Origin of the sequence: Nocardioides sp. PD653-B2, assembly GCF_002117935.1 — a bacterium.
Taxonomy (GTDB): domain Bacteria; phylum Actinomycetota; class Actinomycetes; order Propionibacteriales; family Nocardioidaceae; genus Nocardioides.
Map to the genome: position 1 here is coordinate 1 of NZ_BDJE01000048.1, position 56,290 is coordinate 56,290.

The 56,290-nt window shown below is 69.4% G+C and carries 53 protein-coding genes and 2 pseudogenes; 36 read left to right on the forward strand and 19 right to left on the reverse strand.

What is annotated here, in order from left to right:
- Positions 1-246: pseudogene (locus PD653B2_RS20240) on the reverse strand (hypothetical protein); the annotation flags it as partial.
- 165 nt (positions 247-411) lie between these two features.
- Between PD653B2_RS20240 and PD653B2_RS20245 the strand changes: the two are divergent.
- Complete coding sequence (locus tag PD653B2_RS20245) at positions 412-1,188, forward strand: IclR family transcriptional regulator (RefSeq protein ID WP_165763560.1); 777 nt, start codon at positions 412-414, stop codon at positions 1,186-1,188.
- Between the two features lie 171 nt (positions 1,189-1,359).
- Here PD653B2_RS20245 and PD653B2_RS20250 read toward each other — a convergent pair whose 3' ends face one another.
- The 5 genes from PD653B2_RS20250 to PD653B2_RS20270 are packed head-to-tail and all read right to left on the reverse strand — an operon-like array spanning position 1,360 to position 8,259.
- Entirely contained in the window at positions 1,360-2,598 is a 1,239-nt protein-coding gene (locus tag PD653B2_RS20250; protein ID WP_085874226.1) for a xanthine dehydrogenase family Fe-S subunit, read from the reverse strand.
- Positions 2,595-3,500: an FAD binding domain-containing protein gene (locus PD653B2_RS20255; RefSeq protein WP_085874227.1), complete on the reverse strand. Its 906-nt coding sequence runs from the start codon at positions 3,498-3,500 to the stop codon at positions 2,595-2,597. Before PD653B2_RS20255 ends, PD653B2_RS20250 begins: the two co-directional genes overlap by 4 nt.
- A 7-nt stretch (positions 3,501-3,507) precedes the next feature.
- Positions 3,508-4,287, reverse strand: a complete 780-nt coding sequence (locus PD653B2_RS20260; protein ID WP_085874228.1) for an enoyl-CoA hydratase/isomerase family protein — start codon at positions 4,285-4,287, stop codon at positions 3,508-3,510.
- A gap of 1 nt (position 4,288) precedes the next feature.
- Positions 4,289-6,691 (reverse strand): xanthine dehydrogenase family protein molybdopterin-binding subunit, encoded by a 2,403-nt coding sequence (locus tag PD653B2_RS20265; protein WP_085874229.1) that lies wholly within the window; start codon positions 6,689-6,691, stop codon positions 4,289-4,291.
- Positions 6,688-8,259, reverse strand: a complete 1,572-nt coding sequence (locus tag PD653B2_RS20270) for a class I adenylate-forming enzyme family protein (RefSeq protein WP_165763561.1) — start codon at positions 8,257-8,259, stop codon at positions 6,688-6,690. The genes PD653B2_RS20265 and PD653B2_RS20270 overlap by 4 nt, the downstream gene beginning before the upstream one ends.
- A gap of 81 nt (positions 8,260-8,340) precedes the next feature.
- Between PD653B2_RS20270 and PD653B2_RS20275 the strand changes: the two genes are divergently transcribed.
- Positions 8,341-8,865, forward strand: coding sequence for a PadR family transcriptional regulator (locus tag PD653B2_RS20275; RefSeq protein WP_085874231.1), 525 nt, complete (start codon positions 8,341-8,343; stop codon positions 8,863-8,865).
- Positions 8,866-8,903: 38 nt separating this feature from the next.
- Here PD653B2_RS20275 and PD653B2_RS20280 read toward each other — a convergent pair whose 3' ends face one another.
- Genes PD653B2_RS20280 through PD653B2_RS20315 form a run of 8 tightly spaced genes read right to left on the reverse strand, consistent with a single transcriptional unit; the run spans position 8,904 to position 17,217 of the window.
- Entirely contained in the window at positions 8,904-10,106 is a 1,203-nt protein-coding gene (locus PD653B2_RS20280; protein WP_242665366.1) for an NAD(P)/FAD-dependent oxidoreductase, read from the reverse strand.
- Positions 10,107-10,123: 17 nt separating this feature from the next.
- Complete coding sequence (locus tag PD653B2_RS20285; protein WP_085874233.1) at positions 10,124-10,315, reverse strand: ferredoxin; 192 nt, start codon at positions 10,313-10,315, stop codon at positions 10,124-10,126.
- 14 nt (positions 10,316-10,329) lie between these two features.
- Entirely contained in the window at positions 10,330-11,544 is a 1,215-nt protein-coding gene (locus tag PD653B2_RS20290) for a cytochrome P450 (RefSeq protein WP_085874234.1), read from the reverse strand.
- Positions 11,545-11,585: 41 nt separating this feature from the next.
- Positions 11,586-12,212, reverse strand: a complete 627-nt coding sequence (locus PD653B2_RS20295) for a UbiX family flavin prenyltransferase (RefSeq protein ID WP_207559276.1) — start codon at positions 12,210-12,212, stop codon at positions 11,586-11,588.
- Positions 12,205-13,608 carry a UbiD family decarboxylase gene (locus PD653B2_RS20300; RefSeq protein ID WP_085874235.1) on the reverse strand — a complete coding sequence of 468 codons (1,404 nt, stop codon included), beginning with the start codon at positions 13,606-13,608 and terminating at the stop codon, positions 12,205-12,207. Before PD653B2_RS20300 ends, PD653B2_RS20295 begins: the two co-directional genes overlap by 8 nt.
- Entirely contained in the window at positions 13,608-14,990 is a 1,383-nt protein-coding gene (locus tag PD653B2_RS20305) for an aldehyde dehydrogenase family protein (protein ID WP_085874236.1), read from the reverse strand. The genes PD653B2_RS20300 and PD653B2_RS20305 overlap by 1 nt, the downstream gene beginning before the upstream one ends.
- Entirely contained in the window at positions 14,987-15,769 is a 783-nt protein-coding gene (locus PD653B2_RS20310) for an SDR family NAD(P)-dependent oxidoreductase (RefSeq protein ID WP_085874237.1), read from the reverse strand. Before PD653B2_RS20310 ends, PD653B2_RS20305 begins: the two co-directional genes overlap by 4 nt.
- The gene (locus PD653B2_RS20315; protein ID WP_085874238.1) at positions 15,766-17,217 is read right to left on the reverse strand and encodes an MFS transporter; all 1,452 of its coding nucleotides are present in this window, start codon (positions 17,215-17,217) and stop codon (positions 15,766-15,768) included. Before PD653B2_RS20315 ends, PD653B2_RS20310 begins: the two co-directional genes overlap by 4 nt.
- A gap of 460 nt (positions 17,218-17,677) precedes the next feature.
- On the opposite strand from PD653B2_RS20315, the gene PD653B2_RS20320 reads away from it, so the two are divergent.
- The 12 genes from PD653B2_RS20320 to PD653B2_RS20375 all read left to right on the forward strand — a co-directional run bounded on the left by PD653B2_RS20320 (position 17,678) and on the right by PD653B2_RS20375 (position 30,883).
- The gene (locus PD653B2_RS20320; RefSeq protein ID WP_165763562.1) at positions 17,678-18,805 is read left to right on the forward strand and encodes an Ldh family oxidoreductase; all 1,128 of its coding nucleotides are present in this window, start codon (positions 17,678-17,680) and stop codon (positions 18,803-18,805) included.
- Positions 18,802-19,827 (forward strand): 2-hydroxyacid dehydrogenase, encoded by a 1,026-nt coding sequence (locus tag PD653B2_RS20325; protein ID WP_085874240.1) that lies wholly within the window; start codon positions 18,802-18,804, stop codon positions 19,825-19,827. The genes PD653B2_RS20320 and PD653B2_RS20325 overlap by 4 nt, the downstream gene beginning before the upstream one ends.
- A 37-nt stretch (positions 19,828-19,864) precedes the next feature.
- A complete protein-coding gene (locus tag PD653B2_RS20330; protein ID WP_085874241.1) occupies positions 19,865-20,575 on the forward strand; it encodes a GntR family transcriptional regulator in 711 nt (236 codons plus the stop codon).
- Between the two features lie 14 nt (positions 20,576-20,589).
- Positions 20,590-21,261: a methyltransferase gene (locus PD653B2_RS20335; protein ID WP_207559275.1), complete on the forward strand. Its 672-nt coding sequence runs from the start codon at positions 20,590-20,592 to the stop codon at positions 21,259-21,261.
- Between the two features lie 163 nt (positions 21,262-21,424).
- Entirely contained in the window at positions 21,425-22,594 is a 1,170-nt protein-coding gene (locus PD653B2_RS20340) for an iron-containing alcohol dehydrogenase family protein (protein WP_165763563.1), read from the forward strand.
- Complete coding sequence (locus tag PD653B2_RS20345; RefSeq protein ID WP_085874243.1) at positions 22,591-24,063, forward strand: aldehyde dehydrogenase family protein; 1,473 nt, start codon at positions 22,591-22,593, stop codon at positions 24,061-24,063. The genes PD653B2_RS20340 and PD653B2_RS20345 overlap by 4 nt, the downstream gene beginning before the upstream one ends.
- The gene (locus PD653B2_RS20350; RefSeq protein WP_085874244.1) at positions 24,050-25,129 is read left to right on the forward strand and encodes a glycerate kinase; all 1,080 of its coding nucleotides are present in this window, start codon (positions 24,050-24,052) and stop codon (positions 25,127-25,129) included. The genes PD653B2_RS20345 and PD653B2_RS20350 overlap by 14 nt, the downstream gene beginning before the upstream one ends.
- A gap of 111 nt (positions 25,130-25,240) precedes the next feature.
- On the forward strand, positions 25,241-26,401 hold the full coding sequence (locus PD653B2_RS20355; protein WP_165763564.1) for a sugar ABC transporter substrate-binding protein: 1,161 nt from the start codon (positions 25,241-25,243) through the stop codon (positions 26,399-26,401).
- On the forward strand, positions 26,370-27,908 hold the full coding sequence (locus PD653B2_RS20360) for a sugar ABC transporter ATP-binding protein (protein ID WP_165763565.1): 1,539 nt from the start codon (positions 26,370-26,372) through the stop codon (positions 27,906-27,908). Before PD653B2_RS20355 ends, PD653B2_RS20360 begins: the two co-directional genes overlap by 32 nt.
- Positions 27,905-28,924, forward strand: coding sequence for an ABC transporter permease (locus PD653B2_RS20365; protein WP_085874247.1), 1,020 nt, complete (start codon positions 27,905-27,907; stop codon positions 28,922-28,924). The genes PD653B2_RS20360 and PD653B2_RS20365 overlap by 4 nt, the downstream gene beginning before the upstream one ends.
- A 10-nt stretch (positions 28,925-28,934) precedes the next feature.
- Positions 28,935-29,729 (forward strand): N-acyl homoserine lactonase family protein, encoded by a 795-nt coding sequence (locus PD653B2_RS20370; RefSeq protein WP_085874248.1) that lies wholly within the window; start codon positions 28,935-28,937, stop codon positions 29,727-29,729.
- Positions 29,726-30,883, forward strand: coding sequence for a cysteine desulfurase family protein (locus PD653B2_RS20375; protein ID WP_085874249.1), 1,158 nt, complete (start codon positions 29,726-29,728; stop codon positions 30,881-30,883). The genes PD653B2_RS20370 and PD653B2_RS20375 overlap by 4 nt, the downstream gene beginning before the upstream one ends.
- 102 nt (positions 30,884-30,985) lie before the next feature.
- On the opposite strand, the gene PD653B2_RS20380 is transcribed toward PD653B2_RS20375, so the two are convergent.
- Positions 30,986-31,648, reverse strand: coding sequence for a GntR family transcriptional regulator (locus tag PD653B2_RS20380; protein ID WP_085874250.1), 663 nt, complete (start codon positions 31,646-31,648; stop codon positions 30,986-30,988).
- A gap of 260 nt (positions 31,649-31,908) precedes the next feature.
- Between PD653B2_RS20380 and PD653B2_RS20385 the strand changes: the two genes are divergently transcribed.
- The 4 genes from PD653B2_RS20385 to PD653B2_RS20400 all read left to right on the forward strand — a co-directional run bounded on the left by PD653B2_RS20385 (position 31,909) and on the right by PD653B2_RS20400 (position 35,616).
- Entirely contained in the window at positions 31,909-33,015 is a 1,107-nt protein-coding gene (locus PD653B2_RS20385; RefSeq protein WP_085874251.1) for an alcohol dehydrogenase catalytic domain-containing protein, read from the forward strand.
- A gap of 14 nt (positions 33,016-33,029) precedes the next feature.
- Positions 33,030-33,632, forward strand: a complete 603-nt coding sequence (locus tag PD653B2_RS20390) for a cysteine hydrolase family protein (protein ID WP_085874252.1) — start codon at positions 33,030-33,032, stop codon at positions 33,630-33,632.
- Between the two features lie 109 nt (positions 33,633-33,741).
- Entirely contained in the window at positions 33,742-34,608 is an 867-nt protein-coding gene (locus PD653B2_RS20395; RefSeq protein ID WP_242665367.1) for an alpha/beta fold hydrolase, read from the forward strand.
- A 66-nt stretch (positions 34,609-34,674) separates the two neighbouring features.
- A complete protein-coding gene (locus PD653B2_RS20400) occupies positions 34,675-35,616 on the forward strand; it encodes a 3-carboxyethylcatechol 2,3-dioxygenase (RefSeq protein ID WP_085874253.1) in 942 nt (313 codons plus the stop codon).
- Positions 35,617-35,669: 53 nt separating this feature from the next.
- Here the strand turns inward: PD653B2_RS20400 and PD653B2_RS20405 are convergent, their stop codons facing one another.
- Positions 35,670-36,443, reverse strand: coding sequence for an IclR family transcriptional regulator (locus tag PD653B2_RS20405; RefSeq protein ID WP_242665368.1), 774 nt, complete (start codon positions 36,441-36,443; stop codon positions 35,670-35,672).
- 80 nt (positions 36,444-36,523) lie between these two features.
- Here PD653B2_RS20405 and PD653B2_RS20410 point away from each other — a divergent pair, with 80 nt between their 5' ends.
- Genes PD653B2_RS20410 through dmpG (PD653B2_RS20420) form a run of 3 tightly spaced genes read left to right on the forward strand, consistent with a single transcriptional unit; the run spans position 36,524 to position 39,347 of the window.
- On the forward strand, positions 36,524-37,342 hold the full coding sequence (locus tag PD653B2_RS20410) for a 2-keto-4-pentenoate hydratase (protein WP_085874254.1): 819 nt from the start codon (positions 36,524-36,526) through the stop codon (positions 37,340-37,342).
- Complete coding sequence (locus tag PD653B2_RS20415) at positions 37,339-38,289, forward strand: acetaldehyde dehydrogenase (acetylating) (RefSeq protein ID WP_085874255.1); 951 nt, start codon at positions 37,339-37,341, stop codon at positions 38,287-38,289. Before PD653B2_RS20410 ends, PD653B2_RS20415 begins: the two co-directional genes overlap by 4 nt.
- Positions 38,286-39,347: a 4-hydroxy-2-oxovalerate aldolase gene (gene dmpG, locus PD653B2_RS20420; protein WP_085874256.1), complete on the forward strand. Its 1,062-nt coding sequence runs from the start codon at positions 38,286-38,288 to the stop codon at positions 39,345-39,347. The genes PD653B2_RS20415 and dmpG (PD653B2_RS20420) overlap by 4 nt, the downstream gene beginning before the upstream one ends.
- A 100-nt stretch (positions 39,348-39,447) precedes the next feature.
- Here dmpG (PD653B2_RS20420) and PD653B2_RS20425 read toward each other — a convergent pair whose 3' ends face one another.
- Genes PD653B2_RS20425 through PD653B2_RS20435 form a run of 3 tightly spaced genes read right to left on the reverse strand, consistent with a single transcriptional unit; the run spans position 39,448 to position 41,293 of the window.
- Positions 39,448-39,852, reverse strand: a complete 405-nt coding sequence (locus tag PD653B2_RS20425; protein WP_207559273.1) for a Rieske (2Fe-2S) protein — start codon at positions 39,850-39,852, stop codon at positions 39,448-39,450.
- On the reverse strand, positions 39,849-40,637 hold the full coding sequence (locus tag PD653B2_RS20430; protein ID WP_085874258.1) for an IclR family transcriptional regulator: 789 nt from the start codon (positions 40,635-40,637) through the stop codon (positions 39,849-39,851). Before PD653B2_RS20430 ends, PD653B2_RS20425 begins: the two co-directional genes overlap by 4 nt.
- Complete coding sequence (locus PD653B2_RS20435; protein ID WP_133058898.1) at positions 40,634-41,293, reverse strand: hypothetical protein; 660 nt, start codon at positions 41,291-41,293, stop codon at positions 40,634-40,636. Before PD653B2_RS20435 ends, PD653B2_RS20430 begins: the two co-directional genes overlap by 4 nt.
- Before the next feature lie 98 nt (positions 41,294-41,391).
- Here PD653B2_RS20435 and PD653B2_RS20440 point away from each other — a divergent pair, with 98 nt between their 5' ends.
- The 15 genes and pseudogenes from PD653B2_RS20440 (at position 41,392) to PD653B2_RS25765 (ending at position 56,108) form a co-directional block, all read left to right on the forward strand.
- Positions 41,392-42,471: a catechol 2,3-dioxygenase gene (locus PD653B2_RS20440; protein WP_085874260.1), complete on the forward strand. Its 1,080-nt coding sequence runs from the start codon at positions 41,392-41,394 to the stop codon at positions 42,469-42,471.
- The gene (locus tag PD653B2_RS20445) at positions 42,471-43,382 is read left to right on the forward strand and encodes a catechol 2,3-dioxygenase (RefSeq protein WP_085874261.1); all 912 of its coding nucleotides are present in this window, start codon (positions 42,471-42,473) and stop codon (positions 43,380-43,382) included. The genes PD653B2_RS20440 and PD653B2_RS20445 overlap by 1 nt, the downstream gene beginning before the upstream one ends.
- 10 nt (positions 43,383-43,392) lie before the next feature.
- A complete protein-coding gene (locus PD653B2_RS20450; protein WP_085874262.1) occupies positions 43,393-44,451 on the forward strand; it encodes a histidine phosphatase family protein in 1,059 nt (352 codons plus the stop codon).
- 5 nt (positions 44,452-44,456) lie between these two features.
- Positions 44,457-45,572 (forward strand): PEP/pyruvate-binding domain-containing protein, encoded by a 1,116-nt coding sequence (locus tag PD653B2_RS20455; protein WP_085874263.1) that lies wholly within the window; start codon positions 44,457-44,459, stop codon positions 45,570-45,572.
- An 82-nt stretch (positions 45,573-45,654) separates the two neighbouring features.
- Complete coding sequence (locus tag PD653B2_RS20460; RefSeq protein WP_085874264.1) at positions 45,655-47,469, forward strand: PEP-utilizing enzyme; 1,815 nt, start codon at positions 45,655-45,657, stop codon at positions 47,467-47,469.
- Between the two features lie 42 nt (positions 47,470-47,511).
- Entirely contained in the window at positions 47,512-48,768 is a 1,257-nt protein-coding gene (locus tag PD653B2_RS20465) for an aromatic ring-hydroxylating dioxygenase subunit alpha (protein ID WP_085874265.1), read from the forward strand.
- Positions 48,761-49,057 carry a hypothetical protein gene (locus tag PD653B2_RS20470; protein ID WP_207559272.1) on the forward strand — a complete coding sequence of 99 codons (297 nt, stop codon included), beginning with the start codon at positions 48,761-48,763 and terminating at the stop codon, positions 49,055-49,057. The genes PD653B2_RS20465 and PD653B2_RS20470 overlap by 8 nt, the downstream gene beginning before the upstream one ends.
- On the forward strand, positions 49,057-49,722 hold the full coding sequence (locus PD653B2_RS20475; RefSeq protein ID WP_085874266.1) for an HAD-IA family hydrolase: 666 nt from the start codon (positions 49,057-49,059) through the stop codon (positions 49,720-49,722). Before PD653B2_RS20470 ends, PD653B2_RS20475 begins: the two co-directional genes overlap by 1 nt.
- Positions 49,715-50,683 (forward strand): PDR/VanB family oxidoreductase, encoded by a 969-nt coding sequence (locus PD653B2_RS20480; RefSeq protein ID WP_207559271.1) that lies wholly within the window; start codon positions 49,715-49,717, stop codon positions 50,681-50,683. Before PD653B2_RS20475 ends, PD653B2_RS20480 begins: the two co-directional genes overlap by 8 nt.
- 11 nt (positions 50,684-50,694) lie before the next feature.
- On the forward strand, positions 50,695-51,483 hold the full coding sequence (locus PD653B2_RS20485; RefSeq protein ID WP_085874294.1) for a 2-keto-4-pentenoate hydratase: 789 nt from the start codon (positions 50,695-50,697) through the stop codon (positions 51,481-51,483).
- A 10-nt stretch (positions 51,484-51,493) separates the two neighbouring features.
- Positions 51,494-52,489, forward strand: coding sequence for an acetaldehyde dehydrogenase (acetylating) (locus PD653B2_RS20490; protein WP_085874267.1), 996 nt, complete (start codon positions 51,494-51,496; stop codon positions 52,487-52,489).
- A gap of 11 nt (positions 52,490-52,500) precedes the next feature.
- Entirely contained in the window at positions 52,501-53,631 is a 1,131-nt protein-coding gene (gene dmpG / locus PD653B2_RS20495) for a 4-hydroxy-2-oxovalerate aldolase (RefSeq protein ID WP_085874295.1), read from the forward strand.
- Positions 53,631-54,455 (forward strand): 2-keto-4-pentenoate hydratase, encoded by an 825-nt coding sequence (locus PD653B2_RS20500; protein ID WP_085874268.1) that lies wholly within the window; start codon positions 53,631-53,633, stop codon positions 54,453-54,455. Before dmpG (PD653B2_RS20495) ends, PD653B2_RS20500 begins: the two co-directional genes overlap by 1 nt.
- Positions 54,456-54,465: 10 nt before the next feature.
- On the forward strand, positions 54,466-54,669 hold the full coding sequence (locus PD653B2_RS20505; RefSeq protein WP_207559270.1) for a tautomerase family protein: 204 nt from the start codon (positions 54,466-54,468) through the stop codon (positions 54,667-54,669).
- Positions 54,666-56,108 (forward strand): annotated as a pseudogene (locus PD653B2_RS25765) (aldehyde dehydrogenase). The gene PD653B2_RS20505 and the pseudogene PD653B2_RS25765 overlap by 4 nt, the downstream one beginning before the upstream one ends.
- Positions 56,109-56,290 lie beyond the last annotated feature (182 nt).

Genomic DNA, 56,290 nt, shown 5'->3' on the forward strand with positions numbered 1-56,290 from the left:
CGTGCAGTAGTGACACCGGTCCCGGCACAGCTTGGTGACCGGGATGAACACCTTCGGCGAGTACGTCACCACCCCGGGCCGACCCGCCGCGAGCAGGCCGGCGTCGCGCACCCTCGCCGCCACGGCACCCAGCCGGTCCAGGTCCGCACCGGTGGCGGCGAGCAGGACCGTCGCCTCCGCCACGTCCAGGGCGGCGCCACGCTCGACGCGCGCCAGAGCGCGCCGTACCTGCTGATCAGTTGTCATGCTTCACCTTGGCTCGACTTGCGGGGCCGACGATGCATGCGGAGTTCGGGGGAGGTGCAGATTCTCGCTGCCCGACCTGAACCTCCCGATTGCCCCCCAGCTCGGCAGTCCTATGGCTCTCGTTCTTGCGTCACATCATCGTGTGACGGCGGCTACAGTTGCGGAATGCGATCCACTGAACGGACCGCCGTGCCGGACTCCGTGACCGAACGCACTCACCTCATCTTCAGCGCGTTCGAAGGTGATGGGCGGCCGCTGACGTTCTCTGAACTCTCCCGGCGCACTGGTCTGCCCAAGACGACAGTCCACCGGCTCGTGACTCAACTAGCCGACCTGAGATGGCTGGAACGAACCGAGGAAGGGTTCACTCTCAGCAACCGGATCTTCCGGCTGCTCTTGGCGGTGCCCGCACGTGTCGAGCTTCGTGAAGCCGCCCTCCCGTTCATGCAGGACCTCTATGAGGCCACCCACGAGACCGTCCACCTTGCCGTTCGCGACGATCTGTCAGCGCTGTACGTCGAGAAGATCGTCGGTCGTCGTCAGGTGACATCTCTGACGCGCGTCGGAGGGCACATGCCACTGCACTGCACCGGCGTCGGAAAGGTACTTCTTGCCCATGCTGACGCGGAGACCGCACAGCGCGTGCTTCGGCAGCGACTGGAGCGAATGACCACGGCAACGATCACTCAGCCCGCGCTCCTCAACGCCGAGCTCCGCAAGATCCGTGAAGGCGGTCACGCCTACGACCGCCAGGAATCGTCGGTCGGTATGACGTGCGTCGCCGCCGCGATCACGAACGCTGACGGGCACGTCGTCGGCGCGCTCTCGGTCGCCGGTGGCGCCCAACGGTTTCGACCTGACACGGTCCGGTCGGCGGTAGTAGCAGCCGCCCTCGGAGTCGGTCGCCAACTGCGCACGCTCGCTGCGGCGAAGAGCCTCTAGTGTCCTGAAGCAGGTAATCCGGCCGTCCGGCCGGATCTCACCGACCATCCGGACCGCACGCTCACGCAACTCGACCGGGTACCTCTGCGACGTACTCCCTGACGTGACTCCATCCTTCCCCAGGACGGGAGTCTCCGGACTCGCCGGGGCGGTCCACACCGCTCTGCCCGTTCAGTCACCTCCCGAGCGGCCGAAGCGACGACGCGCTGCGACCCTGACCCGCTGGTAGCGCGCCCTGATCCGTCCCCCTACTGCGGCTGCGAGCAGGGTGAACCCGCTCGGGGGAGCGGCGGCGGCGTCGGGTTCCACGCCGGCCGCCGCCTGGTCGATCGCTCGCGCGAAGTCCTCGAACATGCGCCGGCTGACATCGCCGGCGAGCGAGCGCCCGAAGCCAGCTATCCGGCCGGTCAGGTACACGCTCGCCTCCGCGTGCAGGGACGTACCCGAGGCAGAGGGCTCGGCCACCATGACGATGCGGGCCTGCGCACTGCCCCCACCGGTGTCCTTGCCCTGGGCGTTGATCGCGATCCGCTCCGGCGACTGCTCCAGCACGTGAGCCATGCCCTGGAATGACAGTCGCACCGGACCGAGAGCCACCTGCGCTCGACCCAGGTACCAGTCGTCGCCGAGCACATCGGTCAGCTCGGCGCCGGGCAGGCAGCGGGCGAGCAGGCGTACGTCGCCCATCACCCGGGCGACGTCCGCCGGGCTCGAGGTCAGGGCGCTGGTGAGGTCGATCGCGATCGTCGGTTCGCCGGTGGGCAGGTTGATCCGTTCGGGATGCCCTTGCCCGTGGGTGGGATCGACGTCCTCGGTGGTGTCGGTGCTGGCGGTGCCGGTTGATCCTGCGGGTGTCCGGCCCACCAGCGTGCGGCTGCCGCAGTTGCCAGGGGCCGGGAGGCCGCCCCGGAAGTTCTCGGCCACGTCGTCGACGGCGTCGATGATGTTTCGGTAGCCGGTGCAGCGGCACAGCACGCCGGACAGCTCCGAGGGCAGATCTTCGCGGGTGATCTCCGGCTCATGGCTGAGCAGGTCGTACGAGCTCATCAGGAATCCCGGAGTGCAGAAACCACACTGCAGGGCGTGATGGCGACCGAAGGACTCCTGCAGCGGATGCAGATCGTCCTGGCGCCCCAAGCCCTCGACCGTCGTCACCTCGGCGCCATCGAGCTGGACCGCGAACAGCAGGCAGGCCCGAGCGGCTTCGCCGTCCACCAGCACCGTGCACATGCCGCAGATGCCGTGCTCACACCCGACGTGGGTGCCGGTGAGACCGAGGTGGTCTCGTAGCGCGTCGGACAGGGTGACCCGAGCCGGCAGCGACATGGAGACGGAGCTGCCGTTGACGCTCAGGTTGACCTCGACGGTGTCGCTGGATGCGGTGCGGCTCTGCGCTGTGGGGAGGTTCATCGGACTCCGGACTCTCGGCGGCGGGACTTCACGAAGGCGCGGCTGAGCTGGCGGGAGAGCAGCCCGGCCACCAGCTGCCGGCGATAACCGGGACTGGCATGCGCGTCGCCGACCGTGTCGACCACCGCGGCTGCGATCTCCTCAGCGGGGCCGGCGGCCAAGGCTCGGCGAAGATCCGCCTCGTCGGGCTCCGGACCGGTCACGTCCAGCGCGGCGCGCAGGTGGGTCGAGACGTCGGCGCTGGCCGGCCGGTCGGCGACCCCGAAGCAGGTGATGTTCGCGGTCACCGTCTCACCAGTGGTCCTGACGCGCACCGCGACGCCGGCGAGGGCGAAGTCACCGTGGCGACGAGCGAACTCCCCGAAGCCGAAACCCTCGTCGGGGGAGGCGACAGGAAAGGACACCTCGGTGAGGAGCTCGTCAGGCTCGATCACGGTCGACATGGCACCGGTGAAGAAGTCACCGGCGGAGACCTGCCTGCTTCCGCGGGTGCTGCGCAGCGTCATCGTGGCGCCCAGGCAGCTCGCGATCGCCGGCAGCTCGGCCGACGGGTCGGCGTGTGCGATGCTGCCGCACACGGTGCCGCGGCTGCGGATCTCGCGGTGGCCCACCCACGGCAACGCGAGCCCGAGCAGGGGCACCGCTCGGGCGAGGTCGTCGTACTGCACCTGGCGCTGCCGGACCATCGCGCCCACTCGCAGCGAGCCGTTGTCGCGCGACAGCTTCGTGAGCTCCGGGACGGCGCTCAGGTCCACCAGGGAGGACGGGCGCCCCAGCCGCATAGCCAGCACGGGCACCAGCGACTGGCCACCGGCCAGGACCTTGGCTCCCTCGAGCTCGAGCTCGACGACGGTGTCCTCGACGGTGCCGGGGCGGACGTAGGCGAACGGGGCGGCCTTCATGGGGAGGTCACCGGCCCTGGAACTTCGGGGTCCGCTTCTCCCCGAACGCGGCGACGCCCTCGGCGAAGTCGTGGGTGGCGCGCAACATCGAGTACGCCTTCCGTTCGAGCTCGATGCCCGTGTAGAGCGGGCCGTCCACGCCTCGGTCCAGGACCTCCTTGGCAGTGCGAAGCGCGACCGGGGAGTAGCCGAGCAGCATCGTGACGACGTGGTCGACCTTCTGCTCCAACTCGTCACCGTCGGCACAGTTCGCAGCGGTGAGGCCCCAGTCGAACGCCTGCTGGCCGGTGATCCGCTCACCGGTGAGGATGTGGTACTTGGCACGGGACAGACCGATGAGCCGGGCAAGCCGCTGGGTCCCGCCGCTGCCGGGCATCATGCCGAGCTTCATCTCCGGGAGCGCAAACCGGGAGCGGTCCGTGGCGAGCCGGATGTCCGCGGCCAGCGCCAGCTCGAGGCCGACGCCGAAGCAGTAGCCGTCGATGGCGACGATGACCGGTTTCGGGCTCCGGGCGGCCGCGGTCACATTGTGTCCGAGGTCGGTCAGGTCGATCGGGTCCACCTCCATGAAGCCGGCGATGTCGCCGCCTGAGGTGAAGTGCTCGCCCTCGCCGCGGATCACCACGACCTGCACGCGGTGGTCGGCGTCGATCTCGGTGAAGCGGTCCTGCATCATCTGCCGGGTCTCCATCGTGATCACGTTGTAGCGACCGTGGTCGATGGTGAGGTTGGCGACTCGACCGTCGTGGCTGTGGTCGAGGCGGATCTCGCCTCCGGTGAGTGGCATGTCAGCTCCCTTTCGTGGTGTTGAGCAGCTGGTGCAGGACGTTTCCGTGCAGCGGCATCGAAGTGATCTCGATGCCCTCCGGTGCGAGGGCATCGGCAACGGCATTGGCTATCGCCACGGGCAGGCTCATGGAGGTGCCTTCCCCCGACCCCTTGGCCCCCAGCCGGGTCAGCGGTGACGGCGTCTCCTGGTGGCCGCTGACCAGCGGGAAGCAGGACTCCGCGGAGGTGGGGCAGAGGTAGTCCATGAACGTGCCGGCGGTCGGCTGACCGGCGTCGGAGTAGGTCATCTCCTCGAACAGCGCACCGCCGAGCGCCTGGACCATGGCGCCGTGCACCTGGCCCTCGAGCAGGGTGGGGTTCAAGATCGTGCCCGCGTCGTGGACGCTGGAGAGCTTCTCGATGGTGACCTTGAGCGTCTCCTTGTCGATGCGTACGGCGACCACGTCGGCGACGAAGCCGTAGCAGAGGCTGGAGTTGATCTGGTCGGTGCGGGAAGCCGCTTTCGACTGCGGAGGGGTGAAGGCCGCCTCCTCGTAGAGCCGGGCCGAGACGCCCTCCGGCAAGGAGCCAGGATCCCAGTGCACCAATCCGGCGGCGTGCCGGAAGGCGACCGATCGGCTGGGCTCGTCGGCCACCCGGACCGTCCCGTCGATCAGCTCCAGCGCCGCGGGATCCGCGCCGAGCAGCACGGAACCGGCCAGCTTGATCGTCTCGGCGATCCGGTCGCAGGCCTCGAGGAGAGCGCTGGTCAGCAGCGGCGCGAAACGAGACGAGTAGCTTCCAGAGCTGATCGTCCAGGGCGTCGTCGCGGTGTCCATCTCCACACGGGGCCGGACCTGAGCGACCGGGAGGCCCAGATGCTCGGCCACGATGTCGCGCGCGACGGTGGCGTGGCCCTGACCCTGGGGCACGGTGCCGAGGAGGACCGACACGATCCCCTGCGGGTCGACGCTGACACGAACGTGCTCGGTGGACCCTGACTTGCCACGCTTGGCAGTGCGGTCCTGCACGGGTGTGGCAAGGCCGACGTAGCCGATGTTGGTGGCCGAGGGGTCGACGATCGTGGCGATCCCGATGCCCATCCACTCGCCGTTCTCGCGGACGATGCGTTGCTGTTTGCGCAGCCCCTCGTAGTCGGCGTTCTCCAGGGCCAGGTCCAGTGCGCTGTGGTAGTCGCCCGAGTCGTAGATGCCACCGCTGGGCGTGGCGTAGGGGAACGCGTCCGCCGGCACCATGTTCCGGCGACGGATGTCGGCCGGGTCGATGTCGCAGACGACGCCGATGTCGTCCATCAGCCGCTCGAGCCCGAAGTACAGCTGTTGTCCGCCGAAGCCGCGGTTCAGCCCGGTGGGTGCCTTGTTGGTCACCACCGCGCGAGCCCGGATGGTCACCGCGTCGATGTCGTAGGCGCCGGTGATGTTGCCGAAGCACCGGTAGAGCGTGCTGGGCTCGGGGGGCCGCAGATAGGCTCCCACGTTGTCGATCAGGTCCACCCGAAGCGCGCTGACCACGCCTTGGTGGTCGACGGCTGCCTCGAAGGTCATCAGTCTGTCCGACCCGGACGAACTGGCCAGGAGGTGCTCGAGCCGGTCCTCCGTCCACCGGACTGGCCGGCCGGCGTACTTGCTGGCCACGGCCATCAGCGCGATGTAGGGATAGACGGCCGACTTGATGCCGAAGCTGCCGCCGATGTCGGCGGGCACGACGAGACGAAGTGAGGACGTCGGGATGCCGAGCGCGCCGGCGACCACCGGTGCCATGGAGAACGGGCCGTGGAAGTTGGCGTGCGCCGTGACCTCGGGTCCCTCACGCCCGTCCCGCCAGTCGGCCACGACGGAGTAGCACTCCATCGGTGTGGAGGAGTAGCGCGGGAAGGAGTAGCTGCGGCTGACCACGTGCTGCGCGGCAGCAAACGCACCATCGACGTCGCCGAACTCGAAGGTGCGGTCGGTTGCGACATTGCTCTCGGCCTGGTCGTGCAGTCGAGGCGCGTCGGGTTCCAGGGCGGCATCGGTGCGGACGACCGCAGCCAGCGGCTCGTAGTCGATCTCGACGAACTCGGCGGCGTCCTCGGCGAGATACCGGTCGGAGGCGATGACCACGGCGACCGGCTCGCCCACGAAGCGGGTCTTGTCGGTGGCGGTCGGGTAGTACGGCGTGGGGGCGCTGACCGACAGCGGGAACGGCTTGAGGGTAGCCAGGATCTCCTCGGGGCCGATCACTGCGGCCACACCGGGCTGGGCCCGTGCCCGGTCGAGGTTGACGGAAAGGATTCGCGCATGCGCGTGGGGGCTCCGCACCACGGTGGCCACCAGGGTCCCGGGGAGCGGATCGAGGTCGTCGAGGAACCGGCCCTGGCCGGTGAGCAGCGCAGCATCCTCGATACGGGCAAGCTCGGTCATGGTGTCTCCTCGCCGGAGTCTGCAAGTCGCACGAAGTCGCCGTCGGTCAGTCGACGACGCAGGATCTTTCCCACCGCGGACTTGGGGATCTGGTCGACCACCACAAAGCGCTTGGGCCGCTTCATCGAGGGGAGACCGGACTCGTCACGGGAGAACCGCTCGATCTTCTCGATGGTCTGGCTGGGAGAGTCATCAGGTGCACCCACCAGGAACGCGGTGACGGCATGACCCCACTTGTCGTCGGGGGTGCCCACGACCACGACCTCGCGGACGTCGGGGCTGTTGGCCAGGGCGTTCTCGATCTCCTCCGGGTAGATGTTCTCGCCGCCGGAGTTGATCATGTCGTCGACCCGTCCGGACACCCACAGGTCGCCCTCCTCGTCCGCGGTGGCCAGGTCGCCGGTGAAGTACCAGCCCTCGCGAATGGCCGAACGGTCCGCGTCCGGTCGGTGCCAGTAGCCACCGAAGGCCTCCAGGCTCTGCATCGAGACAACCACCTGGCCCTGTTGACCGGGAGCCACCGTCTGCTCTGGCGAGGCGCTGGGATCGGGGTGGACCAGCCGTACCTCGGAGAACACGCCGGCACGACCGGCGCACCCCGGCTTGTTCGCCGCGTCGGGTCCGATCGTGAACGTGTAGATCTCGGTGCTGCCGAAGTGGTTGACGAAACGCTCGGGCTGGACGACGTCAGCGAGCTTCTGGGCGAGCGTCGGGGTCATCGAGGCGCCGGCGTAGGCAAGCCTGCGGACCGACGTCGCCTCCTCCAGCCGACCGGTCTCCAGCAGCGACCAGAAGATCGTCGGCACAAGATAGAGGGCACTGACTCCCTCGGAGGTGATCAGGTCCAGTGAGGACTCTGCCTCGAACTTGGCCTGGGGCACCCAGGTGCCGGCGGCCACCACACTGGCCAGCAGGGTGCGCAGGCCCATGGTGTGGAACAGCGGCATCACACCCAGGGCGACCTCGCCGGGGGCGTGTCCGGTCTGGATCAGGTGCGCCACTGCGGCGTAGTGCTCGGCCCGGTGTGTTCGGGGGACACCCTTCGGTCGACCCGTGGTGCCTGAGGTGTAGAGCATGACGCTGATGTCGTCGCCCCGCGGCGTGGCTGGGACCCTGGTCGTCGGGGCCTGCGCGGCCGTGTGGTGGAGGGAAGAGGTTCCGAGAGGTGCGTCCTCGGGCTCACCGGCCCACACGACGGGCGGTGACTTCGCCGCGGTCTGCCGCAGTGCCGCGACCACCAGTGCGTGCGTGGACTCGTCGACCGCGATCAGTGCCGGATCGCAGTCGTCGATGCAGTAGGCCAGCTCGTCGGGACTCAGCCGCGTGGACAGGGGCAGGGAGACGACCCGAGCCTTCTGAGCGGCCATGTGCAACGTCGCCAGGGGTTCGCCGCCGCGAAGGAGGAAGATCGCCCGGCTGCCTTCGGCTGCGCCCAGGTGGTGCAGGGCATGCGCGACCTGCTCGGTGCGGACGTCCCATTCGGCGTAGGTCAGGGGGGCGGGGCCGCCGATGGCTCGTCGGTGCGGGTAGCGCTCGGTGGTCCACCGCAGAGCCGTTGCCAGGTCCACCATGTGCTCCTTCACCGTCTCAGCCAGATGATATGATTCAGACGTTCAGCAGATTACGGTACGCTTCGGACCATGTCAAACATGAGGCTGACGACCACGTCGTACGTCGTGCTGGGGATGATCGCGATGCGCGGGCCGTCGACGTCGTACGAGCTCAAGCGAGCGGTGAACCACTCGGTGGGCTACTTCTGGCCGTTCCCGCACGCGCAGCTCTACTCCGAGCCCAAACGGCTCTACGAGCTCGGACTGCTCGACCTGCAGGCCGAGAAGGACGGCCGCCGGCGACAGACCTACACCGTCACCGATGCCGGCATGACGGCGCTGCGCGCATGGCTGGCCGAGCCGACGGAGGAACCGTTGCAGGTCCGTGATGTCGGCGAGCTGAAGCTGTTCTTCGGTGAGTTCGCGGAGTCGAAGGACATCCTGAACCTGGCTCGCGAGCAGATCGAGCAGCACCAGGAGCGGATCTCCACCTATGAGGAGATGCAGGCGCGCTTCGGTCAGCGCGAGGACGTGGCGGCCCGCATGGTGCCACTGGGTCTCGGTCTGGCGATCGAGCACGCCGCGCTGCGGTTCTGGCAGGACCTGGAGAAGGAACGCAGCTGACGCGGTGCCGATGCAGTCGGGCGGGCTTCAGCACGGCCTCAGACGGCGGCAGCCGCCAGCGCTTCGTCCCAGCCGGCTCGGTCCGCGACCATCCGGCGCAGCGGCAGCAGCCGACGGGTGGCGTTGATTCCGGCTACGCCACCCAGGCGGTCACCGAACCGGTAGAGCGCCACCGTCGTGCCGAGCTCCGCGTCGCGATGCACGGACACCTCGTCGCTGCCTCCGGTCCACCCGGCCACCTGGATCCTGGATCCGTACTGATCGGACCAGACGTACGGCACCGGTGCATACGCGGTGAGCATGCGGGCCCCGGGATGGTCGTGGTCGGCCAGCAAGGTCGCCACGGCGGCGACTGCCTGCTCCCTGGCGTTGGTCCAGTGCTCGACGCGACCGAGCTCGTCGGTCATCGGGTGGTGCCAGCGGGCGACGTCCCCCGCGGCGTACACGCCTGGGGCGCTGGCCCGGCAGAACGCATCGCACACGACGCCGTTGTCGATCTCCAGACCGGACGTCTCGAGCCACTTCGTGGCCGGCTCCGAGCCGACGCCGACGACCGCCAGGTCGGCCTCGACCACGGTGCCGTCGTCCAGCGCGACTCGCTCCAGTCGCCCCTCACCCGCGAACCCGCGGACCGTCACTCCGCAGCGCAGGTCCACGCCATGGGCGACGTGCAGCTCCCCGCAGATTTCGCCCATGTGGTCGCCCAGACCCCTGGACAGTGGCCGGGGCAGCGCCTCGACCATCGTGACGCCCAGTCCTCGCCGCCTCGCCTCTGCCCCGACCTCCGCACCGATGAAGCCGCCGCCCACGACGACGACCCGCGGCATCGCGTCGAGAGCCGCTCGGATGGCGAGGGCGTCGTCGAGCGTCCGGAGCGTGTGCACGCCGGTGAGGCCGAGTGGAACCGGGAGAGACCGAGGCTTCGTCCCGGTCGTGACCAGCAAGGCGTCGTACTCCACGATGCTTGCGTCCTGCAGCTCCACCTCGCGTGCGTCGGGATCCAGCGCGATCGCGGGCTGGCCTCGGCGCCAGTCGAGGGAGAGTCCCTCGATCACGTCGTGCGGGCGCAACTGGATACGTGGCGTGTCCCAGCTGCCGCTCAGCAGCTGTTTGGACAGCGGCGGACGGTCGTACGGAAGGTGCTGCTCCTCACCGACCATCGTGATCGTCGAGTCGTAGCCGGCCTTCCGCAGCGCCTCGGCCGCATGGATCCCGGCCAGCGAGCTCCCGATGATCGCCACTCGGCGAAGCGATCCCATCAGGAGGTGAGCTCAATCGCCTCGACCGGGCACGAAGCTGCTGCCTGCTCGGCCTGCTCCTGCAGCCCCACACCCACGTCCGAGACCAGTGGGTACGCCACCCCGTCGTCGTTGATGTCGAACAGCTCCGGCGCGGCCAGTACGCAGTCGCCGTAGCCACAGCACTTGTCGGCGTCGATGGTGATGTGCATGTCCCGCCCCCCGTTCACCAGGTCACCGGCAGCCGGCGCACGCCGAGATGGCGCCCCCCGCCTTCGAGCGGTGATGTCCGCTCGACGGTCCCGTCGACGTGAAACCCGGGCAGCCGCTTGAGCAGGGTGGTCACCGCGATCCGCATCTCTGACTTGGCAAGCGGCATCCCCGGGCAGCTGTGGATGCCGGCACCGAAGGCAAGGTGCCGGTTGGGGCTGCGATCCAGGATGACCTCGTCCGGGTCGACGAACACGGCGCTGTCCCGATTTGCCGAACCGAACAGCAACATGATCCGTTCACCCGCGGAGATGTGCGCGTCGCCCATCGTGACGTCTTCCATCGCGAGCCGAGGGAACCACTGCAGGGGGGCGTTGTAGCGCAGGATCTCGTCGATCGCGGTCGGGATCCGACGCTCGTCCTCGAGAAGGTGAGCGTGGATCTCGGGGTGCTCTGCCAGGTACATCAGTGCGTTGCCGAGACCGAGCGCGGTGGAGTCGTGTCCGGCGTAGGTGAGGATGAACATCATGTTGGCGAGCACCTCGTCCGGGACCTCGAGGTCGAAGTTGATCGTCAGCAGCTGGGAGATGAAGTCGTCGCCGGGCTGCTGACGGCGCTCCTCGAAGACGGTCATCCAGTAGTCCGCGACCCCGGCGATCACCGCCTGCGCCTGGGGGCCCGAGGCATGGTCGAGGAACTCCAGCGAGTAGCCGCGGATGTCGTCCGCCTGCTCGGGCCGCAACCCGTAGAGCTGGGTGATGACGTCCAGCGGCAGCGGGATCGACATCTGCTCCACCAGTTCGGCCCTGCCGGTGTCGATGAAGGAGTCGATCAGCCGGTCGACGGTGGCTTGGATCGCAGGCTCCATCTGCTTGGCCGCAACGGCACTTGTCAACGGAGCGATCAGCTTGCGGAAGGCCGCGTGCTCCGGCGGATCGAAGTCGATGGGTGGGAACCGGTGGTCGGAGACGGCGGGGACGTAGACGCCCCCGGTGGAGGAGAACCGCTGGTGGTCGGCGGCGGCCGCCTTGACGTCGTCGTACCGGGAGATCGCCCAGTAGCCGCCGTACTTCTCGCCGTGGGCGACCGGGCACTCAGACCGGAGCTCCTCGTAGAGCTCGTAGGCGCGTTCTGGCGTGAGGTCCGGCGCGTGCGGCTCGAACACCAGTCTCTGGTCCGTGTCGGTCACCGGGTTCTCGACGGTGCTGTGCGTTCTCTGGTCGTCTGCCATGGTTCAGCTCCCTGAGTCGGACGGTTCCTCGTGCGAGGCGGTCATGGGTTCGGGGCTGCGAGCTCGTCGGTGGTGGACTCGCGGGCGCGACGCTCACCGACCCACCGGCGGTGGTGGACCTGCGGCAGCCCGAGCAGGTCGAGAGCGCGGTGCACGGTGTTGTCAACGATCTCCTCGACCGAGGTCGGGCGCGTGTAGAACGCCGGCACCGGCGGCATGATCACTGCTCCCGCCTCGGTGGCCTGTGTCATCAGTCGCAGGTGTCCGATGTGGAGCGGTGACTCGCGGAGCAGGAGGACCAGCCGGCGCCGTTCCTTGAGGGTGACGTCTGCGGCGCGGACGACCAGGTTCTCGTCGTAGCTGTTGGCAATGCCAGACAGGGTGCGCACACTGCACGGGGCGACCAGCATGCCGGCCACCGGGAACGAGCCGCTCGAGATCGAGGCGCCCAGATCGGTCGTCGAGTGCACGACGCTGGCGAGGTCCTTGATCTCCGCCACCGACAGATCGGTCTCCTGGCCGATCGTGGCCACGCCCGACCGGGTGATGACCAGGTGGGTCTCGACCCGGGCTTGTCGCAGCAGTTCGAGCGCGCGTACGCCGTAGCCGATGCCGGAGGCGCCGGTGATCGCGACGATGACGCGGGTCGGTTCTTCGAGGTCAGCCAAGGCCGGGCTCCAGATGGTCGATGAGGTCGTCCAGCCGAGATGGGTCGCTGATCCGGGACGCCATCAAGGCGTGGTGCGAGCGTTTGTCGGGGTGCACCGTCGCATCCATGGCGAGCTTGGCCGTGGGCCCTTCCTCGGCCGAGGGGTCGAGCCCGCCTCCGCGGGTGTGCGGGACGACGAGCAGGTCCCGGTCGGCCTGGAACCGGGTGGCGACCGCCCATCCGACCATCTCGTCGTCGAAGACGTCCACGTCCTCGTCGACGAGCACCACCAGCTTCACGGGTGCCAGTGCGCCGAACACGGCCATCGCAGCGTGGTTGGCCGTGCCGGGCGACGCGTTGCGCAGCGCGACCACCGCGTGCATCCGGCAGGAGCCGCCTTCGGTGAGCCGGACCGCGTGCGGTCGGGTCCCGGCTGCCTCCAAGGCCTGGAACAGCCGCGCCTCGCGGGGGAGGCCGCCGACCCAGAAGTGCTCGCGTCCTCCGGAGAGGATGGTCTGCGCAATCGGATCCTCGCGCCGCCACCGGTCCGTCAGCTCGATCACCGGGGCCTGGCCGGCGGGTCCGTAGGTGCGCGGGTACTCCCCGAACGGTCCTTCCTCGGCGCGTCGCCCGGCCCGCACCTTGCCGAGGAGCACCATCTCCGCGCGTGCCGGCACGGGGGTGTCGTGCCCCGGAAGCGTGACGACCTCGAGCGCGCGAGGATGCAGAGCACTGGCGACCTCGAGGTCGTCCAGGTCGGCCACCGCGGGGGACTGGGAGGCGAGTGTCAGAGCCGGGTCGACGCCGATGCACAAGGCGATGGACAGGTCCTCACCGCGGCGCTCGTGCTCGTCGAAGATCGACCGCAGCCGACCTGGTAGGAGCAGGACTCTCAGCTCACGCGGCCCGGCCACCTGAAGGCGGTTGATCGACAGGTTGGTGCGGCCGGTGCGCGGGTCGCGCACCGTCAGCAGGGCAGAGGTGAGGTAGCGACCGGCGTCGTGCTCGTGCTGCACCGGCAGCGGCAGATCGGAGAGCAGATCCTCTCCGGTGTCGTGGACGGCCGCTACGGGGGCGTCACCGATGGGCACCTCCTCACAGCCGACTGGGGATGCGATCGCGTCGCCGAGCCTGCGCACGACGTCATGTGGCGCGCACTGCAGCAGCTCGTCGAAATCCGCGCGCGTCGCGAGCGTGTTGCCGACGAGCGGGAAGGCCGATCCCTGCACCGACTCGAACAGAACGGCACTGCGTCCGTCGCACCGGGCCAGGACAGCGGCCACCTCCTGGTCCGGGTCGATGCTGGCGGCGAGCGAACGAATCTCGCCGCGCTCTCGAAGCAGCGCGAGCCAACCCCTGAGGTCGGCGGCGCCTGGCCACACCTGGTCGTCGATGTCCTCGTGATGGCCGGGCATCAGATCGAGAAGTGGATGTGTTTGAGTTCGGTGAACTGGGCCAGTCCCTCGACGCCGCGGGTCCGACCGAGGCCGGACATCCGTACGCCGCCCGAGGGCATCTCGCTGTAGGAGCGGTTGTAACCGTTGACCCACACGGTCCCTGCCTTGAGCTGGCGGGCCGCCGACATGGCGTGCGAGAGATCGCGTGACCAGACCGAGACGGCGAGCCCGAACGGCGTGGCGTTGGCGAGCTCGAGTGCCGCGTCGCTGCTTGCGTAGGACTCGAGGGTCAGCAGCGGTCCGAAGATGTCCTCTTGGACCAGCCGGGAGCTCGGCTCGACGTCGGTCACGAGCGCGGGGGTCAGGAAGTTGCCGGGTAGGCCGTCCGGGTGGACCTGTTCGCCGCCGACGACGATCCGGGCGTCGCGGCGTGCCAGGTCGAGATAGCCGTTCACCTTCGCCATCGCCGCTGACGACACGAGGGGGCCCATCACGCTGTCCGGCTTGCGCGGGTCGGCCGGGCTGATCTCCGCGAAGGCAGCCCCGAGAATCTTCTCCGCCGAAGTCAGATCGTCTTGGTGGACCAGCACGCGTGTGCAGGCCATGCACATCTGTCCGCTGGTCACGATCGCGGCGCGGGCCGCCTGCTCCAGCGCTGCCTCGAGGTCGCCGTCGGGAAGCACCAGCATCGAGGCCTTGCCGCCCAACTCGAGCAGCGGGCGGGTCATGGTCTCGGCGGCCTCACGCATCACGGCCTGGCCCGCTTCGGTCGACCCGGTGATCGCGACCGCGGCCGTGGCCGGGTGCCGGACCAGTGCGGAGCCGACGTCGGCACCGCCGGGAAGGCACTGCAGCACCTCGACCGGGATCCCGGCCCGGTGCCCGAGGGTGATCACCCGCTCGGTGACCCCGGTCGTCTGGGGCGCCGGCTTCACCAACGCGGTGACACCCGCCGCGAAGGCGGGCGCGAGGTCGCGCAGGAGCAGGAGGATCGGCCAATTCCACGGCGTGATGAAGACCGTCGGTCCAACCGGTTCGCGAACGAGGTGCGCCTCACTGCCGTCGTGGAGGGACCCGGCGCTGCCCAGGGGGAGTCGCGCCAGGCCGGCGTTGAACCGCAAGGCGTCGATGCTGCCCGAGATCTCCGTGCGGGCCTCGGTCCGGGACTTGCCGGTCTCGCGCACCAGCTGGGTGATCAAGAGATCGGACTCGTCGCGGATCAGGTCGGCCCACGCCTGCATGACCTCGGACCTGCGTCGGTGGTCACGTGGCCAGGATCCGGTCATCGACGTTGCGGAGGTTTCCGCGGCGGCGTCGAGCTCGTCCGCCGTAGCCGCGGTCACCGGAGGCAACGGTTCCAGCGTCGTGGGGTCGAGTGGCTGGAAGTCGGAGTTGGTCATACGAACGTCCCACCTCCGTCCACGATGAGCGTCTGGCCGGTGACGAAGCCAGAGGCCGGACCGGCGAGCCAGGTCACCGCGCCGACGAGATCCTCGGGGACCATGGCTCGCGGGATCGCCCGTGAACTGGCAGCAGCGGCGAGGTAGTCGCCGGAGTTCAGATCCCGGGTCGCCGTGTCGTCGACGAGTCCCGGGGAGACCGAGTTCACGGTGGTGCCGTCCGCTCCGAGCTCGCGGGCCGCCGAGCGGGTCAGGCCTTCGACCGCCGCCTTCGACGCGACGTAGTGCGCGAAGCCCGGGGCACCGTTTCGGGCGACGACCGAGGAGATGTTCACGATCCGCCCGTGGCCGCTCACGGCCAGGTGCGGCGCGGCGGCCTTGATCACCTGCCACATCCCGATCACGTTGACCCGCAGCACCAGCTCCCACTCGTCGCACGTCAGCTGCGTGAGCGGACGCTTGGCGCCCAGGGTGCGATAGATGGCTGCGTTGTTGACCACGCTGTGCAGGCCGCCGAACTCCTTCACTGCGGTGTCGACCGCGTGTTCGACGGTCGTTGCGTCGGTGATGTCGCACGGCACGAAGACCGCGCGGCCGGGACCCGCCTCTGTTGCCTCGTTGACGATGCCCTGGCCGTCATCCTCGAGAGCGGGCAGATCGGCAGCGACGACGCTGGCACCCGCAGCGGTGAACGCCTTCACGTAGGTGGCGCCGATGTCACCGGTGACGCCGGTCAGCAGCACCACCCGGTCGGCGAGGGACATCTCGGGGAGGCTCATGCGGTGGTTCCTTCGTTGTCGGCCACCTCGCTGCTTGACGAGTGGGGAGTGGTGAGACGTGTCTTGGGCACCTCGTCCTCGAGTCCGACGGCGAGGTCGGCCTTCCGGTCGATGTCTCCTCGCGTCTCGGGGCTCACCCAGACCGCGACCAGGAAGACCAGGACCGACGCGACCAGGAAGACCGCGAGTCGGCCGGGGACGTCATCGAGGCCAGGGCTGAGGAGGTTGACGAACGTCGGCAGGAGACCACCGAGCATGAAGCCGGTGTTCCAAGAGACCGCCGTACCGCGGGACCGCAGAGCGGTCGGGTAGCGCTCGTTGAGGAAGATCATCACCGGCGCGTAGGCAGCATTGGCGAAGAACGCGAGCAGACAGGAGAACAGCAACACCGTGCCGGTGTCGCCGGGGTCTACCTTGGCCAGCACGAGCGTGATCACCGGGAGCAGGACGAGGTTCGCTCCGCCGATCCACAGCATCGTCGTACGACGACCGATCCGTTCGCTCAACTCCCCAGCCAGGGTTGCCGAGACGACAACGACCAGACTGGCGACGAGGAGCACCTCTCCTCGGCTGCTGGCGGGCATCTTGATGACGGATCCGAGCAAGGTGGGGAGGAAGCCCGAGGTGAGGTAGTACTGGGCGCCGGCACCCGCTGCGACCGCGATGTTGATGATCAGGATCTTGCGATAGCCGCCGGTGGCGAGATCGCGGAACCGGGTGCGCTGGGGGTCGACGACCGCTGGGTTGATCTTGGCGGCGGCCTGCTGCTCGTGCCACAGCGGCGACTCCTCGACCTTCATCAGGACGAAGAGACTCAGGACCGCGCCCAGCAGCCCGCTGAAGAACATCACACGCCAGCCGTGCGCCTCGAACGCCGCATCGGAGTAGATGCTGGTCACCACGATGAAGACGACGCTCGCCATGGCGGCGCCGAGACCGGCGCCTCCTCCGCCGATGAGCCCGCTCATGAGACCCCGCCAGCGAGGCGCGACGCTCTCGGTGCCGAGGGTATGCGTGGTTGCGGTCACGCCGCCGACGAACAAGCCCTGGATGATGCGCAGGGCCAGGAAGATGATCGGGGACAGGAATCCGATCGCCGCGTACGTCGGGACCAGGCCCATGGCCGCGGTCGACACGCCCACTCCGGCGAGCACGGTGACCATGATGGTCTTGCGCCCCTTCCGGTCGGCCAGTTCACCGAAGAAGGCCGCGCCGGCCGGGCGCATCAGGATGCTGACGGCGAAGGACGCAAAGACCGCCGCGAGGCTGAGGGTCTGACTGTGCGCCGGGAAGATCTGCTTTCCGACCGGGCCCGCGACGTAGAGCAGGATGAAGAGGTCGAAGAGGTCGAAGGACCAACCTGCGACCGATGCGAAGGCCGCCGCAAGTGGTGCCCGTGACGGACTGTGGTCTTCCGGCCCCGACTGGCGATGTTGCTGTTGCGACATGCTCGGCTTGTCCTTCCGAAAGGGCCGCCCGGACAGAGCATCATCCAAAAGAGACCATCTGATTTAGATGGCCTGAAACGTACAGTCCGTTACGGATGGTGTCAAGCGTCACATGACGGCGGCGTGCCCATCCCAGGTGGGCTCGGGACGGTCGCGGAGACTGGCGGAGCTGCTGATGTGGCTGCTGCTGCACCCCGAGCAGGATGGGTGTGAGTGAGATGGCGTGCGCTGGGTGGGCCCCTCGCGGTCGGTATGCACCCGCAATAGTTCTCGGCCCATGCGCTGGTCGAGGAGGCCGTGCTGCGCTCCCGGAACGCGTCGGGGCCGCGACTTGCGCCGCGGCGGACGGGGGGCGCCTGCTCATCTCGAACGTAGCGGGCGGACGCGAGCGCTGATTGACCATAACTGCATTCGGTGTATGGTGTACCAAACGCCGAAAACAACCGGTAAGGACCCCTTTGTGAGCACCCCTGACCTCAGCGGCTACGACATCGAGCACGCGGCGGACGGCGCCGACGTCGTCATCGCGCTGGCGGACCTCGAGACGGTCGTCAGCTCCGTGTTGAGTGCGGCTGGCTTCCCCGAGCCCCGGGCCCGGCTCGTTGCGGCGTCCTTGGTGGACGCCGAGGCGCGGGGCATCAGCAGCCACGGCGTGAGTCGCGCCCGGATCTATGCACGCCGTGTCAGCGAGAAGCTCGTCGACGCGACCGCCGTGCCCACGGTGACGGGACGCGGTGCCACGCGCCGGGTGGACGCTCACAACGCGCCTGGTCAGGTCGGAGCAGAGGTCGCCGTCGGCGAGGCGATCGCCGGCGCTCGAGAGTCGGGTGTGTGCTTCGTCGGTGTTCTGAACAGCAACCACTGCGGCACGCTCTCGTTCTTCTTGCGCGGGATCGCCGAGGCCGGGCTCATCGGCTTCGCGATGACGAACGGTCCAGCGGTGATGGCCTACCACGGCGGCCGGAGCCGCGCCGTCGGAACCAACCCGTTCGGCTACTCCGTGCCCCGTGCCGACGCGCCTCCGATCGTGCTGGACATGGCGACCAGCAACGCGGCGCGAGGCAAGATCATCTCGATGGCCAGGTCGGGCGTCGGAGAGGTCCCGAATGACTGGGCTGTCGATGTCGACGGTCGCATGACGAACGACCCGGTCGCCGCCCTTGCTGGGGCCGTCCTCCCGTTCTCGGGTCCGAAGGGCTCCGGCATGGCGATGGGCATCGACCTGCTCTGTGGTGCGTTGCTGTCCGGGGTCTCCGGCGACGACATCGGTGACATGTACGAGAACTGGGACCGGCCCCAGCGGGTCGGCCATGTGTTCGGCGCTGTCGACCCCGGTGCCTGGTTGGCCGACGGAGGCTTCGCCGGCAACGTCGACGCGTTCGTCGACCGCGTTCACGCGCTGCCGCCCGCAGTGGGCCAGGATCGAGTCTTCCTGCCCGGAGAGATCGAGGAGGATCGGTTCGCACGCGCCCTGGAGGGCGGGATCCAGCTGACCGCGACGGTCGCCGAAGACCTCCGTCGGCTCACCGTCGAGTACTCCGTGCCCCAGGTGGGCGAGCTCCTGACCGCCGTGGAGCACGGCCGATGAAGGTCCTGGTGACCCGGCCGGTGTTCGACGAGGAGCTCGGCGTGCTGTCCGCCTCCGGGCACGATGTCGTGAGGCTCGACTGTGCCGGCGCGGACGCGGCGGCCCGACTGCGGCGCGAGCTCGCCGACCACCCGGATGCGCGGGCCCTCCTCACCCAGCTCACCGACCGCGTCGACGCCGAGGTCCTCACGGCATTGCCGCGGCTGGCCGTGGTCGCGAACATCGCGGCTGGCTACGACAACATCGATGTCGCGGCCGCTGACGAGGCCGGCGTCGTGGTCACCAACACGCCCGGTGTCCTCGTCGAAGCCACCGCGGACCTGGCGATCGCCCTCATGCTCGCCGTGGCGCGGCGCGTCGTCGAAGGTGACGCGATGATGCGGGAGGGAGCCTTCCGAGGCTGGGAGCTCCTCCAGCATCCGATGGGTGTCGACGTCTCCGGTCGACGGCTGGGGATCGTCGGGATGGGGCAGATCGGCACCGCAGTGGCGAAGCGCGCCCACTACGGCTTCGGCATGGAGGTGGTCTACAGCTCGAGCGGACGCAAGGCGGCGCCTGAGCTGGACGTGCCGGCTCTCCGGGTCGATCTCGACGAGCTGTTCGAGACCAGCGATGTCGTGTCTCTGCACTGCCCCCTCACGCCCGACACCCGCCACCTGGTGGACGAGGCACGTCTACGGAAGATGAAGCCCAGTGCCATCCTGGTGAACACCGCGCGGGGGCCCTTGGTGGACGAGGAGGCGCTCGCTCGGGCGCTCAGCGAGAAGTGGATCTGGGGTGCTGGGCTCGACGTGTTCGAGCACGAGCCAGCGGTCGCGCCCGCGCTCCTGGCGGTCCGGGAGCGTACTGTCCTCACCCCGCACGTCGGGAGCGCCACCGACGCGGTCCGCCGAGCCATGACCGCCCGCGCGGCAGCCAACGTCCGTGCGGTGCTCGACGGCGCGGTAGCCGTCGACCCGGTCGGCACCCACAGCCGTCCGTCCGGAGTTCGCGGGCAGGCCGACGAGGTGGTGTCAAGATGAGGCACCAGCTGGCACATCCGACGCGGAAGGCCCTCGCATGAACTCTCGACTGGCGCCAATCGAACCCATCCAGCTCGGTGACCGCACCACGGAGCTCTTGCGGGCTGCGATCATCGGCGGCGACCTGCCCCCAGGCTCCATCCTGCGCGACCGCGAGCTGGCCGAGGACCTGGGTGTCAGCCGCACGCCCGTCCGCGAGGCACTGCACCGGCTCGAGGGGGTCGGTCTGGTCGTGTCCCGCGGACGGTCCGGATGGGCTGTCAGCGACTTCACCGAGCAGGACGTGCGGGAGCTCTTCCAGCTGCGCCAGCTGATGGAGCCAGCCGGTATCGAGGCGCTCGCTGCGGCGCCGGACGAGGCCGTCGAGCACCTGGCTCACTTCTTCCACGACTATCCGCAAGCCGTGCCGCAGGAGCGCTATGCGGACTACTTCGCCGAGGACAACGCTTTCCACAAGTCCATCGTGGCGTGCAGTCCGAACCGGCGGCTGAACGACATGTACAGCGTCATCGAAAGCCATATCGACCGCGGGCGGCACTTCCTGATCACTGCTGCGGCCGGTCGTGCTGACGAAACGCTGGACGAGCACAGAGCCATCGCGTCCGCGATCGCCAGTCGTGACTTCGAGCGGGCGCGGGTCGAGCTGCTCGCCCACCTGCGTACCGGCGAACAACTCATGATCGAGCAGATCCGCGCGAGACGCGACGCGGAAGCGGACGCGCCCAACGCCGTCCGCCGTGACAACTGACGAGGAGACCCTGCGTGACCATCGAATGCATCGCCCATCCTGAGAAGCCGCTGCCGCCGCCGGACCTGCTGGCGCGTCTCCAGGTCCTCGCCACCTCACTCGTCTCGGACGTCTCCGCCCGGCTGGCCGGGGCGGTGGGCATCGCGCCGGTCGAGGGTCTTGCCGAGGGGCAGATCGTCACCGGGCCGGCCCTCACGGTCCGCACCCGTCCCGGCGACAACCTCGTCGTCCACAAGGCGCTCGACGTCGCCAGGCCCGGCGAGATCCTCGTCGTCGACGCCGGTGGATCCACCGACCGGGCCATCCTCGGAGGCCTGATGGGGCGATACGCGGCGAGTCGGGGGATCGAGGCGATCGTCGTCGACGGCGCGGTCCGCGATCGCTCCGACCTCCGCCGTCACGCCCCACCGGTCTTCGCTGCCGGGGTGAGCCACCTGGGTCCGTACAAGGACGGTCCGGGGGAGCTGCGTGGCACGGTCAGCATCGGTGGCGTCCCTGTCCGCAACGGTGACCTCATCGTGGCGGACGAGGACGGCGTCGCCGTGATCCCGCTGGAGCGCGCGGAGGAGATCATCGCGCTCGCAGAGGCCAAGGCCGATGCGGAAGGTGCCGAGGAGGCCGCGATCGCCGACGGCACCTGGGACCGCAGCTGGATCGACCGTTCGCTCTCGCTGCGTCGCCTCTGACACCGGTTCCTTCCCGGCCGAATCCTCGATCGTCTCAACGAGCCCGCAGCGTCGTCGTACGAGCTGTGCGCCTAGCACCGGGCCGCCGTGCCCGGTCAGCGCCTGCTGCCTGCCCGCGCTCAACCGTCCATGTCGTCATGACCTCACCACTGGAGTCCACCCCGTGACCTTGTCCCAGACCTCTGTCGCCCGGCGTGAGCGGGATCCGCTCCGCGCCACCCGTTTCGAGCTGCCCGCTGTCGTCATCTCCGGCGTCGGCGTCCTCGACCAGCTGCCCGACCTGCTCGCCGCTCGCGGCGTCACCCGCGTCATGGCTGTGACCGACCGCGGCCTCCGCGAGGGCCCGGTGCGTGACGCAGTGGTCGCGCAGCTCGATCGGGCCGGCGTGGACTACACGGTCTTCTCCGAGGTCGAGTCGGACCCGACCATCGAGGTGGTCGAGCAGCTGGCCGACCGCATGCGCGCGGAGGGTCACGACGGCGTGGTCGCGTTCGGTGGCGGCAGTGCCATGGACGCAGCGAAGGCGGCCGCAGCCGCGGTGACCGGGACCGGCTCCGTGCGGGATCTGCTCGGCGTGGACAAGGTCCAGGTCGACCCGCTGCCGCTCATCGCCATCCCGACCACCTCGGGCACCGGCTCGGAGGTCGCGCGCTTCTCGGTGCTCACCGACAGCGCGGACGGGGCCAAGAGCTCGATCAGCTCCATGCGGATCATGCCGCAGGTCGCGCTCCTGGACGCACGACTGGTCACGGGCCTGCCCGCACACCTCACCGCGAGCACCGGGTTCGACGCACTCGGGCACGCGGTCGAGTCGTTCGGCAGCGTCTGGAGCAACCCCATCTCCGAGGCGCTGGCGCTGCGGGCGATGACGCTGATCGGGCGTCACCTGCGTGCAGCCGTCGCGACTCCCGGGGATCTCGTCGCGCGCGCCGGGATGCAGGCCGCGAGCACCTCGGCCCTGATGGCGTCGAACTCGACGCGCCTGGGACTCGCCCACGGCCTCGCTGTCCCGCTCGGAGCCACCCACCACGTGCCGCACGGGGTCGCGGTGAGCATGATGCTGCGTCCCATGGCCGCCTTCAACCAGGCGGCCGACCCGCAGCGCGATGCCGAGATGGCCGCCGCGCTCGATCCGTCCGCCGAGGATCTCGCCGGCGCCATCGGATCGCTCCAGCGGGACACGAACATGGGCGCGCGCCTGCGGGACTTCGACGTCCTGCCGACCGACTACGACCGAGTCATCGAGCTCGCCCAGCGCAGTGACAACCTGCTCGCCAACCCTCGTGAGGCCACGGTCGAGGACCTCAAGGACCTGCTGGAGGACGCCCGATGACACCCACCACGACCGGCCAGGTCTCCGACGATGTGCTCGGAGCGGACCTCGCTCGCGTACACAGCCTCAGGATCGGTGGCGCCGCGGTAGCTGCCGAGCAGAGCTACGACCTCCTCTCGCCGGTCGACGGCTCCCGCATCGCGCAGATCGGGCTCGCCGACGAGGCGCAGGTCGACGCCGCGGTCCGCTCGGCCGCCGACGCGGCCCTCGCCTGGGCCGGGACGGCTCCCGCGACGCGGTCCGGCTTGCTGCGGGCCTGGGCCGCCCTCATCTCGGAGCACAAGCAGGAGCTCGCCGAGCTCGCCTCCCGCGAGATGGGCAAGATCATGTCCGAGTGCCTGGGAGAGATCCAGCGTGCGCTGGCCGAGATCGACTACGCGGCGGGCGAGGCTGCCCGACTCACCGGCTCCACGTATCCGAGTGCGACCCCTGGGGTGCTCGTCTACACCACCAGAGAACCGTTGGGCGTCGTCGGAGCCATCACGCCGTGGAACTTCCCCGTGGTCGCGCCCGTGCGCAAGATCGCTCCCGCACTTGCGTATGGGAACGCCGTGGTGCTGAAGCCCGCGAACCAGACGCCGCTGTGCGCGCTTGCTCTGGCTGACCTGCTGACGCAGGCGGGCGCCCCGGCGGGCTTGCTGAACGTGGTCACCGGCACCGGGCGCACCGGCGCCGCCTTGGTGTCGCATCCGAGCGTTGCCGGCGTGTCCTTCACGGGCTCGACCGCGGTCGGCCGATCGATCGCGGCGACCGCGGGCGAGCGCCTGGTGCCTGTGCAGCTGGAGCTCGGCGGCAAGAATGCTGTGTACGTCGACGCGAGCGCCGACCTCGAGCGAGCGGTCCCGGAGATCGCCTCCGCAGCCCTGCAGGCTTCCGGGCAGCGTTGCACGGCGATCAGTCGCGTGCTCGCGCACCGTGACATCGCCGACGCCCTGGTCTCCGAGCTGGCTGCTGCCTTCGACGCCGCCGCGCTCGGCGCTCCGGACGAGCCCGGCGTCGACATCGGCCCGCTGGTCACGCCACAGCACGCCGCCTCCGTGCGGGAGCACGTGGAACGCGCGGTCCAGGCGGGCGCCGTGCCCGCCACCCGTCGTGAGCCACGCACCGACGCAGGGTTCGTGACTCCCGTGGTGCTGGATCAGGTCACACGCACGATGGACGTCGCGCGCAGCGAGGTGTTCGGCCCGGTCCTCTCGGTGCTCCGCGTCGCTGACCTCGACGAGGCGATCGACGTCGCGAACGAAGCGGAGTACGGCCTGGCCGCGGTCGTGTTCGCGGACAGCCTGGAGAGCTCGCTCGCCTTCGTGCGTGGAGCCCGTGCGGGAATGGTGCACGTCAACCACGGCACGGCGAGCCAGCCCCACGTCCCCTTCGGCGGCGTCGGTGCGAGCGGTCTCGGCGCGTACTCCATCGGCGAGACGGGCGCGGAGTTCTTCACGCAGCTCAAGGTGGCCTATGTCAAGCCATGAGCGGCGGGCAGGCTCCTCCGGCGGCGGTCCCGGTCCGCTCGTGGGGGTCCGGGTGCTGGTCGCCCCTGACAAGTTCAAGGGGACGCTGACCGCTGCCGATGCCGCCGAGGTCATCTCCTCGGTCGCTCGCGAGCTGGGGGCAGAGACCCGGTTGATGCCGGTCGCCGACGGCGGCGACGGCACGCTTGCCGTCCTGGGCGGACCCAACCGACGCTCCCGCGTCACCGGTCCCCACGGGAGACCGGTGGACGCGAGCTGGCGGCTCTCCGATGGCGTTGCCGTGATCGAGGCGGCCGAGGCCTGTGGCCTGGTCCTCGCCGGCGGCGCCGAGCGGAACGACCCGGTTCGTGCCACGAGCGCCGGAGTCGGCGAACTCATCGGACATGCTCTCGACGAGGGTGCCCGCCGGGTGCTCGTCGGCGTCGGCGGCGTCGCCACCACCGACGGAGGCGCAGGCGCGCTGCGTGCCCTGGGGGACCGGCTGCCGCTCGCGCGAGAGACGGTGGAGGTGCTCACCGACGTCGAGACGCCGTTTCGGGATGCGGCCGTGGTCTTCGGACCCCAGAAGGGGGCCGACGCCGCCCAGGTCGCCGAGCTGACGGAGCGCCTGCGCGGTGTCCGCCTCGAGTATCTCGAGCGCTTCGGCGTCGATGTCTGGGACTCGCCCCGAACCGGCGCTGCGGGTGGCCTGTCCGGCGCCCTGTTCGCCGCAGGAGCGACGCTGGTGGACGGCGCCCGTGTGGTTCTCCGCGAGCTGAGGTTCGCCGACCACCTCGCGTGGGCGGACCTGGTGGTCACCGGCGAGGGCCGGTTCGACACGACGACGTTGGCCGGCAAGGCCCCCGGCGTCGTGGTGGCCGAGGCGGTCGCTGGCGGTCGCGGCATCGTGGTCGTCGCCGGCGACGCCGATGTCGCTCCCCCCGGAGTCTGCGTGCGGACCATGATCGGGACCGCGGGATCCGAGCGTGCCTTCGCCGAGCCCGCGGATGCGCTGAGGGAGACCGTCCAGGTGGCCCTGGTCGCCGTTCGGGCCCAGCCGGGGGAGCCAGCCCGCCCAGCGCCGTGATCCGCCGCGATCCGCATGACGACCGTCACAATTTCTCTTGACTGGCATTCCAAAAACTGCGTACGGTATACCAACATCGTCCCGCTGCACCGACTCCGCACAAGGAGAGCAATGAACGCGCCGACCAACGACAACGACACCCTCGACGGCTTCACCGACTGGCTCGGGCTGGACCGCGGCCTGGGCCGCCGCCGCTTCCTGGCCCGGATGGGCAAGTCGATGCTCGCCGTCTCCGCCGTCGGGGTGGTGCCGAGCGTGCTCTCCGCCTGCGCGGCCAGCCCCTCGGCCGACGGCAAGTACCGGGTCGCCTTCATCATCTTCTTGAACAACCCGTACTGGAAGCAGACCAAGGTCCAGGTCGAGAAGCTCCTGCGCCCGCGCCTCGAGCGTCAGGGCGTCTCGGTCGACGTGGTCAACGCCGCCGCGTCCGCCGACGCTGTCGGGCTGAGCAAGGCCATCGACAGCGCGGTGAGCCAGCACTACGACGGCATCATCGTCGCCGGCATCGCCCCCTCGATGAAGCCGTCGATCGACCGCGCGGTCGACAAGGGGATCCCCGTGTTCACCTTCTGCTGCGACGTGGCCGACTCCGACCGCGACGCCTTCTACGGCCCGGACAACCGCACGATCGGCGCGGACGCGGCCAAGCTGATGATCGAGGGCATCCAGAAGGAGAAGGTCCTCGAGAAGCTCGGCCTCACCAGCGGGGTGGTCGGCATCGAGACCGCGCTGGGTGTCGAGTCGCTGCTCGACCGGGCGGAGGGGTTCAAGGAGGAGTTCGAGAAGATCGCTCCGCCGAACATCACCCTGCTCGACTACATCGACGTCCAGGACGACGCCAAGCTCGTCTACTCCAAGTCGCTGAGCACGATGACGGCGCACCCGGACCTGGTCGGGCTGTACCTGTCGACGGGGTCGCAGTACGCCCTGGGCAACGCGATCATCGCGGCGGGGAAGACCGACTCGGTCATCGGCGTCGCGCACGAGGTCTTCGAGGACACCCTGCGGGTGATGCTCAAGGACGGCATCTGGGCCGTCACGAACGACGCCCCCATCGGCCAGGTGATCCCGCCGGGCGACGACATGGCGGCGATGCTGACGAAGAACAAGAAGCCGGCCCAGGAGTTCAACTACAGCGGCGACGCGGTCAAGCACTACCTGGTGTACGCGTCGGAGCGCTCCTGGATCAGCGAGGAGCTGGACCGCTGGGACGAGCTCTTCAACGGGTGTGAGGACGGATGTGACGACCTTGTCGCCGCAGAGCTCAAGTAGTCAGGGCCAGTCGGCCGCCGTGTCGGCGGCCGACACCTTGGCCCCGGTCCTGGAGGTCCGGGGCCTCACGAAGGCCTACGGCCGCGTGCAGGCCGTGCGTGGGATCGACCTGGCGCTGCGCCCGGGAGAGATCTGCGCGCTCCTCGGTGAGAACGGTGCCGGCAAGTCCACCCTGATCGGGATGTTGTCCGGTGTCGTCTCGCCGACCGAGGGAACGATGTCGGTCGAGGGGCAGCCGGTCTCCTTCGGCTCGGCCTCCGCGGCTCAGGCCGCGGGGGTCTCCACGGTGTTCCAGGAGCTGTCCCTGGCGCGCCACCTCACCGTCGCCGACAACCTGTTCATGGGGCGGATGGGTCCGCTCTGGCGGCTCGACGCGCCGCGTCGCCGCCGGGAGCGCGCTCGTGAGGTGCTGGTGGGGCTGGGCTGGGACATCGACCCGGCCGCCCCGGTCGGCAGGCTGAGCGCGGCTGACCAGCAGCTGGTGGAGATCGCGCGCGCCATCGCCAGTGACACCAAGGTGCTGCTCCTCGACGAGCCGACCAGCTCCCTCGCGCCGCAGGAGGTGGAGCGGCTGCACGACCAGATGCGCGCGCTGAGCGCGGCCGGTCTCGCCATCGTCTACGTCTCGCACCGGATGACCGAGGTCTTCGACGTCGCCTCCACCTTCGCGGTGCTCCGCGACGGACGCCTGTCGCTGCGGGCCGACACGGCCGACACGACGCCCTCCGCGGTCATGGACGCCCTCCTCGGCGGTGCTGCCGCGCAGACCGGCTCGGACCGTCAGGTCCTCGGGATCGAGGAGTCCGCGGAGCGGCCCGCGCCGCTGGAGCTGCGCGGCGTCGGCGTGTCGCACGTGTTGCACGACATCGACCTGAAGATCCGCTGGGGGGAGGTCACCGGCCTGACCGGCCTGCGTGGGTCGGGTGCGGTCGAGCTCGCCGAGGCGCTCTTCGACCGACGGGGGGTCAGCGGCCAGATCCTCGTCCGCGGCGTCGACTCCAGCGACGACCCGCGGGAGCTGATGCGCAGGCGCATCGCGTACGTGCCGCCGGAGCGAGGATCAGGACTGTTCCCGAACCTCAGCCTGGCCGAGAACATCGAGCTCACGGCGCGGGTGGGGCGGCGCAAGTCCGAGCTCACGGCGCGCGACGTCATCCGGCGGCTGTCGATCAAGGCCGAGAACGAGTCGGTACCGATCCGGACGCTCAGCGGTGGCAACCAGCAAAAAGCGATGATCGGGCGCTGGCTGCTCCTGCAGCCGGAGATCTTCGTCCTGATCGAACCGACGAGAGGAGTAGACGTGGGGGTGCGTCGGGAGATACACGAGCTGCTCTGGCAGTTCGCCGATGACGGGATGGCTGTCGTGGTCGCCTCGGCCGACCTGGAGGAGATTGCCGACCTGGCCGACCGAACGGTCGTGCTCCACGAAGGACGCATCGTCGCCGATCTCGAACGGGTGGACGTGACAACAGTGAACGACGCGATCGCGAAGGCGGCAGTGGCATGAACCAGGATCTTGCAAGCGCGACGGCCCCGATTCAGGGTGCGCAGAGCCCGGAGGCTCGGCTCGGCATGGCCCACGGGCTGCGCCGCTTCGCCGGCCGCTCCGACGTTCTCGGGTTGTTGGTGGTCTACCTCGCACTCTTCGTGTACCTGTCGATCCGCACGCCGTACTTCCTCACGTCGGACAACATCTCCGACCTGCTCCGCGAGATGGCCGTCCTCGGCATCATCGCGGTCGGCGAGACGCTCGTCATCCTGCGTGCCGAGATCGACCTCTCCGTCGGCTCGGTGCTCGCGCTGTCGGCCGTGATCGCCTCGCAGGACAGTTTCGTCACCTCGACGCCACTGGTCATCGTGATCGCGCTCGCCGTCGGGATTCTCTGCGGTCTGGTGAACGGGATCATCGTGGCCTCCACCGGGATCAGCTCCCTGGTCGTCACCCTCGGGACCATGACCGTCGCCAGCGGACTCGCGCTGGTCGTCACCGGCGGTGCCCCGCGCGTCTTCGAGGTGCCGTTCCTGGAGAAGCTGGGGCAGGGCGAGCTGTGGGGCGTGCCCACCCAGTTCGTGGTGATGGTGCTGGTCGGTCTGGTCGTCGCGTACGTCCTGCGCATGAGCGTGTTCGGCCGCAGCCTCTACGCGACCGGGGACAACGACCGAGCGGCTCGACTCAACGGGATCCGCGTGGGTCGGGTCACCGTGAGCGTCTTCGCGCTGGCCGGTGGGCTCGCGGCGGTCGGCGGACTGCTCTACGGGGGACAGTTCGGCTCCGCGGACCCCACCATCGGGGTGAACCTCAACCTGCTCGGCATCGCCGCGGTCGTCATCGGCGGGACGTCGCTGTTCGGCGGGGTCGGTGGCGTCATCGGCACCCTCCTGGGCACCGCGCTCATCGCCACCCTGCAGAACGGGCTCGTCCAGCTCAACGTCGCCTCGGCGTGGCAGGAGGTCGTCACGGGCGTGGTCATCGTCCTGGCCGTCCTCGCCGACCGGCTCCGGGCCCGCGCTCGGGACCGCTGAGGAACCGGACGTGAAGCTAGCGATCCTCGACCTGGGCCGACTCACCTGCGACCTGTCCTGGCAGCTCGCGATGTGCGAGCCGAGCCGCGTCTCGGACCCCGCTCCCACGCCGACGCGGATCGAGCTGCCCGTCATCGCGACCGTCGTCCATGCGGGCACCCGGGTGATCCTGTTCGACACCGGCTGTCACCCCGACGCCATGTCGGGCCGGTGGCCGGCCGGCTGGAGCGACCGGTTCGCGTTCTCGGCCACGGATGCCCAGTCGCTGCCGGCCCAGCTCGCGCTGGTGGGGCTGCAGCCCAGCGATGTCACCGACGTGGTGCTGTCCCATCTCCACATGGACCACGCGGGCAACGTCGGGCTCTTCCGGCACGCGCGGATCTGGGTGCACCGACGCGAGATGGAGCATGCCCTCGCGGAGGCCCTGACCGACGCGGACTACGTCGGGCCCTACGTCCCCGAGGACTGGCTCTTCGACGACGTGGAGTGGCGCTTCGTGCGCGGGCCGGCCGTCGTCGTGCCGGGTGTCGAGCTGCTGCCGCTGCCAGGACACACTCCGGGCACGGTCGCGATGACGGTCGAGCTCGCCGGCGGCAGCTTCATCTTCCCGTCCGACGCCGTCTACATGGCGGAGTCGATGGGTCCGCCGGCTCACCCGGGCGGCGCGCCGTACGACAGTCTCGGCTTCGTCGACACCGTCGACCGGCTGACGTACCTGCGCGATCGCTCGGCGGCGACGATCGTCTTCCCGCACGACCCCGACCAGTTCGCTACGTTGCAGCTCGCCCCGAGGTGGTACCAATGAGCAGGATTCGCACCCAGGTCTACCTGGACCACGCCGCCACGTCTCCCATGCTGGCCAAGGTGCAGGACGTCATGCGAGCCGTGGAGGGCGAGGCGTTCGGCAACGCGTCGTCGGCCCACTGGGCAGGCGACCGTGCACTCGCCGTTCTCGACTCGGCTCGGCGCGCGGTGCTCGGTCGGTTCGGTGGCGGCGACCGGGTGATCTTCACCTCCGGTGCGACGGAGAGCAACCTCATCGGGCTGCTCGGCACGGCGCTCGGGGAGGGCTTCGATCGGATAGTCGTCTCGGCCATCGAGCACGAGTCGGTCAACGCCGCTGCGCGCCTCGCGGAACGGCTCGGCATCAGTGTCGAGCGCTGTGGGGTGGACGAGCTCGGTCGCCTCGACCTCGAGGAGCTGAACTGGCGTCTGTCCGGTGGTCCTGCCGCCGTTGGCGTGGTGCACGCATCGAACGAGGTCGGCACCGTGCAGCCCGTCGCCCAGATCGCCGAACTGGTGCACGCGCGAGGCTCCCGCCTGCACCTCGACCTGGCGCAGAGCTTCGGGAAGGTCGCGATGACCGAGGCCCGCGCTGCCGACACCTGGGGAATCTCCGGCCACAAGATCGGCGGCCCGAAGGGCATCGGCGCGCTGATCATCGGGTCGGACGTCCGGCTCGAGTCGCCGATCGGCGGAGGCAGCCAGGAGGACGGGCTGCGGCACGGAACCCACAACGTGGCCGGGGCGGCGGGACTCGCCTGCGCGGCTGTCGAGAACGACCCCGTGGTGATCGGGCCGGAGCTCCAGGCGCGGGCGGACCACCTTCGGTCGGCCATCGCCTACGACGTGCCGGACATCCGGTGGACCGGCGACCCCGAGAACCGCGCCCCGCACCTCGTCAGCGCGATCGTGCCGGGGGTGCCCGGGGAGATGCTGGTCGCGAGCCTCGACGTCCTCGGCATCGCCGCGTCCGTGGGATCTGCCTGCGCAGCCCGCAAGGACCCGTCGGGGAAGGCGGGGGCACTGCGTGCCATGGGTGCCTCGAAGGCAGACGCGGTGTGCTCGGTCCGGTTCAGCGTGGGGCTCGACACGGCCTCCAGCGAGATCAGCTCTGCCGCGCCCCTGATCACCGAGACGATCCATCGTCTCCGCGAGGTCGTCTCCGCTCAGGTGTAGTCCTGGGGTGGGCGCCCGCGCGGGTTGACCCGGACCGCGCCGACACGGGGTGGGGTGATCTCGTCTCGCGACAGCCTCGAGGGAGCCGCGCGGGCGAACCTCTCAGGAGAACAGCCCGGTGATGGACCTGATGTGCTGCTCCATGGCCGCCTTGGCGACGACGTCGTTGCGATCCACGATCGCGGTCCGGATGACGTCATGATCATGATTTCGACCCGAGACCGCGGTGGCGATCATGTCGGCGCCCGCGTAGCCGTACATCAAGAAGTCGGAGAGGTACCACATCCGGCGACTGAGGTCGGCGACCAGTGGTGAGCGGGACATCGCGTGGATGACGCCGTGGAAGCGCGCGTTCTGGAGGAAGTACTCGCGTCCACGGTCATCCGTGTCGGCGGTGTGTTCCACCTCGTGGAGAAGTGCCAGCGCCTCGTCCAGCTGGTGCACGTGCTCCGCATCGTGTCGTAAGGCAGCAGCCGCCGCGATCTCTCCCTCGAAGGAGGCGAACACGGTGAAGAAGTCGCGTGCCTCCTGGAGCGCATAGGTGCGGACGCGACAACCGCTGCGTGGCTCGATCTCGACCAGACCGATGGTCGCGAGTCGGTGCAGCGCCTCCATGATCGGCTGCTTGCTGACGCCGAACTCGACCTTCAGCGCCTCGATCGGCACCCGAGATCCCGGCGGGTAGGCACCTTCGATGATGTGGGCTCGAAGCCTGTCGAACAGGAACTGACCGAGGGGCGCTTCGGATCGCGCTTCCTCGATCATGGTCCCTGCTTTCTCCTGGTCGTCCTCCGACGTGGCCGCTCGTGAGGTGCGAGGTCAGCCTATCGGTCTGAGTGGGGGCGGCGCCGCAGCGACATCAGCCATCTAGCATGCCAACAAGTCTCGCTTCCGCCGTAGTGCTACGTCAATTGCGCTGAACTCCTGGCTTCAGTTGTGGTGGTCGTCACGATCCCCTACAATCTGGCATGTCAATTGGCGAGCCAGGCTGGCTCGCAGTCCCTGAGGAGTTCCCTGTGACAACGATGAGAGCGGCCCGTCTGCACGAGGTCGGCGGCGCGTTCCAGGTCGACGAGGTCCCGATGCCCGTGCCCGGCGAACTGGACGTCGTCGTCCGGGTCGAAGCGGCGCACATCGTGCCCAACCTGCGCAACGTCATCAACACCTACCCGAGCCAGAAGCCTTTCCTCCCGCTGCCCGAGCTGCCGGCGATCTTCGGCATGGACAGTGCCGGCGTGATCACCGAGGTCGGTGCTCGGGTGCGCAACCTGAAGCCGGGCGATCGGGTCTACATCAACCCCGGACTCGACACGGGTGACTCGTGGGCCGCTCGCAACGGAGAACCGATGAACGACCCCGCCTACACGTTCGAGGGCTACTTCGGCTTCGGACCTGACTCGGCGGTCATTCACCGGGACTACCCGTACGGCGGGCTGGGTCAGTACGTGAAGGCTCCCGTCAAGAACATCGTCTGCATCCCGGACAACGTCTCGCTCGACCACGCCGCCCGGTTCGGCTACCTGGGCACGTCCTACAGCGGTCTCCGCAAGGGGGACGTCCGGGCGGGCACCAGCCTCCTGATCCACGGTGCCACCGGCACGCTCGGGGTCAACGCGGTCCTTCTCGCTCTCGCGATGGGCGCCACCCAGATCTTCGGCGTGGCCCGCGACGCCGCACGCCTCGAGCGCTTGCGCCAGATCGACCCCGATCGGATCCAGGTGCTCTCGTACGGCGATCGCGACGTGTCGGAGTGGGTTCGCGAGCACACCCAGGGGCGTGGCGTCGACGTGTTCCTCGACGCCACGAACTCCAGCGCTACGGCCGACGTCACGATGGCGGGCATCTGGGCGCTGCGCCGGGGTGGCCGCATGGTCAGTATCGGTGCCATGCCGGAGGACCTTCCCGTCCCGATGTACCGGCTGATGACGCTCCACATCAGCTTGCTCGGGTCGCTGTGGTTCACCACGGCGGAGGGCGAGGACATGGCGCGCATGGCCGGCGCCGGGACGCTCGACCTCAGCCATCTCACCGCCCGGCACTTCACGCTGGACGAAGTCAATGCTGCCGTCGAGGCGGCTTCCACCGACAGCGGCGGGGGCTTCACCAGCGTCGTCGTCCGTCCCCAGGAATAGCAGGGAGAACACTCATGTCAGATCTTCTCGGTCGATCGACCGCGTTGCTGGTCGTCCATCTGCAGGAGGACATCGTCAGCGAAGGCACCGCCTTCGGGTCCGTCTTCGCTGCGGAGGCCGCCGCCAGGGACGTCGTCGAGCACACCAACGTCGCGATGCGGGCAGTCCGCGATCACGGCGGCCTGGTCGTCGCGCTGCGCATCGCGTTCGCGCCTGACCACTCGGACCTGCGACCGACCCTGCCACTCCTGCAGATGGTCGAGCAGGCGGGATGCCTGAAGGAAGGGACCACCGGGGCCCAGCTCGTGCCGGAGCTCGCCGTCGAGGACGACGACGTCGTCATCACGCACAAGCGCCCCGGTCCTTTCACCGGCTCCGACCTCGAGGAGGTTCTCCGTGATCGTGGGATCGAGAACGTCGTCGTTTGCGGAGTTGCGACGAATGCCTCGGTCGAGGGTGCGGTACGGCAGGCAGCCGACCTGGGCTTTCACGTGGTCGTCCTCGCGGACGCCACCTCAGCCGGTGACGGCGCGAGCCGCGAGGCCTCGCTCGGCTCGATGGGACTCTTCGCCACGTCGATGACTGTCGAGGAGCTCGCCGCCAGCATCTCGCGATGACCGGACCCCAGATGTCCGCCGCCTCGGTGAGGCGGCGGACATCTGGGAACGCCAGCGCGCACTGACGTGCAGACCGCCACACCCACCCGCACAGAAAGCTGAGGTCGCATTGACTGCCGCGACTGGGATCCGCGAGTCGGCGTCCCGAGACATCGAGCTCCCGTCGGGAGTGCACCTGCGCTACTACGAGGCGGGACAACCCGGTGCGACGCCAGTCGTCCTCCTGCACGGCTCTGGTCCTGGAGCGACGGGTTGGTCCAACTTCTCCGGCAACATCGGTGTCATCGCCGACGCCGGCTACCACGTCCTCGCCCCGGACATGCCGGGCTGGGGCGACTCCGACGCCCAGGCGACCGTGGACATGGATCATGTCGCGACCCTGGTCGAGTTCCTGGACGCCCTCGATCTGGCGAGCGTTGCTCTGGTGGGCAACTCGATGGGCGCCCATACGGCGATCAGGTTCGCGACTCTCCATCCGGACCGCATCACCCACCTGGTGACCATGGGTGCTTCGCTCGGCCGGGGCACCACCCTCTTCGGGCCTGGTGACGGGCCCAGCGAAGGGCTCAAGGCGATCGTCCGGGCATATCGCGACCCGAGCCCTGAGAACATGCGGGCGCTGGTCGAGATCATGACCTTCGACAAGCAGCGGTTCGCGACCCCCGAACTCACCAAGGCCCGCTCCGAAGCGGCCCTGGCGCGGCCCGACCATCTCCGCAACTACGTCGCCGGCCTGGCCCACGGTGCACCGATCCCGATCCGGGTGGACAGGGAGAAGATCGCCGACATCACCGTGCCGACGCTGCTCATCCACGGCAAGGACGACCGGGTCCTGCACTACGAGATCACGTTGTGGTTGCTGGCGAACATCCCCAACTCCCGGGCTGTGCTGCTCAACCGCTGCGGCCACTGGGCGATGATCGAGCACGCGGCTGAGTTCAACCGTCTGGTCATCGACTTCCTCGCCCACGCCTGAGCTCGCGAACCGCGGCGGGGCCTCCCACGGTTCGACGCCCGCCATCACGCCCGCAAGGAGTAACCCATGAGCCTGGCCCTTGTCTGCATGTCCCACAGTCCGCTGCTGGAGTACGCCGATCCGCCCGCAGAGGTCGCGGGTGCGGTCGACGAGGCGTTCACGAGGGCGCGGGCGTTCGTCGCGGACTACGAGCCGACGTTGGTCGTGGCGTTTGCTCCCGACCACTACAACGGCTTCTTCCACGACCTGATGCCGCCCTTCTGCATCGGGTACGAGGCCCTCGCAGTGGGGGACTACGGGACCACTGCTGGCCCCCTGGATGTGCCGACGGCGGTGGTGGAGGAGTTGTCGCAATGGGTGGCCGACCGTGATCTCGACGTCAGCATCTCTCGCCGGATGGAGGTCGACCACGGGGCCGTGCAGCCCTTGGAGATCCTGCTGGGCGGCATCGACCTCGTCCCCACCATCCCGGTGTTCGTGAACGGCGTCGCCCCCCCGTTCGTCAAGATGGCACGAGTGCGACAGCTCGGTCGGGCCGTGGGGGAGTTCGTGGCGCACATGCCGGGCGAACGGGTCCTCGTGATCGGTTCCGGTGGGCTGTCACACGACCCGCCGGTGCCGCAGTGGGCCACGGCGGACCAGCAGCAGCGCGCGCTCCTGCTCGACGGCCGACACCCCACCGAGGCGGCCCGTCACGCTCGTCAGCAGCGGGTGATCGACACCGCTCAGCAGTTCGCGGCCGGCACCGCATCGATCAAGGACCTCAACCCCGAGTGGGATCGAGCGTTCATGGCACATCTGGCAGCGGGTGACTTCGGTGCCATCGACGCCATGACGCCTGCTGTCATGGCAGAGGAGGCCGGCAACTCGGCCCACGAAGTCCGCACCTGGGTGGCCGCGTTTGCCGCGCTGTCGGCCGCCGGCCCCTACACCGTCACGTCCTCCTTCTACCGCCCGATCCGCGAGTACATCGCCGGGTTCGGCGTCGTGACGGCGCTGAGCGCCTGACCCGGGTCCTGCCGCGATCGGAGACCGTTGACCGGCCGGGTCGGCGAGGGACGTCAGCGTGTGCTCGAGACCTGCGTCCCACCGCGCCGCGCCACCAGGCTGCTCACGCCTTGGGCGGCCGCACGCACGGCCGTCGCGTGCAGGTCAGGTCTGAATCTCGTCACCGGCCCGGTCACGCTGATCGCGGCGACCGCTGTCCTGCCGTCGACGTCCAACACCGGCGACGCGACGCACAGCAGGCCGGGAGTCGACTCCTCCCGTTCGAAGGCCGTCCCGGTTTCGAGGACTGCGTCCAGCTGGCGACGGAGGAGACCCGGCGCGATGATCGTGTACGGCGTACGACGCTCGAGAGTGCCGGTCAAGATCGAGTGTTGGAGCTCGGGGTCGGCATGGGCGAGAAGCGCCTTGCCGATGGCGGTGCAGTGGAGGGGCATGCGTCCACCTGCGCGCGATGGGCTGGCGGCCTGCCGGTGTCCGCCGATCTTCGCGATGTAGACCACCGCCTGACCGTCGGACGTGCCGAGGTGGACGGTCTCGTGCGTGCGCTCGTAGAGGTCCTGGAGGAAGGGCATCGCCACCTCCAGGAGGGTCCGCTCGGCCGAAGCGCGGAGACCCAGCTCGAACATTCCGCCGCTCAGCCGGTAGCCGCCGCGCAACTTGTCGAGCAGCTGGTACCCCACCAGGTCTGCCGCGATGCGGTGCACGGACGCCTTCGGCAGGCCGGTACGGCGGACCAGCTCGGCCAGCGACAGGACCTGGTCCTCGGGCGTGAACGACCGCAGGATCGTCACGGCCTTGCCGAGGACGGTGTCGAGGTCGGCGGCCACCCGATCAGGATACGCGTCCGCGTTCCAGTGAGTGGAACGCCCCGGTGGCCATCCGTCGACCCGGCCGGAAGGCTGGTGCCATGACCGAGACCCCCACGACCGTCGCATCGGCGGCCGTCACCGATGCCGCGGCGCGCCTGCGCCAGGCGGCCGAGCACGGCACGCCGGTGGCCCCCGTGCGCGACCTCATCGGGCGCGACGACGTCGCCGCGGCGTACGCCGTCCAGCGCCTGAACGTCGACGCCCGCATCGCGGCCGGCGCGACCATCGTCGGTCGCAAGATCGGCCTCACCTCTGCTGCGGTGCAGCAACAGATCGGCGTCGACCAGCCAGACTTCGGGGTCCTGCTCGACGACATGGCGTTCGCCGATGGTGATGCCGTCCCCTTCGCTGCGGTGCTCCAGCCGCGAGCCGAGGCCGAGGTGGCGTTCGTGCTCGCCGAGGACCTGGCCGATGGCGCCCTCGACGTCGAGCAGGTGCGCGCCGCGATCGACTACGCCGTCGCCGCGATCGAGGTGTGCGGTAGCCGAGTCGCCGACTGGGACATCAGCTTCGGCGACACGGTCGCTGACAACGCCTCATCGGGCGTCTACGTTCTCGGCGCGGAGCGCCGGACCCTCGCCGAGGTGAACCCTGCGGACGTGACGATGTCGATGTGGATCGACGGCCAGGAGGTCTCCACCGGCAACGGTGCCGCCTGCCTCGGCGACCCTCTCAACGCGGTCGTCTGGCTTGCGAGGAAGGCACGCGAGCTCGGCGAGCCGCTCCGTGCCGGCCAGGTGATCCTGTCCGGCGCACTCGGTCCGATGCGCCCGGTCTCCCCGGGCGCGGAGGTCACCGTCGCCATCTCCGGACTGGGCACGGTGGCGGCCACGTTCCCGGCAGAGGAGGACGCGTGACCACGAAGTCGAAGGTCGCCATCATCGGGTCGGGCAACATCGGCACCGACCTGATGATCAAGGTGATGCGCACCTCCCAGCATCTCGAGATGGCGGCGATGGTCGGGATCGATCCCGACTCGGACGGGCTCGCGCGAGCAGCGCGGTTCGGGTTCGCGACCACCCACGAGGGCATCGAGGGGCTGGTGGCGCTCCCCGGGTTCGACGAGATCGAGATCGTCTTCGACGCCACCTCGGCCAAGGCCCACGAGCAGCACGCGGCCAGGCTGGCGCCGTTCGGCAAGCGGCTCATCGACCTGACACCGGCCGCGATCGGCCCCTACGTCGTGCCGGCGGTGAACCTCGAGGAGCACCTCGACACGATGAACGTGAACATGGTGACCTGTGGTGGCCAGGCCACCATCCCGATCGTCGCCGCGATCAGCCGCGTGGTCCCCGTGCCCTACGCCGAGATCGTCGCCTCGATCGCCTCCAAGAGCGCCGGTCCCGGCACCCGCGCCAACATCGACGAGTTCACGGAGACCACGTCGGCGGCGATCGCGCAGGTCGGCGGCGCGCAGCGGGGCAAGGCGATCATCATCCTCAACCCGGCCGAGCCGCCGCTGATCATGCGCGACACCGTCTTCGCGCTCGTGGCTGCGCCCGACCCGGCGACGCACGAGGAGATCCGCCAGTCGATCGAGAAGATGGTGGACGACGTCGCGGCCTACGTGCCCGGCTACCGCCTCAAGCAGCAGGTCCAGTTCGCCGAGGTCCCGGCTGACCAACCCGTCCAGACCCTGCTCGAGGAGGGCGCGGCCCGCCCGACGCACCAGGTGTCGGTGTTTCTCGAGGTCGAGGGCGCGGCGCACTACCTGCCGGCGTACGCCGGCAACCTCGACATCATGACCTCGGCCGCCCTGCAGATGGCCGAGCGCATCGCTGCTGACCTGAGGAGCGTTCAGTGAGCACCCCGATCTTCGTCCAGGACGTCACCCTGCGCGACGGCATGCACGCCGTCCGGCACCGGATCGCCCCCGACGACGTCAAGCGGATCGTCCGTGCGCTCGACGACGCCGGCGTCGACGCCATCGAGGTCGCCCACGGCGACGGGCTCGCCGGCGGCTCGGTCAACTACGGTCCCGGTTCACACAGTGACTGGGAGTGGATCGAGGCGGCCGCCTCGGTCGTGAAGCGGGCGCGCCTGACCACGCTGCTGCTTCCCGGCGTCGGCACCGTCCACGACCTGCAGCGCGCGTGGGACCTCGGCGTCCGCTCGGTCCGCATCGCCACCCACTGCACCGAGGCCGACGTCTCCGCGCAGCACATCGCGACGGCGCGGGAGATCGGCATGGACGTCTCGGGCTTCCTCATGCTCTCCCACATGGCACCGCCCCAGGAGCTGGCCGATCAGGCCAAGCTGATGGAGTCCTACGGCGCCCAGTGCGTCTACGTCACCGACTCCGGTGGCCGGCTCACGATGAACGACGTCGCCGCGCGGGTCCGCGCCTACCGCGACGTGCTCGACCCGGGCACCGAGATCGGCATTCACGCCCACGAGAACCTCTCGCTCTCGGTCGCCAACTCGGTCGTCGCCGTCGAGCACGGCGTCTTCCGCGTCGACGCCTCGCTCGCCGGTCACGGTGCCGGTGCGGGCAACTGCCCGATCGAGGCCTTCATCGCCGTCGCAGACCTGTCCGGCTTCGAGCACGGCTGCGACCTGTTCAAGCTGCAGGACGCCGCCGACGACATCGTCCGACCGCTGCAGGACCGTCCGGTCCGGGTCGACCGCGAGACGCTCACCCTGGGCTACGCAGGCGTGTACTCGTCCTTCCTACGCCACGCCGAGAACGCCGCGGCCCGCTACGACGTCGACGTCCGCGACATCTTGATGGAGTGTGGTCGCCGGCGCCTGGTCGGCGGCCAGGAGGACATGATCATCGACATCGCGCTCACCCTCGCGACCCAGCAGCCCGACCCGGAATCTCACCGGGCCGACGAGCGCGACGCCGTGGGAGCGCCATAAGCGAGGACTGTGGGGGACTGCCCGCACGGAGTCGGCCGACCAAGCAACGTACGCCTCGCGGGCGTAGTTGGTGTCGATCGTCGAGTGAGGGCCCGCCCGGTCAAGGAGCTTCGGTTCGGTGCGCCGCGCGCGCCTCGGCGAGCAGCCATTCGCGCATGGTCAGCTGCGGTGAGGGTGGCGGCACCAGGGCCTCGACCCAGCCGTCGACCACGCGCGTCGGGTAGACGGTCGCCCCGCGTTCGGGCAGGTCGGTGCGGGCGCCCGTCCGCAGGTCGAAGCGCCAGAAGTGTCCCGGACAGACGAGGGTGCCGTCCCTGACGACCCCACCGGACAGGGGGATGTCTCGGTGGGGGCAGCGGTCGAGCAGCGCGACGGGCTGCCCGTCGTCGGTGGTCAGCACGCAGACCCGGTCCCGGTCCTGCCCGGAGCTGCCGATGACCTTGCCGAGCGGCTGGCCGGGCACGGCTTCTTCCACGCGACAGACGCGCTCCCAGGTGCCGCTCACTCGCACCATCCCAGGCCCGCGGAGATGTGCCGTGCCGTCTCGAGGACGGGCCGGGAGAGGTGCGGCAGTCCGGCGTCCACGTCCTCGACGTACTCCGCCACCGAGACCGACGCGACCACGCGCCCGAGGGGATCTCGGATGGGCGCGGCGATCGAGCAGATGCCAGGCGTCGACTCGCCCCGGTTCTCGCCGTACCCCTGCCGCCGGACCTGCGCCAGCTCGGCGAGGAGGACGGGGGCGGAGGTGATCGTGCGGGAGGTCTTGGGCGTCAGTCTCATGCTCTCGACCATCCGTCGCTGCTGGTCCGGCGGGAGATGGGCCAGGAGCACCTTGCCGCTGGATGTCGCGTGGGCCGCGTTGCGACTGCCTACCGCCCGGAAGACCGGGATGGCACCCGGCCCCTCGCGCCGCTCGATGTACAACACGTCGACACCGTCGAGGATCGCGACGTGGAGTGTGCCGGCGGTCTGCCTGCGCAGGTGATCGAGCGGGATCGTCGCAGCCTCGTGCAGCCGCTGGGCAGTCTCCGCACTCGCACCCAGGGAACGCATGGTCGCCGTCAGTCGGAACAGACCGGTCTCCTCGACCTTCTCGAGCAGACCCTCCTCCACCAGGGTCCAGATGACGCGGTGGGCGGTGCTCTTGCCCACGCCGACGCGGTGGGCCAGCTGGGTCACCCCGAGCTGCGTGCTGTGCTTGCCGAACTCCCGGAGCATGCGCGCGGCGGTGGCGACGCTCGAGAGTCGCTCCGCGCCAGGGGGGATCGGCGTGATCGACATCGTCATCGCTTGACGTCGTCGAGGACGGCGGCGAGGCAGGAGGCGGCTGGTGTCCCGGGCTCCGGGGCGACCCTGCCGGAGGTGAGCTCGGCGGCGAGCAGGGCGGCGGCGCGGTCGAGACCGAGCCGGGTGCAGTCACCGAGCTCGTCGACGGTGCGCTCCTGGCGCGGTAGCGCGACTCGAAGCCGCTCGAGGTCGCGGAGGGCCTTGGCGTGCTGGTTGGCCAGGGCGACCCCGGTGTGCTGGGCGTGATGCCCGGTGAGCCCACCGCCCACGGCGACGGTGAGGTGGTAGACGGTGTCGGCGATGCCGAGGACGCGTCGGACATCGGCGGGGGTGTCCTCGAGAAGCAGGCCGAGGGGTGGCAGCACGGACGGATCGAAGAACCGCACGGTCCACCTGGTCCCGCGATGCTCGTCGCGGAGCTCCACCTCCGGACCCTGCGGCGCGGGCAGCGGGTCGGTGGTGGCGATCAGGTGCAGCCGCTGGGCGGCCGCCACGACCACGGTGACCTCGCCGGCGGCGACCAGGGGGAGCGTGGCTCGCGTGCCCGGCGCCAGGTGGGCGCTGTGGTCGAGGTAGGTGGTGTGCACCGTGGCGACGTAGGCGCGCACGAGGTCCCGCATGGCCTCCGGTCGGGGGTGGTGCGCAGCCTCGCTCACCCTCTCAGCATGGCCGGTGATCGGCCGTTCGCACATTTGCGTTCCGTATGGCGGAACCGCTGGCGCGCTGGGGTGAGTGTCTGCGTACGTTTCCCGACATGGCAGATGTGAACGGCGTCACAGGTGTCCGGGACCTGGCGGAGGGCACGCCGGCCGGCACGCATCGGGTGCATGCGCCGGACAAGCCGGCCGACGGAGCCCGCTCCGACCCCTCGGACTCGCGGCAGGCGGGACGCAGCACCGTGGCCGGTCCTCCGCGCGGGATCCTGCGTCTCGGCCACGTCGACGTGACCGTCACCGACCTCGACCTCGCCACGGCGTACTACACCGGCGTCATGGGGATGGAGATCAGCGCCCTCACCCAGGACTCGGTCTACCTGAAGTGCTGGGACGAGGAGGACCACCACTCACTACGGCTGCGCTACGCGCCCCGGGTGGGGATGGACCTGATGTCGTTCAAGGTCCACCACGAGGACGACCTCGCGGACCTGGAGACCAAGGTCTCCCGGTACGGCTTCCCCGTCGAGCGGATCAGCAAGGGGGAAGCCCTGGGCCAGGGCGAGTCCATCCGCTTCTCCACGCCGAGCGGGCACGTCATGGAGCTGGTCGCCGACGTGGAGAAGCTGGGGACCTCCCGGCCGCGGCACCTGCCCGACCCGGGTACCGACGAGCAGCCCTTCCCGCGCGACAAGATCTGCCCGCCACGGATGGACCACATGCTGATCAACGCCGAGGAGGTCGGCGAGTCCACGCGCTTCTTCATGGACGTGCTGGGCTTCCGCATCACCGAGCAGCTCCTCGACGGCAACGGGCACCAGCTGGGCACCTGGCTGGAGCGGTCACACTCTCCCCACGACCTGGCGATCGTGCACGGTCCCAACGGCGGGCTCCACCACTTCGCCTACTGGCTCGACGACTGGGACGACGTCCGGGATGCCGCGGACGTCCTGGCCTACAACGGCATCCAGCTCGACGTGGGTCCGACCCGGCACGGCATCACCCGTGGTTCGACCATCTACTTCTTCGACCCGCTGGGCACCCGCAACGAGGTCTTCACCGGCGGTTACCGACCTGATCCCGACTTCCCGACCCTGACCTGGACCGAGGACAACATCGGTCGTGCCGTCTTCTACTACGAGGGCCAGGTCAACGACCGATTCATGAAGGTGCACACCTGATGACGATCCTGCGCCTCTCCCACGTCGAGATCCGGGTCCCTGATCTCGAGCTGGCCACCGCCTACTACGCCGAGGTCATCGGCATGGTCGAGACCGGGCGGGACTCCTCCCGGGTCTTCTTGAAGTGCTGGGACGAGCACCAGCACCACAGCGTCGTCCTGACCATGGAGCCCACCCATGGCCTGAACCACTTCGGCTTCAAGGTCACCGACGCCGAGGATCTCGACCTCTACCAGGAGCGCCTGGAGGCCGCGGGGGTGTCGGTACGCCGCTACGCCGCCGACGAGTGGGCGCCCGGCCATGGGACGTCGATCCGCTTCACGTTGCCCAGCGGCCACGAGATGGAGCTGGTCTACGGCATGCAGCAGGTCGGGAACCTGCTCCCGCAGACCAACCCCCCGCCGCGGCCGATGGGCCTGGTCGGGATTGCCCCGCCCCGGGTCGACCACGTCTTCCTGACCGCCGAGGAGGTGGACACCAACACCCGCTTCCTCACCGAGCACCTCGACTTCCGTCTCACCGAGCAGATCCTGGGGGACGACGGCTACCAGATCGCCAGCTGGCTCGAGGTGTCCCACCGATCGCACGACATCGCGTTCATCACCGGCCCCAACCGGGGACTCCACCACTTCGCGTACTGGGTGGACGCGTGGAGCGACCTGCGCGACGCGGCCGACGCCTGCATCTACCACGGGGTCAACATCGAGACCAACCCCACCCGCCACGGGGCGACGCGCGGGCAGTGCCTGTACTTCTTCGACCCGGTCGGCAATCGCAACGAGATGTTCACCGGCGGCTACTGGGTCGACCCCGGCGCCGAGCCGGTCACCTGGACCGAGGCCGAGATGGGCCGGGCGATGTTCTACTACGACGGCGTCGTGAACCAGCAGTTCCTCACGGTGCACAGCTGAGGGCCTGCACATGACACCCGAGAAGCCCACCGCTACGTCTTCGCTGCCGCGAACCGAGCGCCCGGATGCCCCCGCGTACCTGACCCGCCATCAGGCGCGTCGCGCCGCGCCGGCTACCGCGCCCGGCGAGCAGGAAGAGCACGACGAGTCCGTCCCGCTCTACCTGCGGCAGTTCCGCGGTCGGGGCACCGGCACCGACCCGGTGCTGCACGACGGCAACGTCGTCGGCACGTCGCGCGCCTGGGCCGAGGTGACCCGCACCAAGGAGATCGTGCCGGAGCGTCGGGACCAGCTCGCCGACATCGACTGCGACATCTACCTGGTCCGGCACGGCGAGACCCAGGGCTACTCGTCCGAATCGGGGCTGACCCCGCTGGGCTCCTGGCAGGCGCACCGGCGCGGTCAGGAGCTGGCCCGACGGGTCACCGACCGCATGAAGGTCGAGATGTTGTGCGCGCCGACGAACCGGGCGCGCCAGACCGGCGAGCACCTTCGGCGTGGCCTCCTCGACAACGTCGAGCTCTACGGTCGTGGCACGCCCGACATCGGTCACCTCCACGACGACCGGAACTTCCGCAACTTCGAGGTCGCCACGCCGGAGGGCCCGCGAGACGTCACGAGCGCCTTCCGGACCTACCACCGGGAGATGGAGAAGTACGAGCGGGTCGGTCTCGGCGAGCGCCCCGGGTGGCTGGTCGACGTCGACCGGTTCTGGGGCATCCAGCAGGGCGGCGGTGACCCGATCACGCATTGGCTGACCATGCCGATGATGTACTTCGAGCCCCCGGTGTCGTGCGTCCGCCGCTTCTGGCGGGGCATCCTCGAAGCCCGGGCGAGCACGCAGGCGCGGGCCATCGTCGTGGCGACCCACTCCGGCCCGATCCGCGCCTTCGCCACGTCGGCCATGGGCTATGACCCCGGCGAACCGTTCAACACCGAGTTCGTGCGCGTCCGGGTCGTGGCCGGCGGCACCACCGCGCTGGTCCTCTACCGCAACCGGGTCCAGGAGGTCGTCATCCCCGACCTCGAGGCCCTGCCCCCGAACTCCGACCCCCGCTTCCAGGAGTGAACGAGATGTCTGAATGCCCCAGTGCGATCCCGTTCGGCACCCTCACGACGGAGCACCATCCCCGCGTCGGTGGCAAGTGCGCCTCGCTCGGCACGATGAGCCAGGCCGGCCTGCCGGTGCCCCCCGGGTTCGCGGTGACCACCCGGGTCTTCCGCGACGCCAAGGCCCACTCGGGGTCGGAGCACCGGCTCGTCGAGATCGTCGACGGCGCGCTCGACGGTCTTGCGGTCATCACCCAGGACGCGCTCGAGGAGGTCGCGGCGCAGGCGAGAGAGCTGCTGATGACCTGGGAGATCCCGGAGGAGCACGAGACGCGGATCCGCCAGATGTACGACGACCTCTGCAGGTTGTCGGGCCTGGAGGACGTGCCCGTGGCGGTCCGTTCCTCGTCGACGGCGGAGGACTCTCCCGATGCGTCGTTCGCGGGTGAGCACGACACCTACCTGTGGGTCTGCGGCATCGAGGACGTGCTGGAGAAGATCCGGTGTTGCTGGGCGAGCCTCTACACCGGGCGCGCCATCATGTACCGGCACGAGCTGGGCTACGACCACGACAAGGTGGACATGGCCGTGGGCGTGCAGAAGATGGTGCGCCCGCGCGCCGCCGGTGTCGCCTTCACCCTGGACCCGACCAACGGCGACCGGTCGGGCATCTGCATCGACGCCGCCTGGGGCTTCGGTGAGGGCGTCGTCTCCGGAGACGTCACCCCGGACAACTTCCTGGTCGACAAGGTGATGTGGTCGATCAACCGGCGCACGATCAGCCCGAAGACGCACGCGCACCTGCTGACGGAGGTGGAGGGCTCCGGCCACCCCAGGGTCAGCAGGGTGCCCGTGCCGGAGGACCGGGTCAACGCGCCGTCCCTGACCGATGAGGAGATCCTCACCATCGCCCGGCTCGCCCGGGCTGCGGAGAAGCACTACGGCTGTCCCCAGGACATCGAGTGGGCCGTGGACGACGACCTCCCGGCCGGCCAGGACGCGGTGCTGCTGCAGGCGCGCCCCGAGACCGTCTGGAGCAAGAAGCACCACGCCGTCGGGGCCAAGCCCGATCCGATGGCCTCCATCGTCGACACGCTCGTCAATCCCCTCTACGCGAAGAGGCGGACCCAGCCGGCCTGACTCGGGATCAGGGCACGCCCGCACGCGGGTGGAAGAAAACCCGTTCCATCAATGCGCTTCACCTGACCCTGAGGAGGTCACCATGGCCGACCGTTTCCCGAGCCCCTTCGACATTTCGACGCCGGACGGTGCGGAGGGCTGGCAGGAGCTCTACACCTACTCGTCGCTGTTCGGTGAAGAACGACGTGACTACGAGGACGCGGCCTTCTGGTTCCACGACGGCGTCCACTGGCCGGAGGCGCTCACGCCGTGGGACACCACGTTCATGGAGTTCGCCATCGCCTCGCTGTCGCAGTACAACACCCGGCACTACCTCATCCCGCCGGCGTACGGCGTGGACTTCCGCATCCTCAACGGCTACGTCTACCTCAGCCCGGTGCCGGCTCCGGCCGAGGAGATCGAGGCGCGCGTGCCGCTGTTCATGGAGCGGGCCGGCTTCTACTTCGCGAACTGGGACCGCCTGTACGACGACTGGCTGGTCAAGATCCGTGACCTGGTCAAGGAGATGACCGAGCTGTCGTTCGTCTCGTTGCCGGACATGGAGGAGATGGAGGTCATCACCTCCGGCGCCGGCAAGGGATCCGGCAACGAGCTCCTCGCCTCGTACCACCGTCTGCTCGACCTGTCCCTGACCCTGTGGCAGTACCACTTCGAGTTCCTCAACCTCGGCTACGCCGCCTACCTCGACTTCTTCGGGTTCTGCAAGGCCGCCTTCCCCTCCATCCCGGACCTCGCCATCGCCAAGATGGTCGCCGGCGTCGACGTCGACCTGTTCCGGCCGGACGACGAGCTGAAGAAGCTCGCCCGGCTGGCGGTGTCCTCCGGGGTCGACGGCCGCTTCGACGCAGGTGACGTGGCGACGGTCTGGGAGAAGCTGGAGTCCGACGAGGCGGGGCGAGCCTGGATCGCCGAGTGGGAGAGGGCCGCGGAGCCCTGGTTCAACTTCTCGACCGGCTCGGGCTTCTACCACTCCGACAAGATCTGGATCGAGAACACCGAGGTCCCGGTGGGCTACATCACCGACTACATCGTCAAGGTCAAGGAGGGCGTCGACCTCGACCGACCGGTGGATGCCCTCCACGTCGAGCGGGACCGGGTCGTCGGCGAGTACCGCGAGCTCCTGGACTCCGACGAGGACCGGGAGGCGTTCGACGCCAAGCTCGGCCTGTCGCGCACGGTGTTCCCGTACGTGGAGAACCACAACTTCTACGTCGAGCACTGGGCGCACTCGGTGCTCTGGCGCAAGATGCGCGACCTGGGCAAGGTCCTCGAGTCGGCCGGGTTCATCGCGGACACCGAGGACGTCTTCATGTTCAAGCGTTCCGAGCTCGCCGACGTGCTGTGGGATCTCTACGCGGCGTGGGCGGTCGGCGCGCCGGCGCGTGGGCCCGGGTACTGGCCGGGGGAGATCCAGCGCCGACGCACCATCCACCAGGCGCTCAAGGAGTGGTCGGCCCCCCCGGCACTCGGCATCCCGCCGGAGGTCGTCACGGAGCCGTTCACGGTCATGCTCTGGGGGATCACGTCGGACTCCGTGTCGGCCTGGCTGAACTCCGGCGAGGGCGATGACGAAGGGGTCCTCAGTGGTTTCGCCGCATCCCCGGGGCTGGTCGAGGGACCTGCCCGGGTGATCTTCTCCGCCGACCAGATCGGCGAGATCGAGGACGGCGAGATCCTGGTGGCCCCCCTGACGGCGCCCTCGTGGGCGCCGATCTTCGGCAAGATCAAGGCCACGGTGACCGACGTCGGCGGGATGATGAGCCACGCGGCCATCGTCTGCCGCGAGTACGGGCTGCCCGCCGTCACCGGCACCGCGTTCGGGACGAAGACCATCAAGACCGGCCAGATGCTGCGGGTGGACGGCAACACCGGCAAGGTCACGGTCCTCGACAGCTGACCCACCGCCCACAGCCACGATTCCTGGAGAAGGAGACACGTCATGCTCACGGTCGAGCAGAACGAAGAACTGACGAGCGTCGGTCCCGGCACTCGCATGGGCGAGCTGCTGCGCCGCTACTGGTACCCCATCGCGTTCGAGCAGGACTTCGACACGAGGCCCAGCAAGACCGTGCGGTTGCTGGGCGAGAACTGGACGCTCTACAAGACCCCGTCCGGCAGGTACGGGATCATCGGCGAGGCGTGCCCGCACCGCCGGGCGTCACTCACGTACGGCGTCGTGCACGAGGACGGCATCCGGTGTGGCTACCACGGCTGGAAGTACGACTTCGACGGGCAGTGCGTCGAGCAGCCGGCCGAGAACGACAGCACCACGTTCCGAGACAAGATCAAGGCCAAGGCGGGCTCCGCCCAGACCATGGGCGGGATGGTCTGGGTCTACGTCGGGCCCGCGCCGGTGCCGGAGCTGCCCCGCTTCGACGTCTACGTCCTCGACGGCATCCGCGACGTCGGCGTGGCGACGCTGCCGTGCAACTGGTTCCAGATCATGGAGAACTCGGTCGACCCGCACCACGTCGAGTGGTTGCACGGTGCCTACTTCGAGTTCCTCGGGCAGACCCAAGGTTTCGAGGCGCCCAAGTCGTTCCAGAAGAAGCACATGAAGGTGTCCTTCGACGAGTTCGAGTACGGCATCATCAAGCGCCGGGTGCTCGAGGGCCACTCGGAGTCCGACGACGACTGGGCCGTCGGTCACCCGCTGATGTTCCCCTACGGCATGCGGGTCGGGGGTCAGTGGATCGACCAGATGCAGATCCGGGTCCCGATCGACGACACCACGACGTGGAAGCTCTTCTACTCCCTCCACCACCCCGAGGGCGGCACCTGGGAGAAGCAGGACCGCCCCGTCGTCTACGAGTACGAGTGGATCGACGCGAACGGCGAGTTCATCACCGACTACGTCGAGGGCCAGGACGTGATGGCCTGGGTCTCCCAGGGTGCGATCACCGACCGCACGCAGGAGCATCTCGGCCGCTCGGACCAGGGCGTCGCCATGCTGCGAAAGATGTTCAAGGAGGCGATGGCCGCCGTCGAGGACGGGGAGGACCCGCCCGGCGTCGTGCGCCGGAAGCACGACGTGATCGACCTGCCCTGCGAGAAGGACAAGTTCGGTGCGGGCACGGCGTTCACCGACCAGTGGATCAACGGCGGCTCGATGAAGTACAGCCCGATCCGCGAGCAGCTGCTCGCGCTGCACCGCGACGCGGCAGCGGCACGCGAGAAGGCCGGGTCCGGTGCGTGACATCCACGAGGAGGCACGGCGTGCGGCCCACCACGGGCCGATGCCGCAGCTCCCTCCCGATCCGCATCGCCTGCCGCCACCGGGTGACTGGTTCGCGTCCGACGCGGCCCACCATCTGCTCGACCGGCCGAAGTTCTGCCCGCAGTGCTCGGCCTCGCTGGAGCGGGGCCTGATCTCGGAGTGGTGGAGCGGCGAGGACCGGATCTTCCTGACCTGGTGCGCCGAGTGCCGCTGGACCGGCAACGTCGTGCTGTTCTCCCGCGCAACCATCGAGGAGCCGGAGCACTGATGACGTCGCCTGCCCTGGTGCTGGACTTCGGCGGCCCGGTGCTGCTGACCCCCTTCGAGCTCGTCGCGGACGAGCCGGGCACGCCGGCGTACGGGCTGCTCCACCTCCGTGGCCCGCTGGCCACTCCGGAGAAGCCCGACCCGGTGTGGGAGGACCTGCAGGAGGGGCGGATCACCGAGCGTGCCTACTGGGCCGCCCGGGCGGAGCAGTGGCACGAGGAGGGGGGCCATGAGCCCGACATCCGGGCGATGATCGCGCACCTCTACAACCCTCCGCGACCCGAGCTGGTGCGCGAACAGGCCCGCAGCCTGGTCCGGGACGCGCGGGCGGCCGGGCTCCCGGTCGGGATCCTGACCAACGACCTCCGGGCCTTTCACTCCGATGACTGGATCGAGAAGATCGAGATCGTGGGCGACGTGGACGTGGTCGTCGACGGGTCCGTCGAGGGGCACCTGAAACCCGCGCCCCGGCTCTACGAGCTGCTGTCCGAGCGGCTCGGGGTCCCCTACGGCGACATGGTCTTCCTCGACGACCAGGCCACCAACATCCGCGGTGCCGAGGCCCTCGGGATCCCGTCGGTGTGGTTCGACGTCGTCGACCCCGACAGGTCCTTCTCGGAGGTCCGCAAGCTGCTCGGCCTGCCCCCTGAGGTGCCCGGTGGTTGAGCAGCGCGAGCTGCGGGTCACGCAGATGACCCTGGAGGCCGAGGGGGTGCTCTCCCTGCGACTGTCCAGGATCGAGGGCAACAAGCCGTTGCCGGCGTGGGACCCCGGCGCCCACATCGACGTGTACGTGCCGGACGGGACGACGCGGCAGTACTCCCTGTGCGGCGATCCGCGCGACCTCTCGTCCTGGCAGATCGCCGTGCTGCGAGAACCTCAGGGTCGCGGCGGCTCTGCCTTCATCCACGACGAGCTCCGGGTGGGCGACCGGCTGCTGGTGACCCGGCCGAAGCAGAGCTTCGCGCTCGAGGAGGCGCCCTACCACGCGCTGGTCGCCGGCGGTGTCGGGATCACGCCGATCATGGCGTTCGCCGAGCACCTCGACCGGGAAGGCCGTCCGTTCCGGCTCACCTACGGCGGGCGCACCGAGGCGTCGATGGCGTTCGGGGAGCGGTTGCGCCTGCTCGGTGACCGGGTGACGTTCCTCGCCGAGGACCGCGACGGCAGGCCGGATCTCGACACCGTCGTCAAGCAGCTGCCGGACGGCGGCCTCATCTACGTGTGCGGACCCCTTGCGCTGCTGCAGGCGGTGCAGGTGGCGGCCGAAGCCGCGCACGGGCCAGACCAGGACCTGGTGCGGTTCGAGCTGTTCAGCAGGACCGGTGTGGAGCCCAGGCAGCCCGTGCCGCTCGACGGCGACAGCTATGAGCTGGTGTTGGCGCGATCGGGGCACAGCCTGCGGATGGCTCCCGACGCCAACATCCTCGAGACCGTCCTGGCCCTGGGGATCGAGGTCGAGAACGACTGCCGTGACGGGATCTGCGGGTCTTGCGTCACCTCGGTGCTGTCCGGGACCGTCGACCACCAGGACCTGGTGCTGACCAGGAAGGAGCAGGCGGCCATGGACAAGATGATGATCTGCTGCTCGAAGCCGATCTGCGACCGTCTGGAGCTGGACCTGTGACGGACGGTGCCATGGACGATTCGACCCGGGTCGAGGCCGCTCGGCTGCTGCTCGACGCCTACGCCACGGGCCGGCCGATCGCCCCGCTCACCTCGACCTACGAGAGCATGTCCCTGGAGGACGCCTACGCGATCCAGCTCCTCCAGGTCGAGGACCGCCTCGCCGGTGGTCGCTCGGTCAAGGGCCACAAGGTGGGGCTGACCAGCGCCGCGATGCAGCGTCTGCTCGGGGTCGGCGAGCCCGACTTCGGCCACCTGCTCGACGACTTCTTCCACCTCGAGCACGAGCCCATCCCCATGGACGGGTTCCTCCAGCCCCGGATCGAGCCGGAGGTCGCGTTCATCCTCAAGGCGCCGCTTCGCGGGCCGGGCGTGACGGTCCAGGAGGCGATCGCCGCCGTCGACTTCGTGCTGCCGGCGCTGGAGATCGTCGACAGCCGGGTCGAGGACTGGAAGATCGGGCTCTTCGACACGGTCGCCGACAACGCCAGCTCCGGCGGCGTCGTCCTGGGTTCGACGCCGACACCGCTCCACGAGCTCGACCTGCGCCTCGTGGGAGCGGTGATGACCCGCAACGGGGTCGTCGTGGGCACGGGGGCGGGGGGCGCCGTGCTCGGGTCCCCGATGTCCTCCCTGGTCTGGCTCGCCAACACGGTGGGTGCTCGGGGGGTGACGCTCGAGCCGGGCCACGTGGTGCTGCCCGGCGCCGTGTGCGCCATGGTGGCCATCTCCCCGGGCGACACCGTCACGGCGCGCTTCAGCGGACTCGGCAGCGTCACCGCCCGGTTCGCGGAGAACTGAGAGGACTGACATGACCAGGACCAAGGCTTCTGCGGCGATCGTCGGGCCCGGCAACATCGGGACCGACCTGATGTTCAAGCTGATCCGTCGCAGCGAGATCATCGAACCCCGGTACATGGTGGGGGTCGACCCCACCTCCGACGGCCTCACCCGGGCCCGGCGACTGGGCCTGGAGACCAGCGCAGGAGGTGTCGACTGGCTGCTGTCCCGAGACGAGCTGCCCGACATCGTCTTCGAGGCCACCTCGGCCAAGGCACACGTGGCCAACGCTCCCCGCTACGCCGAAGCCGGCATCCTGGCGGTCGACCTCACGCCGGCCGCCGTCGGCCCCTACCTGTGCCCGCCGGTCAACCTGTCCTTCAACCTCGACGCGACGAACGTCAACATGATCACCTGCGGCGGCCAGGCCACCGTGCCGATGGTGAACGCGGTGTCCTCGGTCGTCCCGGTGCCGTACGCCGAGATCGTGGCCTCCGTCTCCAGCCGCTCGGCCGGGCCGGGCACCCGGGCCAACATCGACGAGTTCACCGAGACCACGGCCGCCGCCGTCGAGGAGATCGGCGGTGCCGAACGGGGCAAGGCGATCATCATCCTCAACCCGGTCGAGCCGCCCTTGATGATGCGCAACTCCGTCTTCTGCGCGATCCCGGAGGAGGCGGGGGAGCCCGGCGCCCTCCAGGACCGGATCCTCGAGTCGATCCACGCGATGGTGCGCAACGTCCAGGAGTACGTCGCCGGCTACCAGCTCCGGTCGGACCCCCAGTTCGACCCCGCCCGGCCCGCCTGGAGCGGCCAGGCACGGGTGTTCGTCCCCATCGAGGTCAGGGGCAGCGGTGACTACCTGCCCGACTACGCAGGGAACCTCGACATCATCACCGCGGCCGCGGCACGCGTCGGCGACCTGCTCGTCGCCCACCGGCTGGGCACCGCGACGTCGTGGAAGTCCACAGCCGAGCTGGGCGATCCGGCGTCCGACACGACCGCACCCGAGAAGGCAGGTGTCTGACCGTGGGCGACATGACGATCCGGCCGGAGGACCTCCCGGTCGTCGGCCGCGAGGTGACCGAGACCGAGGTCCTCGAGCACGTGGGCTCCGCCGGCGGTCCGACGGACCTGCGGATCACCGACTCCACGCTGCGAGACGGCTCCCACGCGATGAGCCACCAGTTCACCGAGGCGCAGGTGCGTGGTGTCGTCTCCGCGTTGGACCGCGCCGGCGTGCAGGTGATCGAGGTGAGCCACGGTGACGGGCTCGGCGGCTCGAGCTTCAACTACGGGTTCAGCCTGGTCGACGAGCTCGACCTCATCGCCGCCGCGGTGGACGAGGCCGCCCGGGCCAAGATCGCGATCCTGATGCTGCCCGGCCTGGCCACCGTCAAGCACCTGAAGCGGGCCCAGGCGGTGGGCGCCTCGGTGGCCCGGATCGCCACCCACTGCACCGAGGCGGACGTGTCCATCCAGCACTTCGGGGAGGCGCGGTCCCTCGGCATGGAGACCGTGGGGTTCCTGATGCTCGCGCACCGGGCTTCCCCCGAGGTGCTGGCCGAGAATGCCCGCACCATGGTCGACGCCGGAGCCCAGTGCGTCTACGTCGTCGACTCCGCGGGCGCCCTCGTGCTCTCCGACGCCCAGGAGCGGATCCAGGCCGTCGTCGACGAGATCGGCCGCGACGGTGCCCAGGTCGGCTTCCACGGCCACCAGAACCTGAGCATGGGTGTGGCGAACTCCGTCCTGGCCTACCAGGCGGGCGCGAAGCAGATCGACGGTGCGCTGTGCGCGCTCGGGGCGGGTGCGGGGAACTCTCCCACCGAGGTGCTCGCCGCCACCTTCGAACGGTTGGGGATCAGGACCGGTGTCGACCTGGGGGAGGTGCTGTCGGCCGCCGAGGAGGTCGTGCGTCCGTTCATCCCGCGACTGCCCTGGATGGATCGTTCCTCGATCACCCAGGGCTACGCGGGGGTCTACTCGTCGTTCCTGCTGCACGCCGAACGCGCCGCGGAGCGGTACGCCGTGCCGGCGCACGCGATCCTGCAACGCGTCGGCGAGCACGGGTACGTCGGCGGCCAGGAGGACATGATCATCGACATCGCGCTGCAGCTGGCCGAGGAGCAGTCGCTCGGTGACCTGGCCGCGGTGGGGGTCCGCTGATGGCCGCCGGGACCGGAGGACCGGCGCCGGCGCCGCCCGGCGGCTGGGACGTCGAGACCGCGGCGGCCGAGCTGCTGAGGTGCGAGGACGAGCGGATCGAGCGGCCGCCGTTCACCGACGAGTGGCCCGGGCTCGACCTCGACACCGGGTATGAGATCCAGGACGTCAACCTGCGCAAGCGACTCGAGCGCGGCGAGACGCTGGTCGGGATCAAGCTCGGTCTGACCAGTCGCGCGAAGCAGCAGCGCATGGGGGTGCACTTCCCGTTCGTCGCCTGGTTGACGGACGCGATGATCCTGCCGGTCGGCGACCCGGTGCCGCAGTCGCGGCTGATCCACCCGCGGGCCGAGCCCGAGCTCGTCTTCGTGATGGGGGACCGGCTGGCGGGCCCCGGGGTGAGCTGTGCCCAGGCCATGTCGTGCGTCGAGTCGGTCTGGGGAGGCGCGGAGATCATCGACTCCCGCTACCGCGACTTCCGGTTCACGGCCGGTGACGTCGCAGCCGACAACGCGTCCTCGGGAGCGTTCGTGACCGGACCGATCGGGCTGCCGCCGTCCGAGCTGGACCTGTCCCTCGAGGCCGTGCTGGTCGAGGTGGACGGCGTGGTCGTCGACTCGGCCACCGGCGCAGCGGTCCAGGGACACCCCGGCGAAGCGCTGGCCCTGGCAGCCAACGATCTCGCCCGTCGTGGGCACGCGATCGAGCCGGGCTGGATCGTCCTCACCGGCGGCATGACCGACGCGGTGTTCGCGCCCCCGGGTTCCTCGATCGCGATGCACTTCACCCATCTCGGTTCGGTGTTCCTCAACGGCGGGAAGGTCTGACGCGATGCCCATGATCGAAGTGACCCTGGTGGAGGGGCGCACGGCCGAGCAGCTGCGGGCCCTGATCAGCGGCCTCACCCGGGCGGCCTGCGAGGCGGTGGGCGCGCCGCTGGAGAACGTGCGGGTCGTCGTCCGAGAGGTTCCTGCCACGCACTGGGCGGCCGGTGACGTGACGATCGCCGAGAGAGCAACGCGCGAAGGGGATGCGCCATGAGCGACCTGGAGTTCTTCGGGCACGTCATCGACGGGGAGGAGACACCGTCGGTCGACGGCTCCACGTTCGAGGTGTGGAACCCCTGGACGCGGGAGGTGTGGGCCGAGGCTGCGGAGGGCGGGCCCGACGACGCAGCCCGCGCGGTGGAGAGCTCACGACGGGCGTTCGACGAGGGCCCGTGGCCGCGGATGGGGCGCGCCGAGCGTGCGGCGGCCATCCACCGCCTCGCCGACCTCCTGGAGGAGCGAGCAGACGATCTGGCCGCCCTGGACACGCGGAACATGGCCAAGCCGTTCGCCCAGGCACAGCACGACGTGGCCCGGTCGGTGTGGAACTTCCGGTTCTTCGCCGACCACCAGCGCGACCACTGCGGCGAGGTCTACCCGATGGACTCCGGGCACCACTCCTACAGCGAGTACGGACCGGCCGGCGTCGTCGCTGCCATCAGCCCCTGGAACTTCCCGCTGATGATGGCGAGCTGGAAGGTGGCGCCGGCGATCGCCTAGGGCAACACCTGCATCATCAAGCCTTCGGAGGACACCCCGGCCTCGGTCACTCTCATGGGCAGGCTCGCGACGGAGGCGGGGCTCCCGCCGGGCGTCATCAACGTGCTCAACGGACACGGCGACCCGGCGGGTGCGGCTCTGGTGGCGGACGACCGCGTCGACCGGGTGACGTTCACCGGGTCGTCGGCGACGGGGAAGCGGGTGATGGCGGCAGCCGCCGCCCATCTGGCGCCGGTCTCCCTGGAGCTCGGCGGCAAAGGGGCCAACATCGTCTTCGAGGACGCCGATCTCGGCAACGCGGTGCGCTGGACCGTGGAGGCCATCTTCCGCAACTCCGGTCAGGTCTGCCTGGCGGGCTCCCGGCTCTACGTGGCCTCCGGCATCTATGACGAGTTCATGGCGCTGTTCGTGGCGGCCGCCGAGGCACTCCCGATCGGTGACCCGTTCGACCCGGGGACACGATTCGCCAGCCTGGCCAGCAAGAAGCACTTCGAGAAGGTGTCGTCGTACGTCGACGGGGTCGACCTCGAGGGGGGGAAGATCCTGACCGGCGGGGTCGACGAGGACGGCCGGTGGCTCGTCAGACCTACGATCGTCACCGATCTGCCGCTCACGGCTGCGGCGTACTGCGAGGAGATCTTCGGGCCGGTGTGTGTCGTCAACCGTTTCGAGTCGGAGGACGAGGTGGTGGGTCTCGCCAACGACACCCGCTACGGCCTGAACGCCATGCTCTTCACCGAGAACCTCTCGCGCGCACACCGGGTGGCGTCTCGGCTGCGAGCCGGGACCGTCTGGGTGAACTGCTTCTTCATCCGCGACCTGCGCACGCCCTTCGGTGGCGTCGGCGACTCGGGCGTCGGACGCGAAGGTGGCAACTTCAGCCGAGAGTTCTTCACCGAGCCGAAGGCGATCGTGATGCAGATCGATCGGTAGGAGTCAGCGCAGCGCGTCGGTGCCCCACATCGGCGAAGGGCCCTCGAGAGTATGAGTCGCAAGGGCCCTTCTGGTGGTCGGTACCGGTGACGCTCCCGATCGGCGACTCTTCTCCTCCGGTCCCGGCGGCCTCGTCACCTTGCCGCCGCGGAGGGTCACCCCTCCGTGTGGACCTTCTCTTC

Excerpts from the sequence above, each read along its gene's own strand:
- PD653B2_RS20265 (WP_085874229.1), bottom strand. The coding sequence starts at position 6,691 with ATGACCGAGCTTGCCCGTATCGAGGATGCTGCGCTGCTCACCGGCCAG.
- PD653B2_RS20500 (WP_085874268.1), top strand. The coding sequence starts at position 53,631 with ATGGCCGCCGGGACCGGAGGACCGGCGCCGGCGCCGCCCGGCGGCTGG.
- PD653B2_RS20505 (WP_207559270.1), top strand. The coding sequence starts at position 54,466 with ATGATCGAAGTGACCCTGGTGGAGGGGCGCACGGCCGAGCAGCTGCGG.
- PD653B2_RS20385 (WP_085874251.1), top strand. The coding sequence starts at position 31,909 with ATGAGAGCGGCCCGTCTGCACGAGGTCGGCGGCGCGTTCCAGGTCGAC.
- PD653B2_RS20300 (WP_085874235.1), bottom strand. The coding sequence starts at position 13,608 with ATGCCCGGCCATCACGAGGACATCGACGACCAGGTGTGGCCAGGCGCC.
- PD653B2_RS20485 (WP_085874294.1), top strand. The coding sequence starts at position 50,695 with ATGGACGATTCGACCCGGGTCGAGGCCGCTCGGCTGCTGCTCGACGCC.
- PD653B2_RS20310 (WP_085874237.1), bottom strand. The coding sequence starts at position 15,769 with ATGAGCCTCCCCGAGATGTCCCTCGCCGACCGGGTGGTGCTGCTGACC.
- PD653B2_RS20245 (WP_165763560.1), top strand. The coding sequence starts at position 412 with ATGCGATCCACTGAACGGACCGCCGTGCCGGACTCCGTGACCGAACGC.
- PD653B2_RS20475 (WP_085874266.1), top strand. The coding sequence starts at position 49,057 with ATGACGTCGCCTGCCCTGGTGCTGGACTTCGGCGGCCCGGTGCTGCTG.
- PD653B2_RS20400 (WP_085874253.1), top strand. The coding sequence starts at position 34,675 with ATGAGCCTGGCCCTTGTCTGCATGTCCCACAGTCCGCTGCTGGAGTAC.
- PD653B2_RS20410 (WP_085874254.1), top strand. The coding sequence starts at position 36,524 with ATGACCGAGACCCCCACGACCGTCGCATCGGCGGCCGTCACCGATGCC.
- PD653B2_RS20260 (WP_085874228.1), bottom strand. The coding sequence starts at position 4,287 with ATGCCACTCACCGGAGGCGAGATCCGCCTCGACCACAGCCACGACGGT.
- PD653B2_RS20350 (WP_085874244.1), top strand. The coding sequence starts at position 24,050 with ATGTCAAGCCATGAGCGGCGGGCAGGCTCCTCCGGCGGCGGTCCCGGT.
- PD653B2_RS20490 (WP_085874267.1), top strand. The coding sequence starts at position 51,494 with ATGACCAGGACCAAGGCTTCTGCGGCGATCGTCGGGCCCGGCAACATC.
- dmpG (WP_085874295.1), top strand. The coding sequence starts at position 52,501 with ATGACGATCCGGCCGGAGGACCTCCCGGTCGTCGGCCGCGAGGTGACC.
- PD653B2_RS20465 (WP_085874265.1), top strand. The coding sequence starts at position 47,512 with ATGCTCACGGTCGAGCAGAACGAAGAACTGACGAGCGTCGGTCCCGGC.
- PD653B2_RS20255 (WP_085874227.1), bottom strand. The coding sequence starts at position 3,500 with ATGAAGGCCGCCCCGTTCGCCTACGTCCGCCCCGGCACCGTCGAGGAC.
- PD653B2_RS20365 (WP_085874247.1), top strand. The coding sequence starts at position 27,905 with ATGAACCAGGATCTTGCAAGCGCGACGGCCCCGATTCAGGGTGCGCAG.
- PD653B2_RS20330 (WP_085874241.1), top strand. The coding sequence starts at position 19,865 with ATGAACTCTCGACTGGCGCCAATCGAACCCATCCAGCTCGGTGACCGC.
- PD653B2_RS20325 (WP_085874240.1), top strand. The coding sequence starts at position 18,802 with ATGAAGGTCCTGGTGACCCGGCCGGTGTTCGACGAGGAGCTCGGCGTG.
- PD653B2_RS20440 (WP_085874260.1), top strand. The coding sequence starts at position 41,392 with ATGGCAGATGTGAACGGCGTCACAGGTGTCCGGGACCTGGCGGAGGGC.
- PD653B2_RS20450 (WP_085874262.1), top strand. The coding sequence starts at position 43,393 with ATGACACCCGAGAAGCCCACCGCTACGTCTTCGCTGCCGCGAACCGAG.
- PD653B2_RS20345 (WP_085874243.1), top strand. The coding sequence starts at position 22,591 with ATGACACCCACCACGACCGGCCAGGTCTCCGACGATGTGCTCGGAGCG.
- PD653B2_RS20460 (WP_085874264.1), top strand. The coding sequence starts at position 45,655 with ATGGCCGACCGTTTCCCGAGCCCCTTCGACATTTCGACGCCGGACGGT.
- PD653B2_RS20250 (WP_085874226.1), bottom strand. The coding sequence starts at position 2,598 with ATGAACCTCCCCACAGCGCAGAGCCGCACCGCATCCAGCGACACCGTC.
- PD653B2_RS20445 (WP_085874261.1), top strand. The coding sequence starts at position 42,471 with ATGACGATCCTGCGCCTCTCCCACGTCGAGATCCGGGTCCCTGATCTC.
- PD653B2_RS20355 (WP_165763564.1), top strand. The coding sequence starts at position 25,241 with ATGAACGCGCCGACCAACGACAACGACACCCTCGACGGCTTCACCGAC.
- PD653B2_RS20380 (WP_085874250.1), bottom strand. The coding sequence starts at position 31,648 with ATGATCGAGGAAGCGCGATCCGAAGCGCCCCTCGGTCAGTTCCTGTTC.
- PD653B2_RS20315 (WP_085874238.1), bottom strand. The coding sequence starts at position 17,217 with ATGTCGCAACAGCAACATCGCCAGTCGGGGCCGGAAGACCACAGTCCG.
- PD653B2_RS20375 (WP_085874249.1), top strand. The coding sequence starts at position 29,726 with ATGAGCAGGATTCGCACCCAGGTCTACCTGGACCACGCCGCCACGTCT.
- PD653B2_RS20455 (WP_085874263.1), top strand. The coding sequence starts at position 44,457 with ATGTCTGAATGCCCCAGTGCGATCCCGTTCGGCACCCTCACGACGGAG.
- PD653B2_RS20390 (WP_085874252.1), top strand. The coding sequence starts at position 33,030 with ATGTCAGATCTTCTCGGTCGATCGACCGCGTTGCTGGTCGTCCATCTG.
- PD653B2_RS20305 (WP_085874236.1), bottom strand. The coding sequence starts at position 14,990 with ATGACCAACTCCGACTTCCAGCCACTCGACCCCACGACGCTGGAACCG.
- PD653B2_RS20430 (WP_085874258.1), bottom strand. The coding sequence starts at position 40,637 with ATGACGATGTCGATCACGCCGATCCCCCCTGGCGCGGAGCGACTCTCG.
- PD653B2_RS20285 (WP_085874233.1), bottom strand. The coding sequence starts at position 10,315 with ATGCACATCACCATCGACGCCGACAAGTGCTGTGGCTACGGCGACTGC.
- PD653B2_RS20290 (WP_085874234.1), bottom strand. The coding sequence starts at position 11,544 with ATGGCAGACGACCAGAGAACGCACAGCACCGTCGAGAACCCGGTGACC.
- PD653B2_RS20275 (WP_085874231.1), top strand. The coding sequence starts at position 8,341 with ATGAGGCTGACGACCACGTCGTACGTCGTGCTGGGGATGATCGCGATG.